The organism is Phaeodactylibacter luteus (assembly GCF_007993045.1).
GTDB classification, from domain to species: Bacteria; Bacteroidota; Bacteroidia; order Chitinophagales; family Saprospiraceae; genus Phaeodactylibacter; species Phaeodactylibacter luteus.
Window position 1 is genome coordinate 1 of the sequence record NZ_VOOR01000019.1, and the last position, 57671, is coordinate 57671.

Below are 57671 nucleotides of genomic sequence, written 5' to 3' on the forward strand. Positions count from 1 at the left end.
GCTGCTGCTAAATAGCTGTGAATTAAAAAAATAGGCAGTTAAACGGTTTAGTTTTTGGGAGGCGAGGAGCCATCCATTAGGAAAGCTCTTTCAGAGCCAGTTTGATGAGCTGTTCCACCTGGCCGACTTCAGGCTGGGCTTTGAGTATTTTGTTCAGGGCTTTTTGGGCGTGGATGCGGTTGAACTGCAAAGCGACCAATGCAGATAACGCCTCCTCCCGGATTGTATTGTCCTGTGCAGTGGGCAGGGAAGGCAGATCGTCGCCAGCATCTTTCAAGAGTTTATCTTTGAGGTCAAGAATGATGCGCTGTGCGGTCTTTGGGCCTACCCCTTTTATTTTTTTCAAAGCAGCTACTTGTTCGCCAATGATAGCAGCCCGGAGGTCGTCGGGCGTCATAGAAGACAGCATGAGCTGTGCTGTGCTCGGCCCAATGCCAGAGACCGAAATCAAGTGCACGAACAAGGCGCGTTCGATGGCTTCGGCAAAGCCATACAAAGTATGGCTATCCTCTTTGATGTGCTGATGGGTCAGTATCTTAACCGCTTCCAATTTTTCGATCTGCGCATAAGTATGCAAGCTGATATTGATGTGGTAGCCGACCCCTGCGGCTTCAACGATGATGAAGGTGGGGCTTTTGTGGGCGATAGGACCTTTGATGTATGCAATCATAGTTGTGTAAAAGGAAAGGCGAAGGTTGGTGAAGTAAGGCCGCTACAGCAGCCGGGGTACGAAGTTAACAAGTTCGCCGGTAATCTAATAGCTTTGGGCAAGGTGCCCTCCTGTGGTATTGTCTGCCACGCACCCCCATGGCGAAATATTAGATGGGTTATTAGGCGTGGTCAGGGAAAAGTATCTATTTTACGCCTGTTCTACAGTGCCAACCGTACGGTATTCAAAACGGAAGATCCACATCAGGCTCCTACCGCAGCCTGCCAAAACTACAAATACACATGTCGAAAACGACTACCTTCAACTTTGACGATCAGCCTATGCTTTTTGGGCACCCTGTCGGGCTTTTCATCCTCTTTCTCACCGAAATGTGGGAGCGGTTCTCTTATTATGGCATGCGGGCCATTCTGGTCCTTTACATCATCAGTTCGGCAACGGGCGACAACCCCGGCTTGGGCTGGGAATCCTCAGATGCGTTAGCCCTCTACGGTTGGTACACCATGCTGGTCTACGTCATGTCCATTCCGGGCGGCATTTTGGCAGACAAGTTCATTGGGCAAAAAAAGGCCGTGCTCTACGGGGGGCTCACCCTTGTAGCCGGGCATGGCATTTTGGCCATAGAGGCGCTGTGGGCATTCTACACTGGCCTAGCGCTCATCATCTTAGGCGTAGGCGGGCTGAAGCCCAATATTTCGACTATGGTGGGCGGGCTGTACAAGCAAGGGGACGAACGCCGGGATCAGGGCTTCACCATTTTTTATATCGGCATCAATGTAGGGGCGTTCTTGTCTTCCCTCATTGTAGGCGCAGTGGGCGAGACCATCGGCTGGCACTACGGCTTCGGCCTGGCGGGCATCGGCATGCTGCTGGGGCAAGTGGTTTTTATGATGGGGCAGAAATACCTCAAAGGGGTTGGAGAGCCGCCCAGCCAACAGCCCAAGGCGGCTGGCGAGGCGGCAGACTCTTCTTTTGGCGACCTCTTCCGGGAGCTCTTCAAAAGCCCGGTACAGCTGCTGATTACTTTTGGGCTCATCTTGGGCTCTTCCGTGCTGGCTTTTCTCACTTTTGAAGGCACCGACCGCTATCTGTACGCTGCCCTTTTTCTTTTCCTCTCTATTGTGGCAGGGATGATGATGATGATTTACAAGGAAGTGAACCGCATAGAAAAAGACCGCTTCATTGTGCTTATCTTGTCTTTCCTCATCATTATTGTGTTTTGGGGGGCCTTCGAACAGGCAGGCGGCCTGCTCAATATCTACACCCTGAACAAGATTGACCGTATGGTGAATTTCTTCACCATCGACCTGCTGTTTTACGGGGCGGGCGCGGTACTGCTGGTGCTGGGCGCCCTACACTATTTTCAGAAAAAGGAAACGTACTACCTGTTCTTGCCGATAGGCGCGCTGATCATTGCTGGCTACAGCTACTATCGCTCAGACCTGTACACCTCAGGGCTTTACGAAATACCTGCGGCGGTATTCCAATCGGTGAACGCTATGTTCATCATCATCTTCGGGACACTTGTTGGCAGTTTTTGGATATGGTGGAAGCATAAGGGGTACGAGAGCTCCTCTCTACTGAAAATGGCCGTGGGCACCATTATAATGGGCGCTGGCTTCCTGTTTATGGCCAAAGCCAGCTCTGATGTAGAACAATACGGTGACAAGGCTGCGCTCTACCTGCTTATACTGGCCTACCTGCTGCATACTTTGGGCGAGCTCTGTGCTTCTCCGGTAGCTTTGTCCTTTATCACCAAAGTCGCTCCGGTAAAATATGTCTCTATCATGATGGGCGTCTACTTTGCGGCAACCGGGCTGGGCAACAAAGTGGCCGGCGCTATCGGGGAGTCTTCTCAATTGGAGACCGTCAGCACCGAGCTGATTGCCTCTCCTGTGGAGTACAACTTGGCAGCAGATACGCTCATCGCAAAGGCAGGTGATTTTGAATTCACCGCCAATGCCTACCTGGCTGGCGGAGAGGTGGCCATACGGGAAGGAGGGGTGGATGTCATGGAGCTGCTGCGGCTTACGCCAAAAAATAGGGAGCTGCTCGTCGCCTACCTGCAAGAGGAGGGCGCATCTGCTGAGGAGCCGCTCACGGCTGTAGTGCGCATGGCATACGATGAAGAGGCCAAAGCTGCTATCAAAGACAAAGGCGAGAAAGTGGACATTAGCAAGTACAGCGGTGAAATAGAGCTCTTCGAGCTGCAAAACCAGCAGGAATACAAGACTTTTGTGGGCATCTTTGTATTCACGGGTGCATTTGGCCTGTTGCTGCTGCTTTTCTTCAAGCGGCTGAAAAAGCTGACGCACGGAGCTGAAGATACCACCAACACCCAATCCGAGGAATAAGAAGGCTTTGAGGTTGCCGATCCAACCGATGGGGATGCCCCTACCCCGCCGGATGACGGCGCTGCGCTCAACCCTCCAAAGCCCTAAATAGCATAACTTACCGTTGCCCTGCCCCAAAGCGCGGGGCAACGGTGCTCTATCAGAAACAACCAAATTACAAACCTACTGGCCTGCCACCAATCGTTGCAGGGCAAACAAAAAACAGCAGAATAGCTTATGTCGAACGGATCATCGAACAGCCTGACGAAACACGGGACAGTGCTCGGGCACCCCTCGGGGCTCTTTGTTTTGTTTTTCACTGAAATGTGGGAGCGCTTCTCTTACTACGGGATGCGGGCCCTGCTTGTCATTTTCCTGATTGGCGCTGTGGATGTGGACAACCCCGGTTGGGGCTGGGAGCGTGAAAATGCCCTTTCGCTCTTAGGCACCTACGCCCTCATGGTATACCTGACGCCCATTCTTGGCGGCTACATCGCCGACCGGATGATCGGCTACCGCTCTGCGGTAGTGATCGGAGCCTTGCTCATGACTTTGGGGCACGCTGCGCTGGCCGTAGAGACGCCCCTATTTCTTTACATCGGCATTGGGCTGCTTATTTTCGGCAATGGTTTTTTCAAACCGAACATGACCTCCATCATCTCTAAGATGTATGAAGACCACCCCGAAAAGAAAGATGGCGCTTACACCATTTTTTATATGGGTGTCAATGCGGGCGCATTCCTGGGCATCATGCTGTGCGGGTACCTGGGTGAAAAAGTAGCTTGGAGCTATGGCTTTGGGCTGGCTGGCATCTTTATGTTTATGGGGATGCTGCAGTTCTACTTTGCCTCGCCTATCTTTGACGGCATAGGGGATAAGCCGGAAGCTACTTCAGACGAAGAGATCGAGGTGCCTGCTGGCGACCGGCTCAACCCGTTTACGACCTTGGACAAGGTGCTCATCGGTTTGTTTTCCCTTTTGTCCATCGTTTGGATCTTGAACGACCCCCTCTCTAAAATTGGGGAAATCCCTATTCTACCGGGCGGGGCGGAAGGCACCACAGCCAATATTGTCATTCTTACGGCGCTGGGCATCTTTTTGTTCCTGCTCGTATCCCGCCTCACGCGCTACACCCCGACTGTACGCGACAAGATGATAGCAGTGGCGATATTTTCCTTCTTCACCGTGTTTTTCTGGGCTTCTTTTGAGCAGGCTGCAGGCTCTATGGCGATTTTTGCCAAAGACTACACAGCCCGGGCGCTTGATGGGGGCACGGCTACGGTTTTCAAAGTCATCGACACCATTGTGACCATTATACCACTGGCTATCATTACTTGGGTATTGTATAGCCTGTTCCGGAAAACGATTGCTAAAATCACGCTTTCCAACATCATCCTTGGGCTGAGCTTCGTCATGATCTGGGGGATTGTGATCTACAAACTCAACCGGGAGTTCAGCACGCCTGGCACAGAGGTACCTGCTACTTGGTTTGCTATCCTCAACTCGCTCTTCATCATCATGTTCGCCCCTTTATTTTCTCGTTGGTGGGAAAGCAAGTACAACCCAACGGGGGCAGTGAAATATGGCATAGGGCTCATCCTGCTCGGCACTGGCTTTGGGTTCCTGGTCTTCGGCTCTTTGGCCATCCCTCAGGGTGCAGAAACGGCTGCGGTGAGCATGATCTGGCTCATTTTAGCCTATTTGTTCCATACATTGGGCGAGCTGTGCATTTCGCCAGTGGGCCTTTCTTACCTGAGCAAGCTGGTGCCCGGGCGAATGATCGCCTTTATGTTCGGCATTTATTACCTGGCAATTGCAATAGGCAATAAGCTGGCCCACTATATGGGCGGCAAAATTGATGCCATCACGGCGCAATATTCTCTGAGCACCTTCTTCCTGATTTTCACAATTGTCCCGGTCGTGGCAGGCCTCCTGGCTATGGTCCTCAATCCGGTATTGAAAAAACTTATGCACGGGGTCCGTTAGGGAGCGCCCCCTGAGCATCATTTAGCAAACCTTAAACGGGAGTGGGCATTTCAGTGTACTGGAGTGCCCGCTTTGTTTTACTACAATCCTACACCATGAACCTTAGCCGGCTTACGCTGCTTTTTGCCGCCCTCGCTGGAGGGCAGATCCTTTTTTGTGTGATCATTTACTACCTGTTGCAATCTGGGCGCTTCAGTATGCAGGAGGCAGATCTGGAAAACCTTGGGGCCGTCCCCCCTATCGCTCTGGCAGGCAGTGTGCTTGCAGCTTTCGGGCTTAGCCGGGCCCTTTCTCGGCAGGGCCGGTCCGCTGACGGCATACCTGCTAAAATGCAAGTGTACAGCCGGGCGGTTATCGTGCGGCTCGCGCTTGTAGAAGGGGGCAACCTCTTGATCCTCGTCGTTACTCTGCTGACTGGAGACTTGAGCAACCTCTATTATTTTGTAGCGGGGATGGCAGCCTTCGCCTGGCTGAGGCCAGGAAAAGACAACTTTGTGCAGACCTTCACGCTCGATAACAAGGAGCAGCGCGGGCTTGACAATTTATAGGGCTGCTGCGGAAATACGGCCTATGGCGCAGCGGGCCACCTCTTGCTAAAATGCCCTTAGGGCTTGGGGGCTTTGTGCTGGCACCGGCCTAGCGATGTGCAGGGGTGGCAAGCCCGTCAGGGCCGAGCGGATAGCGAGCCCCGGAACGTAGCGCCCCCTGCCGGGAGGCAGGGGGAGGCCCCAAAATGCTTTTCTGCCTCGTGCCCAAGGGCAGGCGCGCCAAAACACAACCGCCCCGGCAGAAACCTGAGCTGCCGGGGCGGTTGAATGGTTTTGCGAAACAATCAGGGCCTTACATCCTTGTCTGCGGTCCACTTTTGCAAGACCGGGCACCCTTGGAACATAGGATCGAGGTTGATATAGGTAGCATCTACTTTTTCTTTGATCCAATCGCCAATAAAATCGCTCTTTTTGGCCTCTATAGCCGCCTGTTGAATCTTAGAATAATCTTGGCTAAGGTCGGCTTTGTGCGGCTGCGTACGAGACTGCAGCTGCACGATCCGGAAGTAACGCCCTCCGGTCTGATCCCGGAACACGAAAGGGGCGGTCACGCCGTTGATATCGAGCGTATCAATAGCAAAGTAGATATCCGGGTCGAGGTCGCCAATTTCAAAAAAGGTATTGCCGGTGATGGGGTTCACCATGCGGCCGTCATTGGTATAGCTTTGGACATCCTCGTTGGAATAGCGCTTGACCGCTTGGGAGAAGGTCAGGGAATCGGAAAGGATGAGCTGCCGCACGGTATCGAGCCGTGTTTTGGCCAGCTCCATATCTGCATCCGTTATTTCAGGCTTGATGAGGATGTGGCGCACTCGGATGGAGTTGCCCCTGCGCTCTTGCATTTGAATGATGTGGAACCCAAACTCGGACTCAACGACCGGTGAGATTTCGTCCTTTTTCAGTTTGAACGCAGCGGCCTCAAACTCGGGCACATAGCGCCCCCGCTTGGCCCAGCCGAGGTCACCTCCTGCACGGGCAGAGCCATCGTCGCTGAATTTCCCGGCCAGCTCTGCGAAATCCTCTCCCCCATCAACAATACGGGTACGGATATTTTCGAGCAGCTTGATGGCTTTTTCCCGTTCTTCCTTATTGACTTTGGGCTTGACGACGATCTCCCCTACTTCCACTTCGGAGTTGAAATACGGGAGGCTGTCAGCAGGGATGGAGTTGAAGAATGTCCTTACTTCATTGGGCGTTACCGAGACCGAAGCCATGATATTGCCCCGCATACGGTCGGCCAGTATCTGATTGCGGAGGTCTTCGCGGAACTGCGCTTTCACCTCATTGATGGTCTGGCCATAGTACTCTTCAAATTGGTTGACGTCGTTGTTCATAAAGCCCAGGATGCGTTCGATACGCGCATCGAGCTGGGCCTCGACCTCATCGTCTGACACCTCGATACTATCCAGTTTGGCCTGGTTGAGGAGGAGCTTGCCAGCCATGATCTGGTCCATGATGGAGCAGCGGGCATCTGCAGGCAGGTTTTCCTGCTGAGAGGCCATCAAGGCCCGTTGTTCTTCTACTTCAGACAAGAGCACGAGCTCTCCCCCAACGGTAGCCACTACCTTGTCGATCACTTCCCGTTGCGCCTGTACGCCCGCAGTCAGCAGGAGCATCAACAGGGCTGTCATCGCAGCAATTCTCATATTCATAAGGTACATAAATCTCAGTTCTTCAATTCAATAAATAGCCAACCCGGAGCCTGGCCCTCCATTAGTAATAGGTTTTGATGTTGTTGCGCCTCAGCTCCCGTTGGTACATGGCCTCTATCTTTTCCTCCAGCAGTTTTTCCTTGCGGTTGCGGAGGATGACTTTCCGGGCCTGCCCTTCGATGTAAGACAGCGGGGCAATATCTTTCCGGTTTTTCACTTCAAAGACCCGGAAATAATACTGGTAATCACCATCCCGCTGGCTGAAGTCTTGCTTCGCAGCAACATTATCTACCGTGACCGTCCCCTTTGGCATTTCTTGTGCAATGTCTTCTACCTTGTACCATACGCTATCCTCTAGGAGGTAGGCATCGGCATGCAACTGGCAGTAGGAGACCAGTTTTTCAAAATCAGCCGCTTCCCGGCTATTCCAAAACTTGCGCAGGTCATTGGCTTGTGGGACAGGCAGTGGGACTTTAACAAAGTAGCACCTGATGATGGGCGTCTCCAACTGGTACTGCAGCTTGTTGCGCTCGTAAAAATCCTGCAGCTCTTTCATCGCTATGGTGCTGTCCAACAGTTGTTCCACGAGGATTTTCTCGTAGTTGTGGCGGATCAGGGAAGCACGGTAATCCCTAACGAGCTTATCGATATTCAAGTCGCTAGGGATGTTCTGCTCGGCTTCGTGCAAGAGCAGCGCCTCACGGATCCAACGGTTGGAATGGATCTGAATGATCAGGCTGCTGTCTTTGCCTGTTGTCCCTTCCGGGAACATCCCGTCCATTTCGGAAAGGTAAAGCGTTTTATTGTGCACCTTTGCCAGGAGCTGATCTGCTGTTTCCTCCTCCCCCATCATGCCGCTGCAGGCAGAAGCGCTGCACATGAGCAGTGCAAGTGCTCCTCCAATGAAGAGCTTCCACAGGATTGGCTTTCGGGTTCTCAAATGCTTCAACGTGTTATTATTTCTCTATCATTGACTGGAATACCTCATCATTGATTTTCACCGGGTAAGCTTTGCGGAGGGATTCCACCCATTCTTCCTCGAGGTAGTCCTGATAGTCTGCCACAACATACCCCCGGGCTTCTTCAAGCGTCTTATCGCGCGGTTCTAGGATTTCTTCTATTTTGATGACTTTAAAGACAGAAGACTGTGGCAGCGGCTCGCTTTGGGATAAGGCCCCAACTTTCCATTCCATATTTTTGAACTCCGGGTAGAGGTCTTTGTCCAACGTTTTGGATTCATGGCGGATCTCGGGGAAATAGCCTTCACCGGTATTGTACTTGGCGAGCACCTCTTCTGGCGTGTGCGTGCTCATAAAGGCGCGGATTTCATCCATTTGATCAGACAGTTCATTGGCTACCTTGTAAATGCTGGTCTTGGCGCGCTCGCCGTAGCGGTATTTGCCACGGATGCGCTTGAAGAACTTCTCCAGCCCGACAGAGTCTTGAGAGGCTTTATCCCAAACCAGCATTTTTGTTGCTTCAAACAGCAATATGCCTTCTTCGTACTCCCGCATCAGCGCTTTAAAGTCGGGGTACTTCGCTTCCAGCTGTTTTTCCTCATAGCGCATGGCACTTTCGTCCACGAAAGCGGTATAGAGCTCCTGCACGGCTTCCTTTACATCTTTGCCACGCCCCATACGCAGCCGTTGCCGGCTTGAGCGCTCAAGGTAAGAAGTGAAATCGCCAAGGGTGACATCATAGCCTTCGCCAAAAGTGATCAGGGTTTCCCCGGAAGGGGTTTCTGGCGCACGCCAACGGAAAGTGAGGAAGGTATCGGTTAGAGAAGACGCGAAAGCATCAAGCACTTTTGGGTACTCTTTCATATCAGCGTCCTTCTTGATCCGTTCTACCATTGCTATTTTAGCCTGTTCAAAGCGGTTGTCTTTTTTGACCGCATTTTCTAAACGACCTTTTTCGATGCTATAGGGTTGTATGCCCCGCAAAGAAACCCGGCGGATGATGTGCCAGCCCACGCTCGTTTGCACAGGTTGGGTGTACGCGCCATCCTCTGCCAGGCCGAAAGCAGCATCCTCAAAGTCTCTAGAATACTGGTTGATGCCAAAAAAGCCGATGTAGCCCCCTTTAGCAGCGGTGCGCAAGTCTTCAGAGACGGCCTTGGCCAAGGCTTCAAAGTCGGCCCCGTTTTGTAATGCTTGATAAGCACTGTCGATACGTGCTTTAGCCGCTTGGGAGGTCACGCCGTCCCCTGTACGGATCAGGATGTGGCCCGCTTCGATCTCTCCCCTTGCAGCCCTACGGCCGTGCACCATGAGGAGGTGGAAGCCCGCATCGGTGCGCAGCGGGCCATACAGCTCTCCTATGGGCGCGGTATAGGCTGCTTTTTCCAGTTCGTAAAAGCCATTCGGGAAAAGGGCCGTGACATAACCGATATGCCCTCCGTTGTTTTGGGCCGATTTGTCATCGGATATTTCTTTGGCCACGGCCTCAAACTCAGCGCCTTGCTCTATGCGCTTTTTGGCGTTCATAATTTTCAGGCGGGCCTGTTCGGCTGCAGCTTCCTCTGCATCGGCACCCACGGCCACCAGGATGTGGCTGATGTCAACATCCTGCTGTACCCGCTCATAAGCCTCTCGGTTGAGCTTTTCGGTCACCTCTTTATCGATCAGGTAGGAATCTGCAAGCTGCCGGCGGTAGCCTTCCAGCTCGCGCATCAGCTCTGGTATGGTATCGAGCTGCATCTCGCGGGCTTTTGCCACTTTGAGCTTAAACTTGACGTACAGGTCGAGGTACTCCTTGAGCGAACGCTCCGAAAAATCAGCATTTTTGCCATTGGTCTTGGAATAGATGTAGACAAACTCTGATTTGGCTACCGGCACCCCGTCAACGCTGAACAGCACGGGGTCCTCATTTTGAGCTTGGATGCCGGTGGCAGATAGGCACAGGGCCAGCGCAAAAGACAAAAGCTGCTTGAACATTGCAGTATTCATGGATGGTATGTTTTTTGTACGAGCCGATTTGAAGCTGCCCCCAACACCTTCCTTCGCCATCGGCTACCCCTTGGCAAAACAGATAGGCGGAAGTTGGCATTTCAAAACAGCCCTTAATCACAGGTTGGATCCTACCTCTGCAGCAGGGCTTTCTGCTAGCCCCTAGGCCAGCGTTTGCCAGCTGCTGCACAGGCCGCGGCAAAATTAGGAAATAATAGTGACGATTGCAGCCAATGAACGGCCAAATGCCTGTGCCTGCCTAAACGGGGTATTGCCACACCCGGCGGACACGGGGCCCTATAGAAGTCAAGACTTCATAGGGGATAGTGCCTACTGCGTAGGCCAGCACTTCCGGCTTGTGCCCGGGCCCAAAAACACAGACTTCATCGCCAGCGGCTACCGGCCCAGCGCCGGAGACATCGAGCATGGAAATATCCATACAGACGTGGCCAATGAGCGGGGCGGCCCTGCCATTGACCATTAAAGGGTAGCCACACTGCCCTGCTGCCCGAGGTAGCCCATCGGCATAGCCCAGGCTGAGGGTTGCCACCCGGCAGCCTTCTGGCCCGGCAACGCCCGAACGTGCATAGCCGATGGTTTCCCCAGGGGCTACAGAACGGACCTGAGCGACCTGAGCGGTAAGGCTGACCGCTGTCTGCAGGCTTTCACCCCAGCGCCCTCCGACGCCTGAGCCGTAAGCACCAATCCCCAAACGTACCATCCCATAATGGTATTGCGGCAGCCGTGCAATCCCATTGCTGTTGACCAAATGAAGGGCAGGCAGGTAGCCCAGCTGTGCTACGAGGGCTGCATAGGCTTCGAGGTAACGCTCATTCTGAAGTTTGGAAAAAGCATCGTGCTGCGGGTCCTCGCTCCCCGACAAATGTGAGAAAACACTTGCGACCCTGAGCTGAGGATGACGTTTCAATAGGCGGCCAACGCTTTCTACCTCATCGCGGTCGAGCCCAAGGCGGTTCATACCAGAATTAAGCTCGATGTGTACCCTGCGCTCCGGGGCGCCTTGTTGTTGCCAGGCATCAATAAATACCGCAATATGAGAAGCGCTGTAGAGGATCGGCTCCAGGTCCATAGCTATACAAGCGCCAAAAGCTTGAGGCTCAGCGCTCAAGACCATTATCGGCAGGCCAACATCAGCTCTGCGGAGGGCAACGCCTTCATCCACATAAGCGACCATCAGATAGTCCGCCAAGCCACGGGCTTCAAGCCACCGGCCAACCTCTACGGCCCCCATGCCATAGGCATTGGCTTTGACCATCACCGCCATCTTCACGCCTTCGCCAATGAGGGCTTTATGCGCACGGATATTCTTTGCAATCGCACCCATATTGATCCTCAATTCCGCACTGTGGAACTGCCGGGTATAATGGTGCCAATTTTTATCGGCGCTGTACAAAAACAAATCGCCGGGCGTTGTTAGGGGCTCGCCGGCCACAACAAGGCTAGGGCGGCCCGGCAGTATCCCTACATCCGGCAGGGGGAGGCTGCTTGCCAAAGCCGCAGGCCATCTGCCGGTAATCTCATGGCAGGCTTTCCAGGCTTTGCACAAGTCTGGCCCGGAATACCTAAAAACATAATCTTGGTCGTTGCGGATAGCCTGTTCTAGGAACATGCTGTGTTGGTTTGAGTGACGGCAAATGAGTGGAGCACGGGCAAAACCGGCCCTGCCGGCTAAAGATCAAACCCAATATCTGCTCGGTAATATTTGCCTTCGAAAGAAATTTTCTCTGCATTAGCCTTAGAAATGGACAGCGCCTTGCGGAAGTCCTCTGCAAGAGAGGTGATCGCCAGCACGCGGCCACCGTTGGTCTTGAGGACACCTCCCTCCTCCCGGGTGCCGGCATGCAGCACCAGGCTGCCCTCTACCCGATCGATCCCGGTAATCGGCTTGCCTTTTTCATAAGCTTCAGGGTAACCGCCAGAAACGAGGAAAACAGTGGCAGCACTGCGGGGGTCCACTTCAAGTTCGGCTTCGGCCAGGGTTTCATCTCCTACTGCTTTAAGCAAAGCCACCAGGTCACTTTTCAGCCGCGGGAAGACCGCTTCTGTCTCCGGGTCGCCCATCCGGCAGTTGTACTCGATCACATAGGGGTCATCGCCCACTTTGATGAGGCCCAGAAAGATAAAGCCCTGATAGGGTGCGCCAATCTCCTTTAGCCCAGTAAGGGTTGGGCTGATGATCCAGTTCTCTACTTTTTTCAGGAGCTGCTCATCTACAAAGGGGACGGGGGAGATTGCGCCCATGCCGCCAGTATTCAGGCCAGTATCGCCCTCGCCTATGCGCTTATAGTCTTTGGCGATGGGCAAGATTTTATAGGACTTCCCATCCGTCAGGACAAAGACGGAGAACTCAATCCCGTCGAGGAACGCTTCCACAACTACCCTTTGGCTGGCCTGCCCGAACTTACCGTTCAGCATGGCTTCCAGTTCCGCTTTGGCCTCTTCCCGGTCATGGAGTATAAGCACCCCTTTTCCAGCGGCCAGCCCATCTGCTTTCAGGACAATAGGCAGGGGGTGCGCATCTAGGTAAGCGAGCCCTTCCTGCAGCGTCTCGGGGGTAAACGCCTGATAAGCAGCCGTGGGGATATCCCGCTCCTGCATGAAGGTTTTGGCGAAAGCCTTGCTGCCTTCTAATTGTGCCCCTTTGGCCGAAGGGCCGATAATACGGACCTGCTTAAGGGCATCGTCTGCTTTGAAATAATCATAGATGCCGCGAACGAGAGGCTCCTCCGGGCCAACGACTACCATGCTTATGCCGTGCGCTTTAACGAGATCGGCTACGGCCTCAAAGTCGTTCGGGTTTACATCCAGGTTGGTGCCAAGGGAGGCTGTCCCTGGGTTACCAGGCGCAGTAAACAAAGCTTCGCAAAGGGGGCTTTCCGCCAACTTCAAGGCAAAGGCGTGCTCTCGCCCCCCACCGCCCAGCAAAAGGATTTTCATATCGTTCTTGGTTTATTTCTGCGGCAAATATACTCAACCCTAACGGCTTTAGCCTGCTTCCTACAGGGGGAATCCTCCCCAAACAGAGGATACGGTTTGCCCAGCCTTGAACGCTTGCCGGAGATGCAGCAGGATCGGGCCGGACTCTAGCTTTGCCCGGCAGGGACCCCAATTGTCCAAGGTGTGATTTTCTGACTTGCTGTTGCTCTCCCTCCTGCGTTCAAAGGCCTCGCCATAAGGTATAGCCCAGAAATGTGATGGGGCCTGCCCCTGCCGCAAGGATGTGCCAGCCGGCAGGTGCCGCTATGCTCCGGGGCTCGCTATCCGCTCGGCCCTGACGGGCTTGCCACCCCTTCGCAGCGCTAGGCCAATGCCGGGCTAACTTAAACGCCTGAGACGTTCTTGGTTCACACCCCTTAAAAAATGGGGCAGCTGCTGTAACAAAAGCAGGGCTAAACCGGTCTATCTTATGATTCCCTTTACACCTACACCAAACCTGGCACACATGCGTCTATTCCTTTTCAGCTCCCTTTTGCTCTGCTCTTCCATCCTTATCGCCCAAGAGGCGGGGTACATCATCGTCCAAGGGCAAGTAGTGGACCAACGCACACAAAACCCGCTGCCCTATGCCCACGTCGGCATCTCAGCACGGGGCATTGGCACGACTACCGGGTACGATGGGGCTTTCACGCTGAAGGTGCCGGCACAATACCGGGAGGAGCGGGTCCAGGTTTCTTATATCGGCTATAAAACAGCCGAGGCCGGCCTCGGCCAGCTTTCGCGACAGCCGGTCATCAAGCTAGAGCCCGTACCCGCTATGCTGCAGGAGGTCATTGTCATGGATGAACAGCGGGTTGAAGATATTATCCGGCGTGCGGTACGGCAAATCCCCGACAACTACCCTTCCCGGCCCACCAATGCCACGGCTTTCTACAGGGAAAGCAAAACAGACAGCAAGGGAGACTATATCTATCTGGCAGAGGGGGTCCTCCAACTTTACAAAGAAAGCTACCAAAACAAAAAGGAAGGGCAGATCGGGCTGCTGCAAGGCCGGAAGGTAGCCTTAGCCCCAGAGGAAGAGCTGCGGTCCAACGCCCGGTTCTCCTCGGGCCATCTTGCAGCCGATCGGTTTGATGTGGTCAAGAATAGAGCGGATTTCCTTGACGAGCGTTTTTTCCCTGCCTATACCTACCGGTTGGACAACGTCACCGCTTACGAAGGCCGGCCTGTTTTTGTGGTAGGCTTTGACCGCACCGGCGACGACCCCGATGGCAGGATGAAAGGGAAAATCTATATTGACACCTTGTCGTACGCTTTTATCAGAGCCGAGTTTGAAATACGGCCAGAAGCACAGGGCCAATACGATGATTATCCGTTTTATACCGGCAATTGGAAGGCCAACCGCTACTTTGTCGATTACCGCATGGCCAATGGGAAGTGGTTCCTCAAGGATGCCCTCCGGGAAGGGGTGTGGCAAGATGGCGGCGTGTATACCAATGAGATTGTTGTGACCGAAGTCGTGCCCGGGCGCGGCAAGCCAGTGCCTTACATGGAACGGCTTGGGCGGGACGACCGCTTTTTGAATATTACAGGAGCGTACGACGAGTCTTTTTGGGCCAGTTACAACACTGCCCCTCTCCACAATGAAAAGCTCTCAGAGACGGTGCAGCAGTTCCGTAATCAGGACAAAGCGCGGGAAGTTTTCGATACGGCCTATATGGCGCTGCTTCAGCGGGCACAGGATTCAGTGGTCGTGCTCACCCCACAAACGCCCCGGGGAGAGCCTATAATTGCTTACGTGCCCAAGGAAAACACTTGGGTCACAGAAAGCGCCATCCTCGGGGCACACTTTTCTTATGGTGCGGGGGCACATGCGCTTCCGACCAGTTTGCACTACTACCGGCTCAACTACCTCTCTGCAGGCGACTTGGACCAAATCATCGGCACAGAAGGCGAAGTCAGTGCCCGTGAAGGTGAGCTGCTGTACCAGCTGGCTCTTGATGTAGCATTCAAAGACCGCTATCTGTTGCGGTGGGCCCTCTCCCGGGACTTTGGCAACAGTATCTACCGGGAGAGCGCCATTGGGCTTGGGCTTCAGTACAACCTGACCAAGCGGGTACGCCCTGTCTACCTCAGGCCTATCGTTCAGTACAGCCGGCTGCGGTATGCCCGTTTTGTAGGGCAGGCCGACAATGATTTTGGCAATTTCAAGGCCGATGGCAAGAACTTCAAAGCCAACAAGGTGAATATGTACTATGGTGAAATCAACCGTTCGGTGAAATTCACGCTTGAAGCAGCGGTAGAGCTCAACCCCAGCCGAGAGCTATTCGTACGGGGCAGCTACCATTTGCCGTTTCAGCAGCAGGCACAGTTGTTTCTATGGGAAAGGCAGCGGGTATTCCGGAAAAGGGTGCACCTCCCGGTAGATGAGCAGGTGGCAGCATTCAGGGGCACGGCGCCGTACAACGGTACCCTCACCCCCAATGAAGGCACTTTTTCCCTTACTATAGGGCTATTGCTGAAGTAGGCGCTCAGCCGGCAGGCTATCAATGGGCACTACAGCCCCGGCAGGCTGTTCCACGGCAAGCGTCCAGCCTGCTGCCTCCACAATGAACTTCATGATTTCCAATAGCTGATTGCCCTCTAGCGCAGCCTCCTGCATCAGGCGGCTTTCCCGTGCTTTTTGGGCCAGCATGGCTTTCGCATTGGCATTGAGACGCGTATAATCTTCTGCGGAAAAAGTATTAAAGAAGCTCTCAGACAGATTCTTGTATGCCACTTGGTGGTCTACCGACAAAATTTCGGGCTCGGGGATATTGCTGATCAAAACCTGCCTACGTGTGCTATCGGCTGTGACCCTGATCTTCGAGAGGTCGTACCCTACCAATACTTTCCCTTCTACTTTTAAGATGGCCTGCTTAGAAAAGCTGAATGTGCTCGGCATGGGCACATAAACCGTGAATTTGCGGATGTTAGTCTCATCGTAAAGCTCACTGAACTGCCCTTCGACAGTCACTAGTTTGCACACCTGCTGTACCCGCTCGAGCAGCACGCTGCTGTTCACGATTTGTTCTTCCGCAGCCTCGCCCCGGCCTAGCCAGGCATAGGCGCCCAAGAAGCCCGCAAAAAAGAGCCCGATGGCCCCAGCCAAAGCAAAGGTTTTCCTCATATCCAAAGGTTTAATCCCTGGCTGCAGCCAGATCGTGGCGAAGCCCTTTGTAATCCTGCAGCACAGCTTTGACTGAGCCTACAGATAGGGGGGACTCAATAAGCAGCGGCAGTTTATTTTTATCATCAGATACCCAAATGTTCACCTCGGTGCCTTCCTCAAATATGTCTCCGGCAATGACTTCGGGGCTGATGTGCAGTACATCAAACCGGCCCAAGCCTTTGATTTTCTTATTCGCCTCTCTGCCCCGGTACCGGATTTTCAGCGGCCAGGTTTCCTTGTCCATAAAGATTTTGACAGGCATTTCCTTTCCTGGGCGGGCTTCGTCAAATGCCATATTCCGGGTGTAGTAAATCATGGACAAGATGTCGTGCACACAGGAAGAAACAGGGTATTGGGCCAGCTCTGCCGTTTCACGGGTCTTGCCGCGCAAAGAAGTCGCTGTCTGCCGGTTGTGGTCAAAAGTGACTTTATCGTACAGCCGGTATTTCCCCTCCTCCACATCTCGCACCGATACGACCGGAAGCAGGGTCTCTTTGTCTACATAAGAATCGTATTGATCCCTAACTTTGAAGAACCATTCGTAGGACTTGTAGGTAGTGCCCAATGCAGAGATATGGTATTGGTCTTTGTGGTCTTTTACCCGGAACGTCACCTCCCCGGCTGAAAGCCAGACAAAGTTCCAGTTATAATAGAGCTTATACGTAATGGTTTCTCCTGGCTGAAATGCGCTGTTGCTCACCGAGCAGGCAATTTCCTGTTCGCTGGGCCGGGCCTTCATGTGGGCTGCATCATATTGAAGTTTCATGGTGCCCAGTGCCACCATCAGCGGAAGGGCGATCAAGCTTAGCAGTTGAGGTCGTATTTGGGGCATAACCTAATGATTTTAAGACATTTGTTTTGACGGTGATTACCATTCCAAGTAACGCCGGCAGGCAAAGATTTAGTATAAATAAGCCGAAAGTAGCCAAGAGTACGCCCAGCTCGTTATCGGTATATCCTTCCCAAATGAGCAAAGCTGCTTCCCCTCTGGCCAGCAGCGCTCCTACCGGGGGCAGGGGCACGAATGTCTGCAACAGGTAGAGGGCTGCAATGCCTCCCAGCCCGGCCCCCGCCGGGAGCGCTACACCTATAAATTGCAGCAGGGCGTAGTATTGCACTACGTAGGCCAGATAGCGGGCAACCGACAGTGCCAGCCCGATGCCCATTTGGCCAGCAGACAGCTGCTCCGCAGCTTTCAGGTGGTGCCACAAACGCTGCACTGCCCGCCACTTTAGGGCAGCGATCAACGGCAGCCACCTTGGCAGGGAAAAGTAGACGATACTGAGCGCCAAAAGAAGGAGCCCGCCCCCCAGCCATAAGCTTTCCAGAAAAGCAGCCCCCAACTTCCCCGTCCCGCCCAGGAAAAAAAGCCCTCCCACCAGGCCTCCGCCAAACAGGGCCATCAGTTGCGCCAGATTCCCCATAGCAGTGGCAAATAGGGCCGCCCAATTGTATGGGGCAGGTACAGCCAACAGCCGCCCGCCATAATCGCCAACCCTATTGGGGGTGAACAGCGACAAACTGATGCCCGCAAGCACCCCCTTCCATGCTTGCCAAAGGCCGACCGCGTAAAATGGGCGGAGGAACCACCTCCACTTGGCGACTTCCAGGCCCCAGTTGACCGGCATCAGCACTACCGCCAGCATAAGCCATGGCCATCGCCCGGCCGAGCAGCTGCTCAACAGGGTTTCAAACCAGGGCAGGGCATCGCCCTTTTGCTTTAGCTGATACCACAATATCAGCCCCAGCCCTACAGCAAACAATGCTTTGAGCAGGCGTTCTAACCATAGATGTAAAGCCGATCGGTTCATCGAAAATAAGAGCGGCAACCAAAAGGGTGCAAAAAATGGTTTGACCGTTGAAATAATACGTATCTTGCAATAAGCAGGTGCGCTGGCCCAAATTGCTTGACAGTTTTCAGCGCCCAAATGCCTGATGATGCTGAGCTTGAAATGGACAAGCATTCGCTGCTCAATACAACAAGAGGAAGAGCGTCTAATCGTTGCTCGCTACAATGTACAACAAAAGAGACCCTTTTTGAAAAAACAACCTACACCTTCTTACCGGCTGCTTGGAGTAGACCCTGGTACCAACATCTTGGGCTACGCGCTGCTCAATGTCGACAACCGCAAGCTGAGCCTTTGCGACATGGGCGTCATCTATCCCGGCAAATTTGAGACACACCAAGAAAAGCTAAAACACATTTTTGAGCGCCTGCAGAGCATAATTGATATTTATGCCCCACGGGAAATGGCTATCGAAGCCCCCTTCTATGCCAAAAACCCTCAATCTATGCTCAAGCTAGGGCGGGCACAGGGCGTTGCCATCGCTGCCGCAATGATGAAAGGGGTGGATATCACAGAATATTCCCCACGAAAAATCAAGCAATCTGTGACCGGCAAGGGCAATGCGAGCAAGGAACAAGTTGCCGCTATGCTGGGCAATACGCTCAATTTCAACATAGACGACTACTACCTCGATGCGACCGATGCCCTGGCCACGGCAGTTTGCCACTTCTATCAATCCGGAAGCCCCCTGAGCGGGCAAAAGCGGTACAATGACTGGGGCAGCTTCCTCAAGGACAATCCCGGGCGGAAAGCCTAGAGGATTGAGCCGTAATTTTTTGACCATTAAAGGCTACGCATTATAAAAGACTTAAGCGTGGAAATACATCAAATAATTCGGTCTAGCCGCACTAGTTTGCTTTGGGCTCCTATATGGGCATCCGCACACAAACCAGCTTAGTGTTTTTTGGGCCTGCCCCCTCCGTAAGGATAGGGGCCTGCCCCTGCCAGCCGGCAGGTGCCGCTATGCTCCGGGGCTCGCTATCCGCTCGGCCCTATCGGGCTTGCCACCCCTGCGCAGCGCTAGGCCAATGCCAGGCTATAGCCTAAAAAGCTTAACCTCCTACTCCATTGGGGTTTACGCCCCTAGCATACTACCTGAGCAGTTTGGCCGCTCTATTCTTTCGAAAACCGCTTATGGGCAGCAGCATTGGAGCAGTACAAACAAGGGCGGCTTCTTGTTGAGGATAATGGCACACGGCCCTCCTACAACAGACAGGGCAGCCGCTCTTGCAACTGCCCTGTAAGTCTTTCCCTAGAAATACTCAATCGCTCATACTGCTATTCGAAAGCCTCCCGGGCAGCTTGAGCGATGGCCTGCATCTCCGCCGATCCCAGCTCCAAAGGCTTACGGGTAATACTGATCTCCGATTCGTGTGTGAAGGGGACAAGGTGGATGTGAGCATGTGGGACTTCCAGCCCAATGACCATCAGCCCAACCCTTTTGCAAGTGACCGCCTGCTCCAGAGCCCGGGCCACTCTTTTGCTGAATGGCAACATACCCGCCAATAAGTCATCTGAGACATCGAACAGGTAATCCACCTCTGTTTTGGGCACTACTAAAGTGTGCCCTTTAGCCAGCGGGCGGATATCCAAGAAAGCAAAGTAGTGCTCGTCTTCTGCCACTTTGTAGCAAGGGATCTCACCGGCTATGATTTTGGAAAATATGGTAGGCATGGTGCAAAGATGTTGTATGATGAAGTATGCTGAGCGGCTGCCCAGAATAAAGCAGCCGCCCGCCTGCTAATTGATAGAGATTTCTACCACCTCAAATTCCATGCTGCCCCGTGGGGTATCAATGACGGCAACCTCTCCTACTGCTTTGCCCAAGAGGCCCTTGCCTATAGGCGAGCTGACAGAGATTTTCTTAGCTTTAAGGTCAGCTTCCGATTCTGACACCAGTTTGTATTTTACCGATTTTCCGGTTTTTACGTTTTTGATTTTCACATTGCAGAGCACGGTCACCTTTGAGGTATCCAACTGACTTTCGTCCAGGATACGGGAATTGGCCAAGGTTTTCTCCAATTCGCTGATTTTCAGCTCGAGCATGCCCTGAGCATCCTTGGCTGCATCGTATTCTGCATTTTCCGACAGGTCGCCCTTTTCCCGGGCTTCAGCGATAGCGGCAGCCACTTCTTTCCGCCCTTGCGTCTTCATTTCATCCAGTTCGGCTTTCAGGCGGTTATAACCTTCTTTCGTCAGATAATTAATGCCAGACATATTCACTTACATTTTATAGCATGAGCCCCTTCCTTCCGTTTTCAAGCACGGGTTTTAGGCTCGGTCTGAAAATTAAGCTTGCTTATCACCTGCCCTGCCAGTCCGGCAGCGCCAAAAAATTGCTTTCGTTGCTTCTCAAGTTGAAATTTTACCGACCTGCCCCTGCGATTGTGCTTTCGGGGGGCTTGCTATTGAGGCTTGACTATTTACTTTTCGTCAGCCCTGTACAGTCAGTTGCAAAAGCGAGGAAAGAGAGGAAAAAGCGAGCTTCTTTACCATATATGAAAAGGTAAGAACGCTCCTGCACTAGTGGCAAAAGCGTTCTTACCGTATCGAAATTCAAAAATATGGATAAAATCTGAATAAATCAAGCACTACACCGTGCGATCTACCACAGATCCCATCGGCGCTTTACAAGGCAATGCGCACACCGATGTTGTGGGTACCGTCCCAAACCCGGGTAGCCCGGTAGGCGTAGTCAATTGCAAAACGAGTGGCACGGCGCTCAGGCGTGTCCTTGCCGAGGGGTACTGCAATGCTCGCGCCTGCGCTGAGGCCAGAGTAGATCGGGTCATCAAAGGTGTCTGCATCATTGGAGCCAAACTCGTAGCGGTAACCGCCACGGAGCATGAACATATCCTTGAGGGAGTATTCCACCCCACCGCCAATCTGATCCTGAGAGAAAGAGTTGGAAGTAAAATTGCCGAGCACCGTAACCCGGTGGGTACCACCAGTAATCAGGAAGTCATAAGAAAGGCCGATATTCAGCATGGAAGGCAGCTCAAAGTCTGAAGTCCGCTGATTAAAGGTCAATTCATAACCGCCGTTGTTGGGAGAAGGGCCCTGAGTAGTGAGGCCTTCGCCCCCATACTGCATCCGGGAGCCGATGTTGCGCAGCGCAATGCCGAACTTGAAGTTGTCTGCCGGGCCAGTGACATACTGAACACCTGCATCAAGTGCAAAGCCGAATGCGCTAACGTCCGCAATAGACTCAGAGACTCCACGGAACAATACCCCTACCGAAATTTTGTTCTCGAAAGTGTGAGCATACCCAATGCCCAAGTTGAAAAAGCTAGGAGAGAAAGTCGTCCCAGTCCCTTCCGGCTGATCAGTAGTCGTAACAGGGATGTCGCCGAAATCCATTGACATCAGGCTGATGCCGATAGCACCTGACTCGCCGATGCGCTGGGAAACCCCAAGCGCGTTGAGGGCGATATCCGTCCCTTCCAGGTAGCGCGCATGGCCAAGCTGCACTTCTGTTTTGGTAATACGGGACAAGCCCGCCACGTTGATGCGCATGGCTTCAACACCAGAGACGAACGAGGTCGTCATAGAGTGCAAGCCGGCACTTTCCGCCCATGGGTTCAGCAGCAGCTGTGCAGCGCCTGCTTCACCCTGACGGTCCGGGTTGCCTGCTGAGGCAGTACCCGCAACTCCGCACGCCAGTGCCAGTGCAAAAAGTAGTTTAGTAAACTTTGTCATACGTATTTTTTTGAGGTGGCTGCCCCCCGTTTTTTATCGGGGGGCAGCAGTCACCTGATTGGTTAAACCGTTCGCTACGCAGCCGTAACGGCGGCTGGCAGCCTGATTTATTGCTTATCCTTGCCCAGCTTACAAGCCTGATGGGTCAAACTGACGGTTGACACCAAACCACTTGATGGTGCGCTCGCCCAGCCCCTCAGCGGATACATGGATAAGGTAAACACCGCTGGCGATTGGGATCCCCTTGCTGTTGTTCAGGTCCCACTCAAGCGCTGGCGTAATTTGATTGCGCTCCACTGCACGGTTGTTGCCTTCTGGCACAGCACCTACCTCATCCCGGTTGTACTGACGGATGAACTTGCCGTCAAGGGAGTAGATGGTCACCACGCACTTCGCAGGCAGGTTGGTAATTTTAACCGTAGTAGTAAACTGAGAAGTCTCGTAGTCGGAGAAGCCATAGTACGGGTTGGGCACAATCTGTATCATGTCCAATGCACTCTCGATACCGACTTCGTCCAGCGCTGCGGCCTGACGGCCTTCGAGGCTGAAGCGGTACAGCGGGTGGTAGTTGTTCTCACCACTTCCAGTACGCTGATCACCGTCTACGTCTTCGTTGTCCACTTCTACCTGGTATGGGTTAGTAGCACGTACTTTCACAGTCACATCCTCAGGGATGAGGCCTTCTGCGTAGCTAAGCATGCGGGCGTCCTCAGCTCCCAAGATCATGCCAGCCCATACAATCTGACGGAGGCTGCTCACCTTGGTCAGCGGGCTGCCGCCTGGCTTCAGGCGGTCGCGCAGGCTTGCACAGCCATCGTATGGGGTCTTAGTGACGTATACCATGTGCTGGCCGCCAGCATAAACCGGAAGCATGCCCAGGTTGGCTACCTCTGGCAGCAACAGCTGGCTAGATGGGTTGAACATCATATCTGCTCCAGTAATGCCATCCTCAAATGCCACATCGGTCAGGAGGAAGTTGTCTGCGTTGTAGACAGAGTTTTCACCAAAGAAAATGTTCAGGCGCTGGCCAGTCTCCACATCTACAGCATAGCCTGGGAACCAGCCCATACCTACATCATCGCCATCGGGAGCAGGCAGGCCGTTGTCGCCTGCATCTTTGCCTACAGAAGGCGCAGCGCGCAGGTCAAACTGAGAAACGCCGCCCTGAGTCTCGAAGCCCGCATCTGTGTAGAAACGGTTGGCCGATTCTACGATTACACAACGGCTCCACAGGTCCTTGTTGGAAGTAAATACGATGTCGATATTGCTCAAGTCCGCCAGATCCATCTGATTGCGGATGATACCGCTAGCACTGTTGTTGGTCCATACCGGGCTAAGGAACGGAAGGTCAAACTCACCGCGTGAGCGCCAGTCCAACATATAGTAAGGCATAATCGGCCCTTCCCCGTACTGTGTGAGGCCCATATCGGGGTCAAGCACAGCATCGCGCTCGCCATCACGGGTCGACATATAGTTGAAGAGGGCGTCATCGCCAGGCGCTTGGCTCAAGTCGGTATCTTCAGGTATCCATGACAGCCAAGGGAAAGCATTGTCGCCGTTGGCGTACTCTACTTCGAAACCAATATACCCATTGTCTTCTGTCTCCTGTGTACCCGGCTCTGAAACCTGCCCGATGTTGACAGTGAAGCCAAATTCACGGATGATCTGCTCATTCAGTACTTGAATGGTGCGGGCAGACATGATCTCGACATCAGGGTTCTCTACGCTGCGCAGTACCCAACGTGCGTCCTGATCCAAGGTATTGTCGTTGGGGTCGCCATCTACAAATTCGATTTCGTAGTTGCCATCCACCACTTCAAGTGGGTTGAACACCTGAATATTGATTGGCCCACGTCCTGCGCGGTAGGTCAGATCACCTACATATTGCGCATCGTTAGCAATAGCTTCCTCAATGGCAGCCCGGGTCTCGTCGCTCAGGTCCAGGAAGTTCTCAGCTGTACCTACACCATCTGCTCGAGTAATAACGGCACCATCTCCATATTGGGCATTCAGCCTGCGGTCCGTGATTGGGCGAGGGATAGCGGTGTAAGGCAGGCCGTCTCCATTTGGCCCAATATTGCGGCGGCCTTCGAGGTAGGGCTCAGGCTGCCCCAAAATGCGCTCGGGGTCGAACGGCTCGTACTCATTAAAAGCATATGCGACAGCCGCAAAGTAGTACTTCTTGTGGTTGATGAGCGAGCGGTCGCCCTCTGCAAAAGCATCTTCCGTGATGCGGAATGTATGCTGAATACCGCGGTTGCGGCCTTCCACCTTGAGTACAGGGACATAGTAGGGATCGCCCGTCGGGTTGTCCACAGGTTCCCAATTGAAGATGCGCTCAATGCCATTGAGGACATCTACTTGAGCGACAAGGCGCACACGGGAAGGATCGTCCACATTATCTGGGCTCAAACCAACGTTCGGGCCAGACATCTGGTAAATTTTATACCCTTCAAAACGGTAAAGGCTGTCTTCCACCAGTTCTGGAATTTCCAAGCCACGCTCAGCATAAGCTTCAAAAGCGTTGTTAGAAGCAGCAATTGACGTATCGTTGGTCAACACCAGAATCAGCTCTTGGTCCAGCTCGATGATATCGATATCTGGCGCATCAGGGCCGTCGACGATGTCAAAGCAGTTGTCAAACAGTGCCTGCGCGATATCATCGGCCTGCTGCAGCTGACGGATATCAGGGCAAGGGTAAGGCTGATCAGCTACCCATACCACACCTACAATCAGCTCATTTACCGCACCCGGATCGAGGCGGAAAGGCCCAGAAGCCTGAATGGTACGACGGTCGCGGCCAGGCGTAACATCAGCGGTACACATAGACCAGCCGTCCGGATCGTCTGGCGCTTCAGTAAAGGCATAATCTACGGGCTCAGTGCCGTCCTGATAAGCTTCGCCTCCATAGGTGAAAGGCGTACCATCGCGCCAGCTGCCTGTCAGGTAGCGGTAGTATTCAATCGGCTGGCCGGGGTCAGCAGTGCCCGGAGGCGGGCCACCCTGGCCACCGTTGTTGTAGTAGGTAAAGGAAGTCATTCCAAGCTCTACGATAGTGTCCGGCTCCTCGCCCAGGGTTGGGTTGGTCAGCGAACCATCTGGCTGAATCACTTTCGGGCCGAGCGGGCCACGGAAGTAATCGACCCCCAGCAGGGGCACCTCATCGCAATAGGTGTTCACACCGCCCGGGCAAGTACAGCCCGTCTGCCCGTCAAGGGCATCTTCGTTGTATACATACGCCATGCTACGTACCGTATCGCAACCTACAAAGTCGTCGGTATAGCAGCCTAAGTCGGGGTCTACCCACATCGCAAAGAAGGTACTGTCAATCGGCTCTACAGCACGGTTGATCAGCTTATAACGCTGAAACGTCATGTCGTTCAGCTCATCGTTGGTCGCATAGGCAAAAGCCTGTACCTGAATCTCCATACGGATCGGGTCCGCATTGGACTCAGTGTGCACGTTGCCATTATCGTTGTAAATCCAGAATACCATTTCGTCGGGGTACTGTGGCGTCACACACCCACGGACTTCGATAATCGGGTAATCGCCGTTGAGCGGGTTGTAGAGCCCGTCGCCGTCCTCGTCCCAAAAGCCAGCAAGGCCCTGATCGGTATTTGGCAGCTCAAAACCGTTCACATCGAAGAAGTAAGGGTTGCCCTTAGCAGGCCACCCGCGCACACCACGAGGGATGAGCGCCTCTTCGTAAGCTGTACCGTTATCTACAGATGCATTGTAAAGGCGCAAGTGCTCATCGATTTCGGCACCGGTTACCACGAAGAAGGCATCCCAGTTGGAGCAGGTCTCCTGATCGGTGACACCGGGGTTTTCCGCATCAAGCGGGGTAAGCGGGCCAGGCCAGAAGTCGGTACTACCGCTTGAGCGGCCGTACGTCTGTGCAGCCAGCTTTAGGTTGCCCGCGGCGTCGATTCCGCCCAGCCATACGGCACCGGCGAAGATAGAGGATACCTCGGGCACCCCGGGAGGCACTTTAGGTACTACATAGCGGCCATCGTTGCCATCCCACCATACGTCACCGCCGGTAGTCAGGCGGGCACGAACGTTGTTGATAGACTGATCGCGTTGTGCTTTGGCTACATCACAGTTGTCCCTGTACGTAATCCGGTTACTGTCAGGGGCTTTCTCTTGATTGGGGTTGATATTAGCCGAGGCTATACCAACCGCAAACACGGCCCCCAAAAAAGTGAATAATATTTTACGCATAACACGCATTTTTAATTGAATGAAAATAAGAGCGGTGCATAGCCCGGCTGCCTGTTCATACACCGGCAGCCGGGGAAGCCCCTTTATTAGAAGTCAAAGATGGCACCCACATAAATCCGCCGTGGAAGGCTGAAGAAGTCGGGGTTCAGCATCCGCCACTGATAGGAAGCCAGGAAAGATTGCAGGCTACGCTGTGAAGCCGCAATACTTTCTTGCTGCCCCTGTCCAAATGCAGAAGCCAGGTAGCCGTCGTCGTCCGGAGAACCTGTGGCCGAATAAACGTTGATAACGTTGCGGCGGTCAAGCAGGTTCGACACCCGGCAGTAAACGTTCAGGCCCAGGTTGTTGCCAATATTGAAGTTCTTGTCCACCCGGAGGTTCAGGACAAAGTTCCAAGGCTGACGCGCACCATTGATAGAGCCGACTACACCTGCACCGCCAAACTCAAGCGGCTGCAGTGTTTTGGTGTAGGGGCGGCCAGATACCGCAGTCGCCTGCAAGTTCAAGCCAGCATTTGCAAAAATGTCTGCCCCAAACAGGCGAGGCCCGTTGTAGCGCTTGCCAGAGCCATAGCGGTAGTCCATCACAGCTACAATACGGTGGCGCTCGTCAAAGTTCAGCGGGAACAGTGTACGCAGTACACCGCGGTTGGCAACATTCCGCTGAGAGGTAGCATCAGAGCCTGTGCCATCAGCAAACTGAAGGGTATAGTTTACATTGAGCGACAGGTTGCCTGTACGGCGCAGATCGTATGCAAAAGAAAACCCTTTTACGGTACCGAAGTCCAGGTTGTCAAAGGTCGTATAACGGCCAATAACAGGGACGGGGAAGAAAGTACGCAGCTGTATCATATCGCGCATCTCCTTATAGTAAGCTGCAATCTTCAATGCTGAAGAGTTGGACAGCTTCTGCTGGAAACCTACCTCATAGTCGATTGTGCGCTCAGGGCGCAGGTTCGGGTTGTTCTTGTCCAGGTTAGACCGGTCAAAGAAGTAGAAGTAGTCAAGTGGAGAAGCGATAGCGTTGGAAGGCGGACGCTGTACGAGGATGTCGTAGTGCGCAAAGAAGTTGGCCTCATCCGAAATTGGGAAGGAGAAAGCCAAACGAGGCATCACGTTCACCTGTACCTCATAGTCTTCGAAAGATGCATCCGGATTGAAGTCCTCCTTCTTGATGTAGTCGATGTCCTCACGGGCACGCTCATTGGCATAAACCGGATTGATCACACCGCCCTGGAAAATCAGAGAGGGGTTGTTCACCGGGTTGCCATTTGGCAAGAAGAACTGATCGCCATTCCGGTAAGCCTGAACCAGATCGCCGTTCTCGTTCGCATAGACTTTGTAGTCTTCGCCAATATTGCCCGGGCGCTCGCCTCCAAACTGTGCGTGGAAGTCGTCTGCACCTATGATCTCATATAGGGAGTAGTTATCCTTCAGTACGCTTGTGTTCGCATCGTAGCGGTCAACACGCACGCCCAAACGGAAGATGATATCCTTGAAGGTAAACTTGTCCTGAATATAAGCCGCACCGTAGATAGGACGGAAAGGCGCTACCGGGAAGGTGCGCAGCCCCGTCTGAGGGTCACGTGCAGTGAAGAAATCATCAAATGTACCATTGTAAACATTGCCGAGGTAGTCGTATCCATAGTAGTTGAGGATAGGGCTGCCACTGACAACGAAGTCGTTCAATTCTCGTGCAGAGAACATATCGAGGCTCAGCTGATCCGGAGACAGCTGATCTATATTCACAAAGTCTTTCAGCCCATCGCCGGTAACCTGACGGAGGCGCTCGTAAAACTGCGCTTCCGGGCCCGGTGAAATGACCACATCGTGGATAGCACCCTGGAATTGCTCGCCCGTAAATGGGTTGATGATAGGCGCTCCTGTCTCTGCGTCAAATACTGGCACCACCTGCAGCGTATCGCTGATAGGGCGGGAATCGTCGCCAAATGGGATACCCTGAATGTGGCTGTTCGCCAACTGACGGGCAAGCAGCCAAAGGGCACGTGGGTTGATGGAATAAGAACGGTTGATCCGCTCCTCGTACCATACGCCCATCTGAATGTTGTGGCGGCCTTTATCTGAGCCACCTGGCACCAGGTCGAAAGAAGTACGCGCCTGGAAAGTGTAAGTGTCGTTCTCTGTCTTGCGGTTGAGGTTGTATACCGTGCCCACGTTGGTGTGGTAGCCCCAAGAGCTGGAGAACACAGAGTTGGTCACACCGTTGAAAGCGTTGAAACCCTGAATGGTAGCAGGCAGGTCAAAACCGTCGCCTTCGCGGAATACATTATTGTAATTCGCCAAGATTGGGTTGACGTTCTCGTCCGGCGTATAGTTGGTCAGCACCTGCAGATAATCCGTGTGGATGGCCACTAAGCCTACCGACGTATCAGGGAGGATTTCCCAAGTTGGGCGCCATTCCTGCTCAAAGTTGCCCACGTAGCCATAGTTGAAGAGGTTGTCACCGTGGCGGGGGTCTTCCAGGTCATAGATGTTCTTTTCATAACCAAACTGCAGCGTATACGAAGCATTTTGGATTAAAGAGCCGCTGCCTTCCTCTCCGCTATTGCCGCCAAGGCGGTGGCGAAAACGGAAATTGCCCCGGTAGTTCTGCTCAAAAGCAGTAGGGTTGCCCACCGTGTTCATCAGCTGCCAGTTGCCTGGAGTGAATTGGTTGGACTGATCATAGAACTGCCCCGTCAGGGTTACGTCGATAGCATCGCTGAGGCGGGCATCGAGCTTAGCCGTCAGGTCGTAGCGGCGGTAGTTCTCTTCAGGGTTGAAATCCAGCACATCCACATCATCGTTGGTCAGGAAGTCTGCTGCGATGAACTGATTGCCCCCGATTTCGATAACCGGATTAGCTTGCAGCTCGGCCAGCTTCTCCTCTTTAACCCGGAAGACAGCCGTAGCGGGAGGGTCATCGTCGAGCTGATCGGTGATACGGCCAGCCAAACGGAAGCCCAAGATTGATTCCCCCTTGGTGCCATCTTCATTGCGGCGCTTGATCAGCGGGCCGGAAAGGTTGAAACCTACAAGGCTTTGGTTGTATGGGCCGGTGAAATTGGTCGTTTCCACTTCCACACCACCGGAAAAAGAATTGGATGGCCCCTTTGTGGTGATAGAGATGATACCGCCCGTTACGTCACCATATTGCGCTTCAATACCGCCGGTGATGACTTGCAGCTGCTCAATCTCTGATTCCGGGATCAGGTTGCCCCGTACCCGGATGCCATCAATATAGTAATCGGTTGCATTACTACGAGAACCCCGCACCGCGATCGCACTGCCCTCATCCGCACTGGCCAGGCCTGCTGTGGTTGCTGCGAGGGCGTTGATATTACGCGTAGGCAGGTTTTTAATTTGATCGCTCGTGATAGTTGCCCCCTGAGTGGTGTTGTCCTGTTCTACAAGAGGGACCTTGTAGTCGGTTACAATCACCTCTTCAAGGTTGACCGCGTCAGAGGTCATGGTGACATCAAGGCGGTTGGCTTTACCGGCGAAGACTTGTACACCTTCGACCCGTTGTTTGTTGTAGCCAACATAGCTGACTTCAACAGCGTAAGTGCCGGGATCGAGCTCATTGAAGGCATAGTTGCCGTCAAAGTCGGTCTCAGCACCTGTAATCAGCACTCCGTTGCGGAAGAGCGCCACCGAACCGAAAATAATCGGCTCTCCGGTGTCGTCCGCTACCTTGCCCTGAAGCGAAGTCTGCCCGATGGCGACTACTGCAGAGCACAGGAATGCGAATAACAAGAGTAAATTACGTACCATAAATTTCCTGTTTTAAAATTTCGACAAACCAATGGTTTCCTAAACAAGTGTAAAAATTGACTTACCCGGTGAGAGATGGTGTTGGCTGTACAAACGGACCTTTTCCCGGTTAAGCTATTTCATTATTAGCCGCTGGCATTTAAGGGTGCAAAATGAGCAGAATGGCCCCTGATGACTCCCCTTGCGTTTCAAAAGTAGCGTTTTCTAAAGCCCTAGCACCATCATTTATCTATAAAAGTCAGGTTTCTGATTGCGCCAACCCCACGCTGTAAAGCTGCGGTGCAGCTCATCCGCCGGGGCTTAAGCCCCTGAGCTCTTGAAGCTAAAGTGGGGTTTTGGGGGTTGGAAAACGCAATTCAGGTGGACAACGCAGTGGGCAAATATAACGCTTCCCTTTCAAATGCCAAGTATGATGTTGCTGTCGCTCTGCCGACATCCGTTCTGATGGGTATTAGCAGACAAATACCAAAAAAAATTAAGCCTCTGCCGGCAGCTCGGGCTTCCCTGCCCCAACGCGGCTGCCCGGAAAGCCGCTCGATAGACGGCATGCCCGGGCCCATGTGCAGGAAGCAGCCATTCTTACTCTACAATGATCCCCAACGCATCAAGTCCATTAAAAAGCAATGGAGCTGCTTTCCCCTTTCGGCTGGAGCTTAGTACATTTACCGGAAAAAAGAATGGCCCGATACCTGCCCCCACTGTTGATCGCCCTACTCGCCCTCTCAGCCAGCAGCTGCCTTTCCGACGGCCCTAACGCTACCGTCCAGCCTGGGCCTCAGCTTTTTGCAGAGCTCTTCATCCGGTACATAGAGCCACAAGGGCAGCTGAAAGCCACCGCATCCTTCCTTAAAGGCGACAGCCTCGCCACCGCACAGCCCACCGGGCTGCAAGGCGGGCTCCGGCTACAAGGCCAGCTTATGCCGCCCCGCTACCTGCCCAATAATGTGGTGCGGTATCAGCGCATCGCCAAACAGCCCTACGATACCACCTATACCTTTTCTTTCGCCGGGCTGTCCGGAGCGCCGCTGTCCGTCCCCCTTCAAATGCCCACTCCAGGGAGCTTCCGTATCAAAGAGGGCAAAGCCAGCCTAACAGATGGCTTCACGCTTCAGGTAGACAACGGGCAGCTCAGTGAGCAAGAGAGCCTGGTCCTGCTTTTCAGCGATGCACAAAGCAGGGCCTCTAGCATTACCCTCACAGGGCCCTTGAACAAAAACGAGTTCGCCATTGCCGGGGCCCGCTTGCACCGGCTCAGCCCCGGGGCCCACACCCTATACCTCGTCCGCAAAAAACGGGCCCTCACACGAGCCAAAGGGCTTACCGTAGCCGCTGACCTCGAGTTCTATACCCAGACGATCCCTTTAGAAGTAGTAGAATAGCACAAAAAGGGAGACGCCTCCTCAAATTTCCTATCCCTGCCTTGGGGTTAGCCGCCCGAACTGTTTTATCTTTGCGTGCAATTTGTAATTGCCCGGAGCCCGGCAACTTCCTGCCCATCACCCCGCTCCGGAAAAATCAAGCAAAATGCCGAAAGATCAGTCTATCAAATCCGTCCTCATCCTGGGCAGCGGCCCAATTGTCATTGGGCAAGCTTGCGAGTTCGACTATTCAGGCTCGCAGGCCTCTCGTTCGCTAAGGGAAGAAGGGATAGAAGTCACCCTCATCAACGATAACCCGGCTACCATCATGACCGACCCGGTTACCGCTGACCACGTCTATCTGCTGCCCCTGACGACCGAGAGCATCATTCAGGTACTTGAGGAAAAGCAGATTGATGCAGTCCTCCCTACCATGGGCGGCCAAACGGCATTGAACTTGGCTATAGAGGCCGATGAACAAGGCATTTGGGAAAAATACAACACCCGCCTCATCGGCGTCGATATTGCTGCCATAGAACTCACCGAAAACCGGGAGGCTTTCCGCAAGCACATGATCGATATCGGGCTCAGCGTAGCCCCTTCCAAAATCGCCAACTCCTTCCTCGAAGGGAAAGACGCTGCTCAGCACATCGGCTTCCCCCTCGTTATCCGGCCCTCCTATACCCTGGGCGGAACCGGCGGCGGCTTCGTGCACAAACCTGAAGACTTTGACCCTGCACTGCGCCGAGGCCTGAGCATGTCCCCTACCCACGAAGTACTCGTCGAAAAAGCGGTCTTGGGCTGGAAGGAGTTCGAGCTCGAGCTCCTGCGCGATGCCAACGACAACGTCGTTATCATCTGTACGGTCGAAAACCTCGACCCCATGGGCATACATACCGGCGACAGCATCACCGTTGCCCCTGCTATGACCCTCTCTGATACTGCTTATCAACGGATGCGGGACGAAGCCATTCAAGCCATGCGCTCCCTGGGCAACTTCTCTGGCGGATGCAACATCCAATTCTCCCTCAACCCGGAAACAGAAGAGCTGATCGTCATCGAAATCAACCCCCGTGTCAGCCGCTCTTCTGCCTTGGCTAGCAAAGCTACCGGCTACCCCATCGCCAAAATTGCGGCCAAACTGGCCATCGGCTATACCCTCGATGAGCTCAAAAACCAGATCACACAAAATACTTCTGCGTACTTTGAGCCTACCCTCGATTATGTCATCGTCAAAATGCCGCGCTGGAACTTCGATAAGTTCCAAGGCTCCGACCACGAGCTCGGCCTGCAGATGAAATCCGTGGGGGAAGTCATGGGCATAGGGCGCACCTTCCTCGAAGCGCTGCAGAAAGCCTGCCAGTCCCTCGAGAACAACCGCATGGGCTTGGGCGCCGATATGAAAGAGTGGATCAAAACCACTGACATCCTCGAGCGGCTCGAAAAAGCCAGCGAAGACCGTATCTTCCGCCTCAAAGACGCTCTCCGCCTCGGTGTACCAGAAAAAACCATCCAAAAGCTCACCCGCATTGACCCCTGGTTCATCAAACAGATCAAGCAGCTGGTCAAAATGGAACAGCAGCTCATGCGGTACAACGTAGCCGAAGATATCCCCGCCGACTTCATGCGCGAGCTCAAAACCGTAGGCTACTCCGATGCACAGATCGCATGGGTCATGCGCATCCAAGAGGAAGAAGTGGCTACCTACCGGAAAAAGCTCAACATCCGCCGTACCTATAAAATGGTCGATACCTGTGCCGCAGAGTTCGAAGCGCAAACCCCTTATTTCTATTCTACCTTCGACCAGGAAAACGAGAGCATCCCCTCTGAAGGCAAGAAAAAAGTCATCGTCTTGGGGTCGGGCCCCAACCGCATCGGCCAGGGCATTGAGTTTGACTACTGCTGCGTGCATGGGCTCCTGGCCATCAAAGAGGCCGGATACGAAGCCATCATGATCAACTGCAACCCCGAAACGGTTTCTACCGATTTTGACATGGCTGACAAACTCTACTTCGAGCCCGTCTTCTGGGAGCACCTCGAAGAAATCATGGAGCTGGAAAAGCCTGAAGGGGTCATCGTTCAGCTCGGCGGGCAAACTGCCCTCAAAATGGCAGAGACCCTACACGCCAAAGGCTACAAGATCATCGGCACCAGTTTCCCGAATATGGACTTGGCCGAAGACCGGGGCGCTTTTTCCGACCTGCTCAAAGAGCTGGGAATCCCCTACCCCGAATACGGCGTGGCCAACGACGCTGACGAAGCCCTCCAAATCGCCAAACGGACCGGCTACCCGGCCCTCGTCCGCCCATCTTATGTCCTCGGCGGACAGCGTATGCGCATTGTCATCAACGACGAAGAGCTCGAAAAGCATGTCCTCAGCATCTTCAAACACTTGCCCGACAACCGCGTGCTCATCGACCACTTCCTAGACCGAGCCAAGGAAGCCGAAATTGATGCCATCTGCGACGGGGACGAAGTCCACATCATGGGCATCATGGAGCACATCGAGCCCGCTGGCATACATTCCGGCGACAGCTCCGCTGTGCTGCCTACCTACAGCCTCTCCGTTGAGGCCATCAACAAAATGGTAGAATACGCGGAAAAACTGGCCAAAGCGCTTGACATTCGAGGGCTCATCAACATTCAGTTCGCCATCAAAGACGATCAGGTGTACGTCATTGAGGCCAACCCACGGGCATCCCGCACCACCCCATTCATCGCCAAAGCTTATCAGGTGCCTTACCTGAAAATTGCTACCAAAATCATGCTCGGCACGCACAAACTGAAAGACTTTGACATCAAGCCCCGCCCCAGCGGGTACGCCATCAAAGTGCCGGTCTTCTCCTTCAATAAATTCCCGAACGTGGACAAGAACCTCGGGCCAGAAATGAAATCTACCGGTGAAGCCATCCGGTTCATCAAAGACCTTTCTGACCCCTTCTTCCGCGAACTCGACAAACAGCGCTATATGTACCTCACCCGCTAGGGGGAGTACAGGTAGCCAGCCAATAGCCAAGCCCGCTCAGCGCCCCTGCTGCAGCGGGCTTACTTTTTGGGCCGCCCCGCTCTGCCAGCGGGGCCGCTACGTTGCGCTGCTCGCTACCGCTCGGCCCCGCCCCAACAGCGGGGCTGGCCTGCAGGCCACAGCTCCACATCGCTCAGGCGCCAGGGGGGTGCACCAAAATGTCGCGGGCGTTTAGACGGTGTTGGGATTTCACCCTTTGGGCTGCATTTGCCAAATTTCATCCTGCACTTCGTTGCTCTTCAGTCGCTTAGCTCAGGCTATTGGATTCAAGAATGGGGCCCTTTTGTCCCATTCTTGAATATATCGCGTCTTGTTCAGCATGAAATTTGACTACATTCGCTCCAAAAGCGAATTCCCAACACAGTCTTAAGCTTTTCGGGCTTTAGCCTGGCATTGGCCTAGCGCTGCGAAGGGGTTGCAAGCCCGACAGGGCCGAGCGGATAGCGAGCCCCGGAGCATAGCGGCACCTGCCCTCATGGCAGGGGCAGGCCCCCCATCCTTTCAGCAGGGGCAAGCCCAAAAACAACAACCTGGTTTGCGCCCGGCGCCAGGCATTGCCCAGGCTCACTCCCCAACTGCTATCACAACCTTGCCCACGGTGCTGCCGCTCTGGAACACCCGCACCGCCTCGTGCAAATCCTCAAACGAAAAGCGCTGAAAAATAATGGGCCTGCCCAGTTCCAATTCGCTGATCTCTGCCAGCAGCTCATGCATCAGCTCTGCACGATGGTACAGCCAAATCAGGTTGAAGCCCATAATGCTCTTGTTGTGCTCTGGCATCTTTTGCGGGTCGATCTTGGGCCGGGTCAGGTATTGGTACAATAGCCGCAAATAGTTGGGCCGGTTGCCTACACTGCCATAGCGTGCAGCACCGTAAACGACCGCCCGCCCCTGCTGTGCCAGCACTTCATACCCCTGCCTAAATATTTTGCCGCCTATACACTCCATAATCAAGTTGAGCTGCCGCCCTTCCAAAGCGCCCAGCAAATCCTTTTTGAACTGAGGGCTTCGGACAATGCCCTTGTCATACCCCTCCTCCTTCAACAGGGGCAGCTTGTGATGGCTCCCCACAGTGCCAACCGTATAAGCACCGTAAGCTTTCGCAATCCGGTTGGCCCAGATGCCCACACCCCCAGCAGCGCTATGTATGAGCACCGCCTGCCCCCGCTGCAAATCTCCCAAGCGCAACAGCCCATAGTAGGCGGTTAGCACCTGTACCAGGTAAGCACAGCCCTCCGCCATGTCCCAGCCCTTAGGCAAAGGAAGGACATAACGGGCATCTATGTTCAACGCCGTAGCGTATGCTCCAAAACGGGTAACGCCCATGACTGCATCCCCTTCCTTTACCGACCCGACCCCCTTCCCGACAGCAGCTACCCGGCCTGCATATTCCAATCCGGGCGTAAAGGAGCCCTGAGGCGTGGCCCCATACAGCCCCCAAATGGCAAAAATATCTGCGAAATTGAGCCCAATGGCCTCTACCGCTATCGTGACTTCCCCTTTGCCCGGAGGAGGCAGTTCGACTTCCTTGGCCTTCATGCCCGACAAACTTCCGGTGCTCCACTTCCCCCGCTTTGCTTGCAGGGTATATGCTATGGCTTCCATCCCCTTGAGTATTTGGTTTCCTTTTTTTTCAACGGCGGGTGAGCTGCTGCATCAGTGCCCTCGCTTGGGGGTGGGCGGGCGCCGCCCGCAGTGCCCGCTGTACCAGCTGCAGCGCCCCTGCCTTATCGTATTGCAGCATACGGACCGCTGCTTTGTTCAACAGGGCCTGCACGGCATCAGGGTCAAGGGCCAGGGCGCGGTCATAACATGCTTCCCCTTTCCGGGCCTGCCCCTGCAACACGTGCGCAAACCCAAGGTTTGTCCAGGCTACAGGGCGCTTCGGGTTTTCCTCCAGCACCCCCTCCAGCACTTTGACCGCTTCTGGCAACTGCTGCAGCTGCAGGTAGGTAGCGCCCAGCTTCTCCTGAAAGTCGAGGTGCAACGGCAGCAGCTCGCATGCACGCTGATAAAAGCCCAGTGCTTCTGCATAGCGCCCGGCCTGGAACAGCGCCTCTCCGACCTGATAGGCGGGCCAGGCCGAAGCTAGCTTCTCCGGCTCGGCACCGTCCGCCAGCTTCAGCAGGGCAGCGTAGTCTTTGCGCGCGAAATAATAATGGATGCGGACAGGCAGCTGCTCACCCTCCTGTGCCTGGCTCCGCTCAAGGTGCGCCCAAGCTGAGTCCAGCACCATATCGGCCTGCACGTACTTATCGTACATCGCCAGGTAGCCTCTGGCCATTTCCAACGGGCTGCCCTCCTCCTTTGTCAAAATCTCCAACCCCAGGAAGGCAGGCGCTACCTGCTTGCTGTTTTTGGCCTTCTGCCCCCTGATGTTATCCCGGCTGATGTAGTGGTCTGTGATATTTACATGAGGGATGTCAATGCTCCCGGAGCGGGGCATATGGCAGCCCGAACAATCGTCCCCGGCAGCAGCTCGCTCAGCCTGAGGCGCAGCGCATTGTACCTGCTCCGCCGTTTGGTGGCAGCCCTGGCAAGCATTATTGTATTGCGACTGAGCCGTCGCTTCTATACTCCGGTGTGGGTTGTGGCAAGTCAGGCAGGTCATGTCTGAATTGAGGTAGCAAGCGCTCATCCGTAGGCGGTCTGCCTGAGAAGCCATGATAAAACGCTCATGGGAGTCGGTATAGCGAGGCAGGAAAACATTAACGACATCGCTTAGGGGCATGCCAGGCTTAAAATCGTAAAAGGTCTTCCCGGGGTTCAGCACTGCGATGCCCTGCAGGTGGCATCGCTGGCAAAGGTCCATTTGCAAATCCCTGGGCAAATCTGCAGGGTTGACGATGGAGTAGTCGATGGCTTTGGAGGTGTCTACGATATTCCCGGCCAGCTTTTCCTTCACATGGGCTTCCCCCGGCCCGTGGCAACGCTCGCAGGCTATGCCCGACGGCATTTCAGTAAATTTGTTGATGCTGCCCTCTTCCAGCTTAGGGAAGTGGTTGTGGCATGTGATGCACTCAGAGGCCAACAACCGGCTGAAGCGGATATTGTCGCCCCTGAACCCCGGAGCCATGTCCCAACGCTGTTCCTGCGTATAGTAAGTGACCGGAGCCTGGTAGATATAGCCATTGATGTCGAGGATATGGGAATTGGTATGCTGCCCAGAACCAACGATATAAGCTATCTCTTCTAGCCTTTGGTATACGGTGTCCTCTCCTTCCAGCCGGTACTCCAGCACGTACATCTGGCTGTCGCGGAAAAAAGGCTTGTAATAAAAATCGGAAGCCTCGTCGTATACCAAGGCATGATCTCCGAAGGCAGCGTCAGACTTCTCTTGGGTAGCCCGGTCAAAAGACCGCCCCATACCAGTGTGGATAAACGTTTCGTGGATGTTAGCATGGCAGGACTGACAGGTTTTCATGCCCACATAATCTACCGGGCCCTGAAGGCTGACATAGGGGCTGCTCTTGACCGGCACAGCCACCTCGCGTGTACAAAAAACCATAGCCATGCCGAGAACAGCGAACAACAAAAAGAAAAAACGCCTCGCATTCATAATCAGGATCATCTATTGCCCCCCAATGGGCTTTGAAGGCTTTAAGATAGAGATTCCCCGAAGCCTGTCCGAATGGCTATTCAGCATTGCCACGCTTTTGCCCTGTATCTTCCAAAAGAAAGCTCAGCTGCTCAACGCCCTGCACGGAATCCCTTCTCATATACTGCTCGATCACAATTTGGTAGGCGCCCGGCTGATTGAAATACGCCCCCTCTTGTATGGGGATTTCAAGGTGGCAGCCCTGCCCTCGGCACGCCCCTTTCCATTGGCCGCCTTTACCCGCCATTTCCAGCGACAGGACTTCCGCAATCCTAGAGCCATCGGGGAAGCGGGTATGTATGCGGGTGTATAAGTTTTGGTTGCGGTAAGCAGTGGTATGGCCCAAGTGCAGCCAAAGGTTGTAGATGGCTTGGGTGTCCTGTATCTCAAAATCGAATGTGATGCTATCGGCATAGGCCCACCCTGATTCCGGAAAATCGTGAGACTTTTGGTACACATAATCAGGGCCACAAGAAGAGGCGAGCACCGCCAGGAAGAGTAAAGGGGCTAAAACTTTCATCGGGCTGGTTTTACCAATATCCAGAAAAGAGCGAGCCGGAGCAAAGCCCCGGCTCGGCAATAGAACTAAGATAACGTTATTCAGCGCCCGGTGGTACCGGGCGTGGGCTGCTATTTGAAGTAATCCTTCATTTTTTCGAAGAACCCTTTCTCTGATTTGCCCGGCTGCGGGTTGAAGTTGTCCATGCTGCGCAGTTTTTCCAGCAGCGTGCGCTCTTCGTCGTTCAGCTTTTTGGGCGTCCAGACATTGACGTGGATCAGCTGATCGCCCCGGCCATAGGACTGCACGCTTGGCAGGCCTTTGCCTTTCAGGCGGAAAATTTTGCCCGACTGTGTCCCTGCCGGCACTTTGATCTTCACCCGACCTTCGATAGTAGGCACTTCCACGGAGGTGCCCAAAGCTGCATCGGCAAAGTTGAGGTAAAGCTCATAGACGAGGTTCATGCCATCGCGCTGCAGGTGGTCGTGAGGTTTTTCCTCAATATTGACCAAGAGGTCCCCGGCAGGGCCGCCTTTGGGGCCTGCATTGCCTTTGCCCCTGAGCGAGAGCTGCATCCCCTCCTCTACACCGCCAGGGATTTCAATTTCCAGGGTCTCCTCGCCCTGCATCGTGCCGGCGCCACCGCACTTATTGCACTTAGCAGTGACCTGTTGCCCCGTGCCTCCGCAAGTAGGGCAGGTGACGGTAGTCTGCATCTGGCCCAGGAAAGTATTTTTCACCTGCCGCACATAGCCGCCGCCACGACAAGTGGTGCAAGTCTGTACGCTGCCAGCATCACGGGCCCCACTGCCATTACAGCTATCGCAAGTGACCTGTTTTCGGACTTTGATGCGCTTGGTGACCCCTGTGGCGATTTCTTCCAGTGTCAAGGCTACTTTAATCCGAAGGTTGGTCCCTTTTTGCCCTGCGCCCCGTGAACGGCCACGGCCGGCGCCGCCGAAGAAGGACTCGAATGGGCTGCCGCCATCGCCGAAGATGTCTCCAAACTGTTGGAAAATATCTTCCATAGTCATGCCGCCGCCGCTAAACCCTCCACCGCCGGCATTGGCATTTACGCCAGCATGCCCGTAGCGGTCATAGCGTGCCCTTTTTTGCTCATCACTGAGCACCTCGTAAGCCTCCGCCGCCTCTTTAAATTTTTCTTCTGCCTCCTTATCGTCGGGGTTGCGGTCTGGGTGGTACTTTAGGGCCAGTTTGCGGTAAGCTTTTTTAATCGCCGCCGCTTCTGCGCCTTTGTCCAAGCCTAAGACCTCATAATAATCTCTCTTAGCCATAGCATATACATTGTGGCGCTCAGCAGGCAAGCCTGCCAGCACCGCTGAATTGAGGAATGAGAACCGGCTACTTGCCTACGACCACCTTCGCATGGCGGATGATCTTGTCGTTGAGGCGGTACCCTTTTTCCACAGTATCCATAATTTTGCCCTTCATCTCTTCCGAAGGCGCCGGGATTTCCGTCAGTGCTTCGTGCATTTCCGGGTCAAAGGGCTCGCCATCTGTGGCCATAGGCTCCAGCCCCCGGTGCTTGAGCGTATCGTAAAGCTTTTTGTAAACCAGCCCGATACCTTCCTCAAACAGGTTGCCTTTGTCATTTTGATCGGCTGCTTTTCTGGCCCTGTCAAAATCGTCAAGTACAGGCAATAAAGCTGACATGGTGTCTTGCGCTGCGTTTTTCATCAGGTCCATTTTCTCGCGCACCGTACGCCGCTTGTAGTTTTCGAATTCAGCCATCAGCCGAAGGTATTTGTCCTTCAGCTCATCCAGCTGTTTTTGAGAACTAGCCCCATCTTCTTCTTGCCCTACTTCTGGCTGAGACATTTCGGGCTCTACAGCAGCCTGCTGATCATTTTGCACCTCTTCTTGGGCTGTGGTTTCTTCTTTCAAGCTATCTTTATTTTCGTGGTTTTCACTCATGGTTGTACAGTTAAAACGGTCACAAAAGCAAGCAGCCCGCTCGATCGGGTTGCGTTACGGCCTTGTGTACTGCAATTACTTTGCCAGCTGCCATAACCGGACATCTTGTCAGTTTTCCTGGCGGCTGGCCAATATTTCACCTACTGCGCTTATTGTGGGGTTCACGGCCATGATCTGCCCTTTGGGGTTGAGCAGGTATTTGGTCGGCACCTGCTTGACGCCAAATTCTTTCGCGATAGGCGAATCGAAAAAGCGGAGGCTAGTAGCCTGATCGAACAGGTGGTAAGGCCAGCGGTCAAGGCCATCTTGTACTATGGCCCGCTCCCAGCGGCTGCGGTCTTCTTCCACCCCTACACTGATGATGTAAAACCCTTCAGCATCTGTAAATACTTTCCCTTGGTAAGCATCGAACAGCGCTACCAGCTTGGGGTTTTCAGCGCGGCAGGGCCCGCACCAGCTCCCCCAAAAATCTACCAGGAGATAGTTGCCTTTAAGGCTCGACAGCTCAAATGCCTGGCCATTGCGCAGGGTATCCTGTATCTGAGGCAGGGCCTCTCCGTTGACAAACTTGGGCTTCATGTAAAAATAACGGCCGACTAACAGCCCGACTACGCCCAATATCAAAATATTCAGCACCATGCTGAATTTTACTTTAGCCATGCTACATCTTTTTTAGGGTAAAATCCTACCCCATTAACACCTCAATGCAGAAAAGGTATGAGCCGGAGGTGCCGCCCCTGAAAAACAGCAGCAAAAATAATATATTAGCCGCTAGCTGTGCTACTTCCGGTACAAGCCATAGAAGCTAAAAGCTCTGACATACGCTATGAAAGTCATCGATCCCGCTCTAACTGCCACTAAAGACATGCACCAATACCTCCTTGGTGCTGTTTCTCCCCGCCCTATCGCTTTTGCCAGCACACTGGGCCCCGACGGAGTGCCCAACCTCGCACCGTACAGTTTTTTCAACTGTTTCAGCTCCAACCCGCCTACGGTCGTTTTTTCCTCCAACCGAAGAGGGACGGACGCCTCCGTAAAGGATACCTTGCGGAATGTGGAAGCTACCGGGGAGGTGGTCATCAATGCCGTCAACTATAATATCGTCAGGCAAATGGCCCTAGCGAGCATCGACTATCCAGCATCCATCAGTGAGTTCAGCAAGGCTGGCCTTACCCCAATTGCCTCCGACCTGGTAAAGCCTTTCCGGGTAAAAGAGTCTCCAGCGCATCTGGAATGTAAAGTCCGGGATATCATCACCTTGGGTGACCAAGGCGGGGCGGGGCACCTCATCATCTGCGATGTGGCCCGCATGCACATCAGCGAAGAGGTACTGGACGAGAATGGGAAAATCAACCCCCACAAAATAGACCTGATGGGGCGCATGGGCCGGGCTTTTTACGTACGTGCCAGTGGAGAGGCCATACACAAAATTGTACAGCCTGTCAATGTGCTGGGCATTGGGTTTGATGAACTTCCAGCAGGCATCCGGAACAGCAAGGTACTGACCGGGAACAACCTTGGCATGCTGGCCAGCATACCTCAGCCCCCAGCTCCAGAAGAAGCCTTGAGGTTGAAAGAGGAAAGCTACATACAGGAAGCGTTGAACAGCCCTGACCCGGTACAAGCGCTGCACCTACTGGCTCAGAAAGCACTAGCGCGGGAGGAAGTGGCCCTCGCTGCACGCATTGCCTGGCTTTCCGCCTCCCTCTAAACGCTTGGGCGTGAACCAAAATGTCGCAGGCGTTTATGCTTTTCGGGGTTTATAGCCTGGCATCGGCCTAGCGCTGCGAAGGGGTGGCCGAAGGCCAGACCCGACGCCTGTAGGGCGAGGGGCCGAGCGGACAGCGAGCCCCGTAGCATAGCGGCACCTGCCCTCACGGCAGGGGCAGGCCCCTATCCTTGCGGAGGGGGCAGGCAAAAAAACGGCAATCTGGTTTGCACGCAAACGCTTTTTATGTCCGTGGCAGGCTGAAATCGATTTCGGTATTGTCGCCAAGGTTGAGGCTTTGGCGCAAGCCCGTAATAGCCGTATCGTTGCCTACCACTGAGCGCTGTAGGATGACCTCCTTGATGTGGGCGTAATTCCCAATGATGGAGTCTTTGATGATGGTGTGGCTGATGCGTGCATTATTGCCAATGGTGACATGAGGCCCGATGATAGAATTGGAGATTTTACAGTTCTGCCCAATACTGACCGGATGGATGATAATGGAGTTGTCAAATTGGGGCAAATTGGTAGAGGCATAACCTTCGCGGTCGAGGAATGCAGCGTTGGTATCCAACAGGACTTCCTTTTTCCCGCAGTCGAACCAATTGTCCACCACCACTGTGGAGAACCGTGCCCCCTGTTCAATCATCCGCATAAAGGCATCGGTGAGGGGGAATTCGCCATTAGAGCGGATGTTGTGCTTGATGTTGAAGTCAAGGGCTTCAATGAGCTTGCCTGCCTGCCGCACTTTGTAGAACCCCACCATAGCCATATCCGACTTAGGGATTTTCGGTTTTTCTGCCACCTTTCGGACTTCGCCCCCGGGCCCTAGCTCCACGACCCCAAATTTGCGGGGGTCCTGTACTTTTTTGATGCAAAGGCAGGAGTCCGGGCTATTGAGCACCCGTTTGAAGTCGACATCAATGATGATGTCCCCGAAAAAAACCACCACATCGCTATCCGGGTCGAGCAGCTCGCGGGCGGTCCAGATGGCATGGCCAGACCCCAGGCGGTCATCCTGTGTAATGTATTCGCGGTTGATGTGGGGGTATGCCCGGTCTACATAATTCCGGATTTTTTCTCCCAGGTAGCCGATGACAAAAACAAAGTCACGGATCCCCTGCTCGATCAGCTGATCGATGATAAAGGAGATGATCGGCTTCCCTGCGACCGGGATAAGCGGTTTGGGCTGTGTGTAAGTCAACGGGCGGAGGCGGGTGCCTGCGCCGGCAACCGGAATGATGGCTTTCATGGTACACAGTTTGGCGAGGGGGTGCGGCTAGAGCTCGCCCTCGAAGAGGGATTCGACAAAGGCACGCTTATTGAAGATTTGCAGCTGCGTAATACCTTCCCCTACCCCAATATACTTAATAGGGACTTTGAACTGATCGGAAATGCCTATGGCCACCCCCCCTTTGGCTGTCCCATCCAATTTGGTGAGTGCCAGGGCGGAGACATCTGTGGCATCGGTAAAGTGCTTAGCCTGCTCAAAAGCATTTTGCCCTGTGGTTGCATCAAGGACAAGGAGGACCTCATGCGGGGCGCCATCCAAGCTTTTGCTTACCGACCGGCGAATTTTGGACAGCTCGTTCATGAGGTTGATTTTGGTATGCAAACGCCCGGCGGTATCAATGATAGCGACATCGCAATTGTGCTGAATAGCGTACTGTACCGTTTCGAAGGCGACTGCAGCGGGGTCAGCCTGCATGCCTTTGCTGTAGAAGTCGCAGCCTACCCTTTCCGACCAGATTTTCAGTTGGTCCACGGCAGCAGCCCGGAAGGTATCGCCTGCTCCGAGAACGACCTTTTTGCCTTGGGACTTGTACTGATGCGCAAGTTTGCCGATGGTGGTGGTCTTCCCGACGCCATTGACCCCTACAACCAAGATGATACAAGGCTTTGCGGCAGAGGGCAGGGTATAGTCTTCGAGATCTACCGTATTGTGCTCAGCCAACAGCTGCACAATCTCATCGCGGAGCAGCTCATTCAGCTCTTTGGTAGTCACATACTTATCGCGGCGCACCCTTTGCTCAATGCGGTCAATGATCTTGACGGTGGTATCTAAGCCTACGTCTGAAGAGATCAGGATAGATTCGAGCTCATCAAGCACCTCGTCGTCTACAGTAGACTTACCGGCCACGGCTTTGGTAATTTTACCAAAGAGGTTGCTTTTTGTTTTTTCGAGCCCCTTATCGAGGTCTTCCTTCTTGTCTTTGCTGAAAAATTTCTTGAAAAAACTCATAGTGATAGGTTATGCCCGGAATATACAAAGAGGCTTCTCTTTACACGAAAGAAAAGCCTCTTGGCATATCAATGGAGCTTGTAAACAAGCAGAATTACTTGCTAGCGAAGAAATCCTTAACGGCATCTTTGTGGATCATCACCTCTTTGTAAGAGTACTTGCCCGTTTTGGGGTCCTTGATGCTCTTGATAACTTTCACATGGTCGCGGCCTGAACCTGCGTTAGCGGCACGTTGTGCGACCCGGGCGTTTTTAGATACTTTCTTAGCCATTATGCTGCAATTTAAAAATAATTAGAGAAGATTGACACCACAAAAGTAAGCCATTCAGCCTATACAGGCAAGTCTACTTGATTTCCCGGTGTACCGTTACCCGTTTCAGTACAGGGTTGTACTTCTTCAGCTCAAGGCGGTCAGGCGAGTTTTTGCGGTTTTTCTCTGTAACGTAGCGGGAAGTACCAGGCATCCCAGTTTTCTTATGCTCAGTGCACTCCAGGATAACCTGAATGCGGTTGCCTTTGCTTTTCTTTGCCATTGCTCAAAAATTTATAGACTTAAGGCTTGGCGGGCGGCCACCGAGCCAGAATATATCTTTACAGTTCTACGCCAACGTCGAAGCCTTTGAACTTCTGACGCTTGAGGAACTCGTAAATGCCGATTTTATCAATAGTGCGCATTGCGTGCGCAGAGACTTTAATGGTCACCCACTCATTCTTTTCCGGAATGAAGAAGCGCTTCTTGTGCAGGTTGGGTACGAAGCGGCGCTTAGTCTTGCGGTTAGAGTGAGATACGTTGTTCCCGGCCACCGGGCGCTTACCAGTAAGTTGACAAACCTTAGACATGTCGTATTCCTTTTAACCAAACAGCTCAACGCTCGGCAACTGAGGCTCGCGGCATTGAGCTGATTGTGATGTTGTGTGGTATTTCGAGAAGTAGTGACTCTGTCAGGATTCGAACCTGAAACCTCTTGATCCGTAGTCAAGTGCTCTATCCAGTTGAGCTACAGAGCCTTTTTGCTGTTAGCGGCTGCAAAGATAAGTAAGCGTTTTTAATCCAGCAAATAATTTTTCAAAAAAGTTGCTGCCGCCTTATCGTTGCGGGATGGCAAAGATAAGAAAGAAACCCCAAAGCCGGAAAAATAATTTCCAGCTTTGGGTTTTTTCTGCCCCTATCATTCCCTGAGGAACTCAAGCTCATCCTTGGCACTAAGCTGTACCATCACCGAGGGCTGTGCCAAGGACTTATCGCTGCGGCGGTGATGAACGATATAATCTACCTGCTCGATCACATCTGAGCTGACGGCGCCGAAATTGGCTGGGAACCTGCCCAGCCTGAGGTCGGCAGGCAAAGCGACGACAGGCTTGCCCAGGGCACGGATCAGCTCCCGGCAGTAATCGTCCTGTACGATACGGATAGCCACGCTCCCATCGGGGTGCAAAGCTTCGGCAGGCAGGTTGCGGGCAGCCGGGTAGCGTACCGTAAGCGGCCGGAGGTGGAAGTGCAGCAGGGTCTCAATACGCGGGTGGAATTCTTCCACGTACTGTTGCAGCATAGCCGGGGAGTCTACTAATAGCTCGAGATATTCATCGGGAGCCAATTCTTTCAAAGCACGCAGTTTGGCCACTGCTTCAGGCGAGGTAGCATCTGCGCCGATGCTCCACACCGTGTCTGTGGGGTAGAGCACTATGCCGCCACGCCTCAACACCTGCAAAGCCGGCTTGAGGTCGTAACGGGCAGCGGCCGGGGCCCTCCCGTTTGTAAAAGTCATCATACCCATAGTAGTTTCAGTTATGTACGTAATAACACGCTTACCTGCCGATCAGGCAGAGCCGTTGAAAATGCCTATTTTTGAGCGTGTTGGGAATTTAGTAATCGGCCTGTCCCGCTAGACAGCGGGACACTTTTTTGCTTACACTTCGCCCCGAAAACCATCCTTTAGCTTTGGCTAAGCTCCGGTTCTCGACTAGAAGGCCAAAATCCCAAGACGCTCTTAGATACGGTTTTTGATGAATCGCCCTGGCCACAGATTGGCCAGAATTGCCGGCTGTCCGGCGAAAGCACCTGACTCCGGCAAAGGAAGGTCTTGTCAAAAAGATTGCGAACAGCTAAAATATGCGGCCAAAGTCAGAGGCAGTTCAAAACTATCCCTATCTTAATCTGCTGCTTCTTATTGGTAGGGCAAAGCCTGCACTGCCGATCATTTGAATCTTTAGTCCATTAATAACCTTGTTTTGCCGGCACTATTGCCTGCCTCCAATAAATTCACATAGGAACGATGCCGAATCTCTGCATATTATACCGCCCGCTCATTTTTCTATCGCTCCTGCTCAGCCCGGCAGGGGCTGCACAGGCTGCGCACATCATCGGGGGCGAAGTGACCTACGAGTGCCTTGGCTGGACAGGCGGCGACCCCAACAGCGGCACCCGGGCGTACCAGTTTTATATGAACATTTACCGGGATTGCCAGGGGGGCGGAGCGGCATTTGACTCCGCTCCGGGCGCAGCTTTCAACGCAACGGCCACGGTTTTCCGCGCAAGCGATGACGAGCCACTGATGATCATCAACCTAGGCTCCCCTACCATCAACTTTGTTGACCCCGAAGTGGGCAACCCCTGCATCATCGTGCCTTCAAACGTCTGTGTCCAACAAGGGGTTTACACCTTCCCCATTCTCGACCTCCCTGTTTTGGACGAAAGCTATTACATCACTTATCAGCGGTGCTGCCGCAACAACACCATTACCAACATCATTGACCCCGGCGGCTCCGGCGCTACCTACTCCATTGAGCTGACCGCCGCCGCTCAGGCTGTATGCAACAACAGCCCAACGTACAACTTCTTCCCGCCCCCTGTCATTTGTGCGAGCGAGCCTTTAAATTTTGACCACTCTGCCACCGATGAAGACGGGGATCAGCTCGTTTATGAATTTTGTGCCCCTTTTCTGGGAGGCGGGCTAAATTTTGATTTCCCCTTTGAGGAAGATGGGCTTGCGCCCAACCCGGAGTCTCGCCCTCCCTATGAACCCGTGGACTTCCTTAGCCCTTTCTATACCCCTACCAAACCATTGGGGGTAACGACAGATATTGCCATAGACGTGAACTCTGGCCTGATCACCGGCACACCGCTCGACTTGGGGCAGTTCGTAGTGGGCGTTTGCGTAAGCGAATTCCGGAACGGGGAGCTGCTCAGCGTTGTACGCCGCGACTTCCAGTTCAATGTAACCACTTGCGACCCTGTGGTCAGGGCGGATATAGCAGAAGATAATGCCGTCGGTGCAGACTTGTACATTTCCCAGTGCGCCAACCGGAATGTATTCATCATCAATGAAAGCTTTGACCAAGCCTTTATTGATGAATACCGATGGGAGTTCGACCTCGGGGGGGGTAGGGATACGGTACTGAGCACCTGGAATGCACTGCTCGACTTTCCGGAGTACGGCACCTTTCCCGGCCGGCTCTTGCTGAACCCTGGCTCTGAGTGCGGAGATACTGCCAATATCATTGTAGAGCTGTTCCCTGAAATCAATGCGGACTTCAGCTCCTCTTACGATACTTGTGTGGCAGGGCCGGTACAGTTTACGCCAGAGATAGAAGCCGGAGCGGCTGTCGTCAACTACGCTTGGGATTTTGGCAACGGCGATGGCTCTTCTAATGAAGCGCCCAACTACAAATTTGCAGAAGCCGGCACCAAACTAGTGCGCCTAAGGGCGATAGACGAAAATGGCTGCCGGGATTCTACCATTAAGGCCATCGACTACTTCCCTGTACCAGCCCTGATCCTCGTTTCGCCCAATACTTTTGAAGGCTGCGCGCCAGCCAGTATTTTCTTTGACAACCTTTCTGAGCCCGTCAATACCAGCTATACTACGTTTTGGGATTTCGGTGATGGGGGTACCTCCAATGACATCAGCCCGACCCATGTTTTCACAAAAGAGGGTGTCTTTGACGTTCAGTTGGAAATCACTTCCCCTATCGGATGTGTGACAGATACCATCTTCCCGGCACTGATCAGGGTAGAGCCTGCTCCAGTGGCGAACTTCACTTTCTCGCCAGACCGCCCGGACAACTTCAACCCTGAGGTCGTATTCACAGACCTATCGACTGGGGTTGACCAATGGTTCTGGCAGTTGGAAGGGCCTGTGACATCAACCCTTCAGCACCCCACACACGTATTTAGAGATACAGGGCGGCAGGAAGTCAGGCTGGTCGCCACCCATCCACTTGGTTGTCAGGACACTGCCGTGCAGGTGGTGGACATACGGCCGCAGACAACCTTTTTCCTGCCCAATGCATTTACACCCAACGATGACGGGCTGAATGATGTCTATAAAGGGAAAGGGTTCCTGCGGGGGTACAGCGGCTTCGAGCTCCTGATCTGGAACCGTTGGGGGGAAGTTGTTTTTTCCTCAACTGACCCACAAGAAGGCTGGGACGGGAAGTTCAGCAATAGCGGTCAGCCCGCCCCTCAGGGCAGCTATCTGGCCCGGCTGACCTATACCGGCCCAAGGGGCGAGCCCGTAAGGATACAGTCGACCGTCACCCTCATACGCTAAATCAGGCGCAATGGCGTTCTAGATATACCTCAACCCGAGAAAACTGCACATATGACCATGCATAGCAACCTTCTAAAAAGTATACTGCTTATCGCTGCGCTCGCAGGCAGCAGCCCTCTTCTGGGCAAGCACATCATCGGCGGCGTGATGACCTACGAATGCCTTGGGGGAGATCAATACCAGATCACCCTAAGGGTATACCGTGACTGCAACTGTACAGACTGTGCCGATTTTGACGGGGTGGCGAATATTGCGGTTTACAATTGCAGTGGCAACTGTGTAGGGGAAAGCCAAAGCAACCCGGTACAACAAATTGACGTTCCGCTTTTGGATGTACAAAATGTCACTGAGCCCGATTATCCTTGTCTAGTCCCCCCGGATGTATGTGTGCAGGAAGGTATTTATCAGTTCAATTTGACGCTGCCAGAATCTCCAGAAAGCTACTTCATCGCCTATCAGCGTTGCTGCCGGAACATCACGGTCTCCAACCTGATTGCCCCTGGGGATACGGGGGCGACCTACTTTGTAGAAATCACGCCTGAGGCGCAGCAAGGGTGCAATAGCAGCCCTGTATTCAATGAGTTCCCCCCTATCGTCATCTGCGCGGGCGCCCCGCTGGAGTTTGACCACAGCGCTACGGATCTAGATGGGGACCAACTGGTCTACTCCCTTTGTGCCTCTCACGATGGCGGGGGCAACCTGCTCTCCTCTGGCTTGTACGAAACTTGTGATGGGGCACGCCCCAACCCGGCCTGCCCGCCTCCTTACGACAATATCAATTTTTTCAGCCCTACCTACACCCCCACACAACCTATGGGGGCAGATGCCAACCTCTCCATCGACCCCAACACTGGCTTGCTGACAGGCACGCCTAACAATTTGGGGCAATACATCGTGGCCGTCTGTGTAGAAGAATACCGCAACGGTGTCCTGATCAGCCGCACCACTCGAGATTTCCAGTTCAATGTAGCCAGCTGTGACCCCACCGTAGTCGCTCAGGTAGATGCCACCACCGTTACGCCCGACCTCGAATACGTCATCACTTCCTGCGGGGAAAACACCATCGCTTTCGGCAACGAAAGCTTCCAACAGGCGAATATCGATACTTACGAATGGCGGTTTATGATTGAAGGCCAACAAACCTCCTTTAATGATTGGGAGCCGACGGTCTCCTTCCCCGATACCGGGGTATACTATGGCAACCTCATTTTAAACCCCGGCACCATCTGCGGGGATACAGCAGACATCCGCGTGCAGATTTACCCGGACCTCACTGCAGATTTTGATTTCGAATACGATACCTGTGTGGCAGGGGAGACGGTCTTTGAGGACCTCTCCATTGCTGAGTCTGGAGAAATTACAGCCTGGTCTTGGGATTTTGGGGACGGCGGAGCATCAGAGATGCAGGACCCTATTTACACCTACGCGCAGCCTGGCAGTTTCCCTGTCGCTTTAACGATTACCGACATCAATGGGTGCCAGGATACACGCGAGCGGATCATTGACTACTTCCCTGTGCCGGAGGTAATTGTTATTGCACCCAGCGAATTCAATGGTTGTGCACCGGCTAGTATATTCTTTGACAACCTTTCCACCCCCATCAGTGAGGCCTACGATATTACTTGGGAGTTTGGGGATGGGGGCAGCAGTGGGGCCATCAGCCCGACGTATACCTACAACGCCCCCGGTACTTATACGGTAGCGATAGACATCGTCTCTCCGCTTGGCTGTCAGACCGACACGACCTTTGGCAACCTCATTACTGTCAGGCCTTCCCCAGAAGCCGGTTTTACGTATATGCCCGAACAGCCCAGCAATATTGTGCCGACAGTCACCTTTACGGATGCATCATCCGGAGCCATACGCTGGTTTTATGATTTTGGGGACGGGCGCAGCTCCACCATGCCGAGCCCTGCCCACACTTACCGGGATACAGGCGTTTACGAGGTCCTCCAAATTGTCACTCACCCTAGCGGTTGCCTAGATACAGCGGTACAAGTGCTGGATGTGGTGCCGGAGGTCCGCTACTTCTTGCCCAATGCTTTCACCCCAAACAGCGACGGCCTCAACGACGAATACAGAGGGACCGGTGTGCTGGAAGGGGCTTCGGGCTTCCAACTGCTCATTTTCAACCGCTGGGGCGAACAGGTTTTTGAAACAGACGACCCTCTCGAAGGCTGGAACGGCCAAAAGAACAATATGGGCGACCCTGTCCCTGCAGGAGTGTATATGGTTTTGGTGAAATTTAGAGGCCCAAGAGGGGAGCCTTACGAATATCAGAGTACAGCGACGGTGGTCCGATGATCTCCCCAGCCACTATTGCACCACAAGAGGCAAGGTAACCACCTGCCCGCCTATCTCTGCCCTTAGCCAATAAAGCCCCCTAGGGAAGCGGTAGACAGGCACCTCTACGCTCCAGTACTGCCGCTTTTCTGGCCAGGCTTGCGCCCAAACCATCTGCCCGGTTGCATGAAGGAGCTGCAGGTGCAATGAGGCTGCTCCGTACCCGTCAGCAAGGAAATGGGCACGCCCCCTCGTTGGATTAGGCTGCACACGGCAGTGCTGTTGCCCGACGGGCTCGGCCCGTGCCTCTGTCAGGACCGAAACCATTGCTGTTGTTTTTTGCGTATCGCAACTGTTCCAAGCCGTCAGCATCACCTCATAAGTGCCGTTAATGGCATATTGATGTATGGGGTTTTCCGCTGAGCTGAACGCCCCGTCTCCAAAATCCCACTCAAAGCCAAGGCTATCCCCTTGAGACTGATTGGAAAAAGCTACAAGCCCATTGTCGCCCGGCTCCCAGCTGAAGCCTGCGGCTGGCGGAGCAATGGCCAGCACTTCTCCTGAAGCGGTGTCTGCACCTGACTCATTCCATACCACCAATTCAACTTGGTAAGTGCCGGGCGATTCAAAAACCACGGTTGGCATTTCTTCTTGGGAGGTGGGGGGCAGGCCATTTTCAAAGGACCAATGCAGAGAATCGGCCCCCACCGAGGTGTTAATAAATGTTGCCGCGAATGGGGCACAGCCTGATCCCTGTAAAAATTCATAGGCTGCTGTAGGCGGGGCGGGCAGAAGCGTTAAAAGCAAGGTGTCAGAAGTTTCCCCACAGCTATTTGCAGCTGTCAGTACCACCTCATAGTCGCCCGGGCCAGCGTATAAATGGGACAGCTCGCCCCCCTCCCCTGTGGCACCATCCCCGAAATCCCACTGTAGTAGGCTTGATAAGGTGCCTACTGCAGTAAAATTAACCAGATAACCTTCTACTTCTGCTTCGATGCCCACGATTGGCAAAGCTTCCACTGAAATTGGCTGCACCAGCGTATCGGCACCCGCCATATTTTCGACTACCAGCGTCAGCTCGTATTGCCCTGCTGCTGCATAGGTAAAAGCTGCCATCGGCTCATTTGAGAATGGGGGCGATGCACCGGGGGCTAGCCAAAGCACTTCATCTGTTTGCGCTACCCCTTCTGCTTCCACTTCAACGCTAAAGGGCGCACATCCTTCGCTAGACGCTAATACGAACTGAGCAGCAGGCGGCAAGATGATCTCTACCGCAGCCATAACCGTATCCGCCCCACAAGCATTTATAGCAATCAGTGCTACCTCGTACAGCCCTGCAGCTTGATAAACATGACTAGGCCCCTCTTCCCCTGAGAGCTGAGAGCCATCACCGAAATCCCACTGCCATTGCAGCCCCCCGGTGCTGTTGTTGATGAAATCAACCGCCGCCCCATCTGTTTCAAAGGTGAACGCGGCCTCAGGCTGCCCGGTTACCCATATCGGAAAGGTATCGGTGGCTTCACCCGCTGCATTAGCTACATAGAGCACAATATCATAAGCGCCCGGGCTTGCATACACAAACGTTGGCGCATCTCCGTATGCAGTATCTGGGCTCGCCCCTTGCGCGATCCATAAGCGGGTATCTACATACCCCGTAGCAGCATCTACTGGAGCGATTGAGGCTGGTGCACAAAAAGTATCCCAAGGTAATTGAATGCTTGCATCTGGGGGCAGCACAAGCCGGAACTCAGCTGTAGATGTAGCGGCATCACATTCATTGTAGACGGTAAGCGAGACCATATACAATCCGGGGGAGCTGTAGGTGTGTACCGGCATCACCTCTGTGCTGCTGCTACCGTCTCCGAAGTCCCATTCAAAAGTAAGCCCATTGATGGAGTTGTTGATAAAACTAACCGTCAGGTTTCCAGGGAGCACCTGAGGGATAAAGGCGCTTTCCGGTAGGCCGGAAACCACTATCTCTTGTATAAGGGTATCTGCCCCTGTTGAATTAGAAACCACGAGCTGCACCTCATAGGTGCCCGGTGATTCATAGCTTACGATAGGGTCAGGCTCGGTGGAAGCCTCAGGGAAACCACCGGGAAAACTCCAAGAAAAATCAGCGGCATCCGCAGAAGAAGTATTGATCATTTGAACGAGGACTGGCGCGCAGCCGGAAAGGAAGTCGGTGAAAAAGCCGGCCTGTGGCGGCCCTGCCACTACGACCGGAACCGAAAAAGTGGCAGTCCCGCATTTGTTCATCGCTTCAAGGGTAACCAGATAGGAGCCGGGGGCCGGGAAAGTGTATACCGGGTTGGCAGAGGCAGCCTGTTCGCCTGTGCCAAAATCCCAGAGCAGTTCTGTGCCGGGGGCGGCCTGGCTTTCAAAAGCAGCCGTGCTGCCGTTCAGGTTAAAACTAAACGCTGCTGAAGGCTCAGACTGCACCTCAATATAAGACTGCCGTATCTCCGTATCGCTGCCCGCTTCATTGGCCACACTCAACACCACAGTGTAGCTGCCTGGGGATTCGTAAGTTACAATAGGGTTGGGCAAGGTGGAAGATGCCGGCTCTCCTCCGGGAAAAAACCATTGCCAGCTGTCCGGCTCCCCGGCGCTTCCATCCATAAACTGAACCTGCATGGGGGCACACCCCTGTATAGAGTCGGCTGAAAAGGCAGCAACAGGGGGCAAGGAGCTGTCTCCGCAAGCACCGGCCAGGCGCACATTATCAATGTAAAGATTGTTGCCGTATTGGTTGGTGTTCTCCAGTTTGATACGTAGTGCAGCAGTGCCAGAAAAGGGGCTTAAGTCTACTGAAATACAGCCAGGGCTCTCTTCCCCAAAGCACCAGTCTTCCGAGCTTTGGGGCACAAAGGGGGATACTCCATCAGGGGCGGTAGCGAAATTACCCTGCCCGGACTCTGCCCCTTCATACACCAAGTGGGGGAAGGTAGCCCCATTATCCGTAGAGACGTATATCCGGAAGGTATCCACGAAGAGGGGGCTGTGGCGCTGATAGGCATAATCCAAGTCCAGAAACAGGCTTTCCTGGCCATCACAATCTATGGCAGGGGATATGAGGGCATCGGCCTGCCCTTCCGCATCATAATTATAATTGGGCATAAGCGCGGCGCGGCTCCCTAGCAGCGCCCCCCCGACAACTGAGGGGCGCCAAGTGGTTGCACCGTCGGGGTTAATGACTTCCCATTGGGCAAGCCCCTCCTCAAAATTTTCAAAAAACAAAACTTGCTCACTTGGGCTCCCTACGGTAACGGGCATGGACAGCCCAAAGCTCCCACCTGCCGCCCCTTGTGCGTTCAAGGTAGCGATATAAGTCCCTTCCACGGGGTAGTAGACCACGGGGTGTTGAAGGCTTGAGGCAGACGGGGTGCCGCCTGGAAAAGACCATGACCAGCTCGTGTATATGGTGGAAGAGGTATCAAAAAAAGCGACATAGCTTTCCGCACATACACTGTTCCAGGGGGTTGCAATGCCTGGAGCTGTATTTTGAGCAGTTAGGCCACTGAAAATCAGCAGGGAAATCAGCAGGGTTAAGGGAAAGTTGTGCATAAACGGTTTAGGTTTTGGTTTGGCACCGCTCTAAGAACATGCTTGAAGTTTTGCCCCTTTGCAAATCAGCGCTTAACGAACCGGGCGTCAACCAACAGGCGTAGGCGTTTAAGCTTTTCGGGCTTTAAGCCTGGCATTGGCCTAGCGCTGCGCAGGGGTGGCCGAAGGCCAGACCCGACGCCTGTAGGGCGAGGGGCCGAGCGGACAGCGAGCCCCGGAGCATAGCGGCACCTGCCATCGGGCAGGGGCAGGCCCCTATCCTTGCGGCAGGGGCAGGCAAAAAAAGACAATCTGGTTTGCGCCCAACGAACCTGACTTACTCACCAAATTTTCATTTAGCCCGCTAAAATCAAATTTAGTGGCTTCGCCAGCCCCCTCCGGTCATGCTGACAAAGCAGGCAGGCATAGCGCTTTGATTTTCGTAACGAAGCCGCTCCAAGCGAGGGCTAAGATACCTGAATTGAAGCAATTGATGCCTAACTCAGCCCGGCGACAGGCCTGGCAGAGAACAATTTTCTGTTTTATTGTTTTGTTAACCCAAAGCTGATAGCCAACTCCATGCCGGTGCCACGCCTTATATTTGCAATGGAATTTCCCGATCAACAGCTTGTTGGGATTTTAGCCTTCTAGCCGAAGAAGCAACAACTTTTGGATTATACAAGGCCTGGTAACCGGAGTGATGCCCGAGCCCCGCTTTTCATACATAAAGAGCGGGAAGGATTTCCGGGACAAAGTACAATCGAAAAATTGCCCTCTAGCTGAGCAGGATAGACCGATTACTAAGCTTTGCACCTAAGGGGCTCGCCCCCTAATAAAAACTGTAGCATGAATAAAACCAACCGTCTCCGATTCTTGGCAGCCTTGATCGCCTGCCTTTTTATTTTCGGTTCTGCCACCGCACAGCGCAGTGATAATACCGACCGTTTCTTCGACGAAAGCCAAGGCATAAAGCATAGGCTTTGGTATGGAGGGGGAGTTGCTTTGGGCTTTAGCGGAAACAGCTTCAGCAGCCTTTTCCAATTTGGCCTTTCCCCTCTTATCGGTTTCAAAATCACAGAAAACATCTCAGCCGGGCCCCGTTTTTCCGTCCTATATAGCCACTACCGGCAAGATATTGGCTTTGACCGGGTAGCACGTGCCAACCTTTTTGACTACGGAGTGGGGGCTTTTGCAAGGGTCAAAGTCGTACGCGGCTTTTTTGCACACCTCGAATACGGTGCAGACAACGAGGAGTTCCCAACTGACGTGAACAGCTCCGGCACAGCATTTGACACTGGCCGCAGCTTGCGGAACAACGGTTATATCGGTGTAGGATATAACGACAGCAGCAACAGCATTTGGGGCTACGACATTTACGTGCTTTACAACGTCCTTTTGCCAGAGAATTCTTTCCGCAGCCCATTCGACCTCCGTTTTGGCCTTACCTACAACTTCTAAACTTGTACTCTGCAAAACCATAAAAAAGAAAGGGGGAGCCGGCGGCTCCCCCTTTCTTTTTTATGGCAGGCCCGCAGTAATGTGCAGCGGGCCTGCCAATTTGTGCTAAGCGGCTATTAGCGGCTGGCCACCAACACCTTGGCCACGGTATAAGCATTGCCTTGCTCCACATAAACAAGGTACAAGCCAGGGGCCCAATCTGAAACATCTAACCTATGGACTTGCTCAGCAGCGCCTTCTTGCAAACGGATCTGCTGAACCAACTGCCCGCGGCTATCCACTACCCTAGCCACAGCCGCGCCTGCGGATGCATCGAGGCTGAAGGTCAGGGCCAGCCAATCGGTTGCAGGGTTTGGAGCAGCAGCAACCTCAATAGCTGCCGATACTGGCACTCCCCCCTCAGCTAGGATACCCTGTGGTGCCCCACCTCCAATGGGAAGGGCTTCTGTACAATTGACCGTCACAAAGTTGGAAGAAAGGTCAAAGCAATCGCTGCTCAACATCCCTTGCGTGATATCTGTCCCTGGGAAACCAAAGAGGGTACCGGTGTAGGACAAACCATATACCCGGAAGGTACCTACCTCTGAATCCGTAAAGTCTATTACCCCATCAGGGCTCATATCTATGATGCTGTTCTGATCATCCGTAACGACGAACATATACGGCACGTTGGCTGCTGCACCTGTACGGATGAAAGAGAGCAGATCAGGGGTTGTGTCCCCTACTGTCACCTCCACCAGATCGGCCCCACCTGATGTGAATACGGTGCCAGCCTCTGTACCTTCGTATACTACGGTGATGAAATTATCCGAGTATTCGAAGCAGCTAGCAGAAGCAGGCGCATCGGGCAGCTGACTGCCAAAACCGAGGATCATGTCCCCTTCCAGGCCGACACCCCAAACGTGGTACACCCCCGGGGCTGCGCCACTGAAGTCGATGATATTTGATGCAATATCGTCTACAATGACCTGGTTGTTGGCATTGGTGATCACATAGCGGTAGTTGTCATCGGTACTGGAAGTATTGATGACAATAAAGTCTGGCTCGTCGCCTAATGGGCAAAGGTATACGGTGTCAGAATCAGTACCCTCTACAGAAAGGGTACCCCCATCGACTACTCCACCCCGCGTAACGGTCAGGAAATTGCTGGACAGCTCGAAACAGCTGTTAGAAAATACGGAGACCGACTCAATATCATTGCCAATCAAATCGGCAATCACGCCCGTATAGGACAATCCATATACTCGATAATCGCCAAGCGGCAGGGAAGCAAAATTGTAGCTATCTCCATCAATTACATCAATGATAATGCCTCCGGAGCTAGCCAGTAAGTACGTATAAGCATTCACAGAAGTGCTCGATGTAGCAAAAGCTACAGTCCCGTCGGTCGGGCCTAAGCAAACCAGGGTTTCTGTTTCGCCAGCAGCAGTCATGACCATTCCGCCCTCCGGCTGATCCCGAAGGATGGTAATGACGTTGTCAGCCAAATCAAAGCAGCCATCTGATACAGCCCCGTTGTTGATGTTCTGCCCAATATTCAGCAGCAGGTTTCCTGTGTAGGAAATGCCCCAGATTTTGCTGATGCCGGTCCCGGCAAGATCAAAGTCGAACTCACCATTGGGC

Annotated in this window: 39 protein-coding genes and 1 tRNA gene (1 of these 40 running past the window's edge); 11 read left to right on the forward strand and 29 right to left on the reverse strand. The window is 53.6% G+C overall.

The annotated features are described in order from the left end of the window. Window positions 1-76: 76 nt before the first annotated feature. Complete coding sequence (gene ruvA, locus FRY97_RS10480) at window positions 77-670, reverse strand: Holliday junction branch migration protein RuvA (protein WP_147167481.1); 594 nt, start codon at window positions 668-670, stop codon at window positions 77-79. A 281-nt stretch (window positions 671-951) separates the two neighbouring features. Between ruvA and FRY97_RS23130 the strand changes: the two genes are divergently transcribed. From FRY97_RS23130 to FRY97_RS10495, 3 genes are all read left to right on the forward strand, one after another. Next, window positions 952-3021, forward strand: a complete 2070-nt coding sequence (locus tag FRY97_RS23130) for a peptide MFS transporter (RefSeq protein WP_246141669.1) — start codon at window positions 952-954, stop codon at window positions 3019-3021. 216 nt (window positions 3022-3237) lie between these two features. Continuing rightward, on the forward strand, window positions 3238-4986 hold the full coding sequence (locus tag FRY97_RS10490) for a peptide MFS transporter (protein ID WP_147167482.1): 1749 nt from the start codon (window positions 3238-3240) through the stop codon (window positions 4984-4986). A 95-nt stretch (window positions 4987-5081) separates the two neighbouring features. Beyond that, window positions 5082-5534, forward strand: coding sequence for a hypothetical protein (locus FRY97_RS10495; protein WP_147167483.1), 453 nt, complete (start codon window positions 5082-5084; stop codon window positions 5532-5534). A 284-nt stretch (window positions 5535-5818) separates the two neighbouring features. Here the strand turns inward: FRY97_RS10495 and FRY97_RS10500 are convergent, their stop codons facing one another. The 5 genes from FRY97_RS10500 to purD form a co-directional block, all read right to left on the reverse strand. Beyond that, window positions 5819-7186, reverse strand: a complete 1368-nt coding sequence (locus FRY97_RS10500) for a peptidylprolyl isomerase (RefSeq protein WP_147167484.1) — start codon at window positions 7184-7186, stop codon at window positions 5819-5821. A 61-nt stretch (window positions 7187-7247) separates the two neighbouring features. Continuing rightward, window positions 7248-8126, reverse strand: a complete 879-nt coding sequence (locus FRY97_RS10505; RefSeq protein ID WP_147167485.1) for a hypothetical protein — start codon at window positions 8124-8126, stop codon at window positions 7248-7250. Window positions 8127-8142: 16 nt separating this feature from the next. Beyond that, window positions 8143-10134, reverse strand: coding sequence for a peptidylprolyl isomerase (locus FRY97_RS10510; RefSeq protein ID WP_170254587.1), 1992 nt, complete (start codon window positions 10132-10134; stop codon window positions 8143-8145). A 259-nt stretch (window positions 10135-10393) separates the two neighbouring features. Further along, window positions 10394-11764, reverse strand: coding sequence for an alanine racemase (gene alr, locus FRY97_RS10515; protein ID WP_147167487.1), 1371 nt, complete (start codon window positions 11762-11764; stop codon window positions 10394-10396). A gap of 59 nt (window positions 11765-11823) precedes the next feature. After that, a complete protein-coding gene (purD, locus tag FRY97_RS10520; protein ID WP_147167488.1) occupies window positions 11824-13092 on the reverse strand; it encodes a phosphoribosylamine--glycine ligase in 1269 nt (422 codons plus the stop codon). 505 nt (window positions 13093-13597) lie between these two features. On the opposite strand from purD, the gene FRY97_RS10525 reads away from it, so the two are divergent. Then, the gene (locus FRY97_RS10525; RefSeq protein WP_170254588.1) at window positions 13598-15619 is read left to right on the forward strand and encodes a carboxypeptidase-like regulatory domain-containing protein; all 2022 of its coding nucleotides are present in this window, start codon (window positions 13598-13600) and stop codon (window positions 15617-15619) included. Here FRY97_RS10525 and FRY97_RS10530 read toward each other — a convergent pair. The 3 genes from FRY97_RS10530 to FRY97_RS10540 are packed head-to-tail and all read right to left on the reverse strand — an operon-like array spanning window position 15605 to window position 18114. Further along, window positions 15605-16261 (reverse strand): DUF4230 domain-containing protein, encoded by a 657-nt coding sequence (locus FRY97_RS10530; protein ID WP_147167490.1) that lies wholly within the window; start codon window positions 16259-16261, stop codon window positions 15605-15607. The genes FRY97_RS10525 and FRY97_RS10530 overlap by 15 nt on opposite strands. Before the next feature lie 10 nt (window positions 16262-16271). After that, the gene (locus tag FRY97_RS10535) at window positions 16272-17135 is read right to left on the reverse strand and encodes a DUF3108 domain-containing protein (protein ID WP_147167491.1); all 864 of its coding nucleotides are present in this window, start codon (window positions 17133-17135) and stop codon (window positions 16272-16274) included. Beyond that, the gene (locus tag FRY97_RS10540; protein WP_170254589.1) at window positions 17053-18114 is read right to left on the reverse strand and encodes a lysylphosphatidylglycerol synthase domain-containing protein; all 1062 of its coding nucleotides are present in this window, start codon (window positions 18112-18114) and stop codon (window positions 17053-17055) included. The genes FRY97_RS10535 and FRY97_RS10540 overlap by 83 nt, the downstream gene beginning before the upstream one ends. A gap of 226 nt (window positions 18115-18340) precedes the next feature. On the opposite strand from FRY97_RS10540, the gene ruvC reads away from it, so the two are divergent. Then, on the forward strand, window positions 18341-18907 hold the full coding sequence (gene ruvC / locus FRY97_RS10545; RefSeq protein ID WP_246141671.1) for a crossover junction endodeoxyribonuclease RuvC: 567 nt from the start codon (window positions 18341-18343) through the stop codon (window positions 18905-18907). Between the two features lie 521 nt (window positions 18908-19428). Here the strand turns inward: ruvC and FRY97_RS10550 are convergent. The 5 genes from FRY97_RS10550 to FRY97_RS10570 all read right to left on the reverse strand — a co-directional run bounded on the left by FRY97_RS10550 (window position 19429) and on the right by FRY97_RS10570 (window position 29846). Next, window positions 19429-19824, reverse strand: coding sequence for an HIT family protein (locus FRY97_RS10550; protein WP_147167493.1), 396 nt, complete (start codon window positions 19822-19824; stop codon window positions 19429-19431). A 66-nt stretch (window positions 19825-19890) separates the two neighbouring features. Beyond that, on the reverse strand, window positions 19891-20367 hold the full coding sequence (gene greA / locus FRY97_RS10555; protein WP_147167494.1) for a transcription elongation factor GreA: 477 nt from the start codon (window positions 20365-20367) through the stop codon (window positions 19891-19893). A gap of 411 nt (window positions 20368-20778) precedes the next feature. After that, window positions 20779-21849 carry a PorV/PorQ family protein gene (locus FRY97_RS10560; RefSeq protein WP_147167495.1) on the reverse strand — a complete coding sequence of 357 codons (1071 nt, stop codon included), beginning with the start codon at window positions 21847-21849 and terminating at the stop codon, window positions 20779-20781. 129 nt (window positions 21850-21978) lie between these two features. Then, window positions 21979-26073: a hypothetical protein gene (locus FRY97_RS10565; protein WP_246141672.1), complete on the reverse strand. Its 4095-nt coding sequence runs from the start codon at window positions 26071-26073 to the stop codon at window positions 21979-21981. A gap of 86 nt (window positions 26074-26159) precedes the next feature. Then, complete coding sequence (locus FRY97_RS10570) at window positions 26160-29846, reverse strand: carboxypeptidase regulatory-like domain-containing protein (protein ID WP_147167497.1); 3687 nt, start codon at window positions 29844-29846, stop codon at window positions 26160-26162. Window positions 29847-30523: 677 nt separating this feature from the next. On the opposite strand from FRY97_RS10570, the gene FRY97_RS10575 reads away from it, so the two are divergent. Together FRY97_RS10575 and carB are read left to right on the forward strand one after the other, a co-directional pair. After that, entirely contained in the window at window positions 30524-31225 is a 702-nt protein-coding gene (locus FRY97_RS10575) for a hypothetical protein (RefSeq protein ID WP_147167498.1), read from the forward strand. A gap of 145 nt (window positions 31226-31370) precedes the next feature. Beyond that, the gene (gene carB, locus FRY97_RS10580; RefSeq protein ID WP_147167499.1) at window positions 31371-34190 is read left to right on the forward strand and encodes a carbamoyl-phosphate synthase large subunit; all 2820 of its coding nucleotides are present in this window, start codon (window positions 31371-31373) and stop codon (window positions 34188-34190) included. Window positions 34191-34793: 603 nt separating this feature from the next. Here carB and FRY97_RS10585 read toward each other — a convergent pair. From FRY97_RS10585 to FRY97_RS10610, 6 genes are all read right to left on the reverse strand, one after another. Beyond that, on the reverse strand, window positions 34794-35834 hold the full coding sequence (locus tag FRY97_RS10585) for a zinc-binding dehydrogenase (protein ID WP_147167500.1): 1041 nt from the start codon (window positions 35832-35834) through the stop codon (window positions 34794-34796). A 28-nt stretch (window positions 35835-35862) separates the two neighbouring features. Continuing rightward, complete coding sequence (locus FRY97_RS10590; protein ID WP_147167501.1) at window positions 35863-37800, reverse strand: tetratricopeptide repeat protein; 1938 nt, start codon at window positions 37798-37800, stop codon at window positions 35863-35865. Window positions 37801-37864: 64 nt separating this feature from the next. Then, entirely contained in the window at window positions 37865-38347 is a 483-nt protein-coding gene (locus FRY97_RS10595) for a gliding motility lipoprotein GldH (protein ID WP_147167502.1), read from the reverse strand. 110 nt (window positions 38348-38457) lie between these two features. Further along, window positions 38458-39621: a molecular chaperone DnaJ gene (gene dnaJ / locus FRY97_RS10600; protein WP_147167503.1), complete on the reverse strand. Its 1164-nt coding sequence runs from the start codon at window positions 39619-39621 to the stop codon at window positions 38458-38460. 67 nt (window positions 39622-39688) lie between these two features. Continuing rightward, window positions 39689-40261 carry a nucleotide exchange factor GrpE gene (locus FRY97_RS10605; RefSeq protein WP_147167504.1) on the reverse strand — a complete coding sequence of 191 codons (573 nt, stop codon included), beginning with the start codon at window positions 40259-40261 and terminating at the stop codon, window positions 39689-39691. 108 nt (window positions 40262-40369) lie between these two features. Beyond that, window positions 40370-40921, reverse strand: a complete 552-nt coding sequence (locus tag FRY97_RS10610; protein WP_147167505.1) for a TlpA family protein disulfide reductase — start codon at window positions 40919-40921, stop codon at window positions 40370-40372. A gap of 166 nt (window positions 40922-41087) precedes the next feature. On the opposite strand from FRY97_RS10610, the gene FRY97_RS10615 reads away from it, so the two are divergent. Then, entirely contained in the window at window positions 41088-41972 is an 885-nt protein-coding gene (locus tag FRY97_RS10615) for a flavin reductase family protein (RefSeq protein WP_147167506.1), read from the forward strand. Window positions 41973-42213: 241 nt separating this feature from the next. Here FRY97_RS10615 and FRY97_RS10620 read toward each other — a convergent pair whose 3' ends face one another. The 7 genes from FRY97_RS10620 to FRY97_RS10650 all read right to left on the reverse strand — a co-directional run bounded on the left by FRY97_RS10620 (window position 42214) and on the right by FRY97_RS10650 (window position 45980). Then, a complete protein-coding gene (locus FRY97_RS10620) occupies window positions 42214-43221 on the reverse strand; it encodes a sugar phosphate nucleotidyltransferase (RefSeq protein ID WP_147167507.1) in 1008 nt (335 codons plus the stop codon). Window positions 43222-43248: 27 nt separating this feature from the next. Further along, on the reverse strand, window positions 43249-44211 hold the full coding sequence (ftsY, locus tag FRY97_RS10625) for a signal recognition particle-docking protein FtsY (RefSeq protein WP_147167508.1): 963 nt from the start codon (window positions 44209-44211) through the stop codon (window positions 43249-43251). Window positions 44212-44305: 94 nt separating this feature from the next. Next, entirely contained in the window at window positions 44306-44482 is a 177-nt protein-coding gene (locus FRY97_RS10630) for a DUF4295 domain-containing protein (protein ID WP_147167509.1), read from the reverse strand. Window positions 44483-44555: 73 nt separating this feature from the next. Then, window positions 44556-44744: a 50S ribosomal protein L33 gene (gene rpmG / locus FRY97_RS10635; RefSeq protein WP_147167510.1), complete on the reverse strand. Its 189-nt coding sequence runs from the start codon at window positions 44742-44744 to the stop codon at window positions 44556-44558. A 58-nt stretch (window positions 44745-44802) separates the two neighbouring features. Continuing rightward, a complete protein-coding gene (gene rpmB / locus FRY97_RS10640) occupies window positions 44803-45051 on the reverse strand; it encodes a 50S ribosomal protein L28 (RefSeq protein WP_147167511.1) in 249 nt (82 codons plus the stop codon). A gap of 94 nt (window positions 45052-45145) precedes the next feature. Beyond that, a tRNA-Arg gene (locus FRY97_RS10645) sits at window positions 45146-45219 on the reverse strand. Between the two features lie 161 nt (window positions 45220-45380). After that, window positions 45381-45980, reverse strand: coding sequence for an L-threonylcarbamoyladenylate synthase (locus FRY97_RS10650; protein WP_170254590.1), 600 nt, complete (start codon window positions 45978-45980; stop codon window positions 45381-45383). A gap of 504 nt (window positions 45981-46484) precedes the next feature. Between FRY97_RS10650 and FRY97_RS10655 the strand changes: the two genes are divergently transcribed. Both FRY97_RS10655 and FRY97_RS10660 read left to right on the forward strand, forming a co-directional pair. Beyond that, the gene (locus FRY97_RS10655; protein ID WP_147167513.1) at window positions 46485-48761 is read left to right on the forward strand and encodes a PKD domain-containing protein; all 2277 of its coding nucleotides are present in this window, start codon (window positions 46485-46487) and stop codon (window positions 48759-48761) included. Window positions 48762-48812: 51 nt separating this feature from the next. Further along, the gene (locus tag FRY97_RS10660) at window positions 48813-51065 is read left to right on the forward strand and encodes a PKD domain-containing protein (protein ID WP_246141674.1); all 2253 of its coding nucleotides are present in this window, start codon (window positions 48813-48815) and stop codon (window positions 51063-51065) included. Between the two features lie 12 nt (window positions 51066-51077). Here FRY97_RS10660 and FRY97_RS10665 read toward each other — a convergent pair whose 3' ends face one another. Beyond that, a complete protein-coding gene (locus FRY97_RS10665; RefSeq protein WP_147167514.1) occupies window positions 51078-54611 on the reverse strand; it encodes a PKD domain-containing protein in 3534 nt (1177 codons plus the stop codon). 825 nt (window positions 54612-55436) lie between these two features. On the opposite strand from FRY97_RS10665, the gene FRY97_RS10670 reads away from it, so the two are divergent. Continuing rightward, the gene (locus FRY97_RS10670) at window positions 55437-56048 is read left to right on the forward strand and encodes a hypothetical protein (RefSeq protein ID WP_147167515.1); all 612 of its coding nucleotides are present in this window, start codon (window positions 55437-55439) and stop codon (window positions 56046-56048) included. Window positions 56049-56164: 116 nt separating this feature from the next. Here FRY97_RS10670 and FRY97_RS10675 read toward each other — a convergent pair whose 3' ends face one another. Further along, window positions 56165-57671 carry the 3' end of a T9SS type A sorting domain-containing protein gene (locus FRY97_RS10675; RefSeq protein WP_147167516.1) on the reverse strand. The gene runs 4910 nt beyond the window's last position, so the window shows 1507 of its 6417 coding nt (coding positions 4911-6417); its start codon lies off the right edge, out of view — the gene reads right to left on this strand; its stop codon occupies window positions 56165-56167.

Coding starts and splice junctions, on each gene's coding strand:
- FRY97_RS10605 (WP_147167504.1), bottom strand. CDS start 40,261: ATGAGTGAAAACCACGAAAATAAAGATAGCTTGAAAGAAGAAACCACA.
- rpmB (WP_147167511.1), bottom strand. CDS start 45,051: ATGTCTAAGGTTTGTCAACTTACTGGTAAGCGCCCGGTGGCCGGGAAC.
- FRY97_RS10500 (WP_147167484.1), bottom strand. CDS start 7,186: ATGAATATGAGAATTGCTGCGATGACAGCCCTGTTGATGCTCCTGCTG.
- carB (WP_147167499.1), top strand. CDS start 31,371: ATGCCGAAAGATCAGTCTATCAAATCCGTCCTCATCCTGGGCAGCGGC.
- FRY97_RS10570 (WP_147167497.1), bottom strand. CDS start 29,846: ATGGTACGTAATTTACTCTTGTTATTCGCATTCCTGTGCTCTGCAGTA.
- FRY97_RS10650 (WP_170254590.1), bottom strand. CDS start 45,980: ATGATGACTTTTACAAACGGGAGGGCCCCGGCCGCTGCCCGTTACGAC.
- FRY97_RS10560 (WP_147167495.1), bottom strand. CDS start 21,849: ATGACAAAGTTTACTAAACTACTTTTTGCACTGGCACTGGCGTGCGGA.
- FRY97_RS10525 (WP_170254588.1), top strand. CDS start 13,598: ATGCGTCTATTCCTTTTCAGCTCCCTTTTGCTCTGCTCTTCCATCCTT.
- dnaJ (WP_147167503.1), bottom strand. CDS start 39,621: ATGGCTAAGAGAGATTATTATGAGGTCTTAGGCTTGGACAAAGGCGCA.
- FRY97_RS10665 (WP_147167514.1), bottom strand. CDS start 54,611: ATGCACAACTTTCCCTTAACCCTGCTGATTTCCCTGCTGATTTTCAGT.
- FRY97_RS23130 (WP_246141669.1), top strand. CDS start 952: ATGTCGAAAACGACTACCTTCAACTTTGACGATCAGCCTATGCTTTTT.
- FRY97_RS10620 (WP_147167507.1), bottom strand. CDS start 43,221: ATGAAAGCCATCATTCCGGTTGCCGGCGCAGGCACCCGCCTCCGCCCG.
- FRY97_RS10575 (WP_147167498.1), top strand. CDS start 30,524: ATGGCCCGATACCTGCCCCCACTGTTGATCGCCCTACTCGCCCTCTCA.
- FRY97_RS10540 (WP_170254589.1), bottom strand. CDS start 18,114: ATGAACCGATCGGCTTTACATCTATGGTTAGAACGCCTGCTCAAAGCA.
- FRY97_RS10550 (WP_147167493.1), bottom strand. CDS start 19,824: ATGCCTACCATATTTTCCAAAATCATAGCCGGTGAGATCCCTTGCTAC.
- FRY97_RS10590 (WP_147167501.1), bottom strand. CDS start 37,800: ATGATCCTGATTATGAATGCGAGGCGTTTTTTCTTTTTGTTGTTCGCT.
- FRY97_RS10660 (WP_246141674.1), top strand. CDS start 48,813: ATGACCATGCATAGCAACCTTCTAAAAAGTATACTGCTTATCGCTGCG.
- FRY97_RS10610 (WP_147167505.1), bottom strand. CDS start 40,921: ATGGCTAAAGTAAAATTCAGCATGGTGCTGAATATTTTGATATTGGGC.
- FRY97_RS10655 (WP_147167513.1), top strand. CDS start 46,485: ATGCCGAATCTCTGCATATTATACCGCCCGCTCATTTTTCTATCGCTC.
- FRY97_RS10565 (WP_246141672.1), bottom strand. CDS start 26,073: ATGCGTAAAATATTATTCACTTTTTTGGGGGCCGTGTTTGCGGTTGGT.
- FRY97_RS10535 (WP_147167491.1), bottom strand. CDS start 17,135: ATGCCCCAAATACGACCTCAACTGCTAAGCTTGATCGCCCTTCCGCTG.
- FRY97_RS10615 (WP_147167506.1), top strand. CDS start 41,088: ATGAAAGTCATCGATCCCGCTCTAACTGCCACTAAAGACATGCACCAA.
- FRY97_RS10495 (WP_147167483.1), top strand. CDS start 5,082: ATGAACCTTAGCCGGCTTACGCTGCTTTTTGCCGCCCTCGCTGGAGGG.
- FRY97_RS10490 (WP_147167482.1), top strand. CDS start 3,238: ATGTCGAACGGATCATCGAACAGCCTGACGAAACACGGGACAGTGCTC.
- FRY97_RS10510 (WP_170254587.1), bottom strand. CDS start 10,134: ATGAATACTGCAATGTTCAAGCAGCTTTTGTCTTTTGCGCTGGCCCTG.
- FRY97_RS10595 (WP_147167502.1), bottom strand. CDS start 38,347: ATGAAAGTTTTAGCCCCTTTACTCTTCCTGGCGGTGCTCGCCTCTTCT.
- FRY97_RS10630 (WP_147167509.1), bottom strand. CDS start 44,482: ATGGCTAAGAAAGTATCTAAAAACGCCCGGGTCGCACAACGTGCCGCT.
- FRY97_RS10530 (WP_147167490.1), bottom strand. CDS start 16,261: ATGAGGAAAACCTTTGCTTTGGCTGGGGCCATCGGGCTCTTTTTTGCG.
- alr (WP_147167487.1), bottom strand. CDS start 11,764: ATGTTCCTAGAACAGGCTATCCGCAACGACCAAGATTATGTTTTTAGG.
- rpmG (WP_147167510.1), bottom strand. CDS start 44,744: ATGGCAAAGAAAAGCAAAGGCAACCGCATTCAGGTTATCCTGGAGTGC.
- ruvA (WP_147167481.1), bottom strand. CDS start 670: ATGATTGCATACATCAAAGGTCCTATCGCCCACAAAAGCCCCACCTTC.
- FRY97_RS10670 (WP_147167515.1), top strand. CDS start 55,437: ATGAATAAAACCAACCGTCTCCGATTCTTGGCAGCCTTGATCGCCTGC.
- FRY97_RS10585 (WP_147167500.1), bottom strand. CDS start 35,834: ATGGAAGCCATAGCATATACCCTGCAAGCAAAGCGGGGGAAGTGGAGC.
- purD (WP_147167488.1), bottom strand. CDS start 13,092: ATGAAAATCCTTTTGCTGGGCGGTGGGGGGCGAGAGCACGCCTTTGCC.
- ftsY (WP_147167508.1), bottom strand. CDS start 44,211: ATGAGTTTTTTCAAGAAATTTTTCAGCAAAGACAAGAAGGAAGACCTC.
- greA (WP_147167494.1), bottom strand. CDS start 20,367: ATGTCTGGCATTAATTATCTGACGAAAGAAGGTTATAACCGCCTGAAA.